The sequence below is a fragment of the Novosphingobium aquimarinum genome (genome assembly GCF_009746585.1).
GTDB lineage: Bacteria > Pseudomonadota > Alphaproteobacteria > Sphingomonadales > Sphingomonadaceae > Novosphingobium > Novosphingobium aquimarinum.
The window spans coordinates 55977-113647 of record NZ_WRPO01000008.1 but is presented as its reverse complement, the minus strand read 5'-3'; the positions used below and the strand labels follow the sequence as shown (position 1 = coordinate 113647).

Here is a 57671-nt window from a genome sequence, read left to right as displayed (position 1 = left end):
GTTAACGGTTCATCATGCATTCCGGTTCGCTTCGCCAGTCTCGGGGCTCCGGATCCACAATCGAGGGAATGCCTGACATGAGTTCATCGGGGGCGTCCGCGCGGGCACTACGCTCTCTCGCCATCGCGACTACGGCGCTGGCGCTGATTTTTTCCGGCGGGACCGCCCAGGCGCAGTCCACCGACAGTCGTTTGAAGAAGGTCGAGGCCGAAGTGCGTGCGCTGCAGCGCAAGGTCTTTCCGGGCGGCGACGGCAAGTTCTTCACCCCCGAGATCACGGCCGGCACGACCGCCACCGCCACCCCCCCGCCGGCGACCACGGCGGTGTCCGACATGCTCGTGCGGATGGACGCGATCGAGGCGCAGATGGCGCGACTGACGGGACAGATCGAGCAGAATTCCAATCGCATCGCCCAGCTCGAAACCAAACTGGCCGCCGGCGCCTCGGCGATGACCGCGACCACCGAAGTTCCCGCATCCACCACCGGTGCGGCGCAAAGCAATCTCGGCGCGATGTCGGGCGGCGCTTCGACGCCGGCTCCTTCGCCGAGCCCCGCCGCCACCGCGCAGCCCGCGCCGGCATCGCGGGTTTCGGCGGTGAGCGCGATCGTCAAGCCGCAGACCGACGACCCGGGCGACGACGAGTACAGCTACGGGTTTCGGCTGTGGGACGCGAACTTCTATCCCGAAGCGCAGCAGCAGCTGAAGATGTTCGTCGAGAAGTATCCGCGCCACCCCCGGATTAGCTGGGGCCGCAATCTGCTCGGCCGCGCCTATCTCGACGACGGCAATCCGCGCGAAGCGGCCAAGTGGTTCCTGCAGAACTACCAGGCCGACAAGCGCGGCGAGCGGGCGCCCGATTCGCTGCTGTATCTCGCGGCGTCGATGAAGCAGCTCAAGGATACCAGCCGCGCCTGCATCGCGCTGGCCGAGTTCAGCGAGACTTACGCGGCCGAGGCTTCCGGCCGCCTCGCCAGCCTCTATGCCTCCACGCGCAACGGGCTCAACTGTTCGGCCTGACGTGAAGACCGATGCCGAAGCCGTCGCCCGCTTTCGCGAGGGGTTGCTGCGGCTCTGGCCCGAGGTGGAAGATCCGGCCGCTCGGCTGGGTCTGGCGGTTTCCGGCGGGGCCGACAGCACCGCGCTGCTGCTGCTGGCGACGGCCGCGCTATCCGGACGCGTCGAGGCCACCACTGTCGATCACGGCTTGAGAGCGGAAGCGGCGGCAGAGGCCGCGCAAGTGGCCGCGCTCTGCGTAGACCTGGCCGTGCCGCATGCCGCGCTGCGCGTCGAGGTCGCCGGCGGCAATCTTCAGGCCGAAGCGCGCCGCGCCCGCTACGCCGCGATGGCCGGCTGGATCGAGGAGCGCGGCCTGGGCGCACTCGCCACTGGCCATCACGCCGACGATCAGGCCGAAACGTTGCTGATGCGGCTCAATCGGGGGAGCGGGGTCGCGGGCCTTGCCGGTGCCCGGGCGCGCGGGGTCGTGCCGGGGACGCGCATTCCGCTGCTGCGTCCGCTGCTCGACTGGCGCCGTGTCGAATTGGAAGCGGTCGTGACCGGCGCCGGCATCACGGCCGTGGCCGATCCCAGCAACCTCGATGACCGCTTCGACCGCGTGCGGATGCGCAAGGCGCTGCAGGCAGTCGACTGGATCGACATTCCCGCGGTGGCGGCCAGCGCCGCATACTTGTCGGAGGCCGACGAGGTCGTCGAATGGGTCGCCTTGCGCGAATATCGCGACCACGTCCGGAAGGAAGCTATGGGTTTGCACTATCGCCCCGCGGCTCCGCGCGCGGCGGTGCTGCGAGTCGTGGCGCGAATCGTCACCGAACTCGACGGCGAATCGCCGCGAGGGAGGGCCGTGGCGCGACTCGTCGACTCGCTGCTGGCGGGCAAGCCGGCCTCGATCGGCAGCCTCATCGTGCGCCCCGACATCGCCGGATGGAGCTTCACGCGCGCGCCCGCACGCCGCGCAGCGCCGCGGAAATCACCGACAAGTCCTTCAAATTCTTAGGAAAAATCCGGGAGAAGCAATCGAGGGTGGCCCGTCTTTTTACCCTCGATTGCTTCCCCGGTCTCTCGACCATAAAGGTCGAAAGCGAATCCCGAGCTATCAGGGGGCCGGGATTACCGTTTCGGCCCGCGCAGTGTGCCCTATTTGCGATCAGGAATCGACAAGTGAATCGCCCATACCGACCATCTTGCCGCGAGTTATGAACACCCGATCGCCCAGCTTCGTCTGCGAAAAAACTTTTGCGGCGAAGGGTTCGGGCATTCCGATACAGCCGTGGCTGGCATAGCCCCATTCAACCTTCGAGCCGTGCAGGGTGATACCGTCGTTGGTAAGCCGCTGCATGTAGGGCATTTCCGCGTCATAGAGATTGGAAACGTGGTGCCGCGCCTTTTGCGTGATCGGGAACACGCCAAGCGGCGTCGGCTTGTCTTCGGTACCCAGCAGCACGGCGGCGGCGCCGATCTCGTAGCCGCCCCGGAAGATCGACAGCACGCGCGCGTCGAGATCGACGGTGATCACGATCGGCCCTTCCGCCGGAGCGGCGCTTTCGTCCCAGTGCCAGTCGCCATACTTGATGGCGCCTTCGATCGGCAGGATGTGCTTGATGGTGAAGTGATCGTCCAGCTTGGCCGGCGCAGGCGTGGCCGCCTGGGCCTGAGCGATCCCGTTCTCGGCAAAGGGTTCTGGCGCCGTTGCCGTGTTATCGCCCCTCGCGACCGCGCTCGATGTCAGCGAGGCGGGCTCGGGCGTCTGCGGCGGATTGGCGAGGTACAAGCCCCCGGCGATCGCGAGGAGCCCGGTGAATGTCGTGGCGAGAAGGATGCGGCCGTTCATGAAAACTCGACTACCTGTGTTGCGACTATACTCGTTGCCCAAGCTAAATATCGCGTGAACTTGCCCGAATTGCCAGTGCGGGCTGGTTGGTGTCTCGGCAAGGGACCGATGCGCGGCAAAGCTTAACGGCTGGCGGAGAAGCGAAAGTGTGACCGCGACCTAGAATCGGCGCGTTGGATTCTCAATCATGGACGACACCGAACCCCCGTCATGCTGAACTCGTTTCAGCATCCATGCCGCCCCGTATCCGACCCTGAGCGGGTGGCACGATAGATGCTGAAACAAGTTCAGCATGACGGGATTAGGTGACCCAATCCCGGGTCGCCCCGGCCGCCCTGTTTTGGCCGAACTCCTCCTGCCTGGCGAGCGAACCGCCTCAGCCGTGCGCGCCGAACTCGTTGGCGATGGCGGTGGTGATGCGCAGCGCCAGGCGATAGCTGCGTTCGATCGGGTCGATGTAGTCGGCGTGGATCTGCGCATAGCCGCTCGCGCCCGAATCGGGATAGTCGCTGGGGCATTCGACCGAAAAGTCCTCGATCCGGGGGAAATGGATCGGGAAGGCGCGGCGCAGCTGGGCCAGCGCATCGTCGACCCGCAAGGTGAAGACCATTTCGAGCACGTCTTCGCGGCTGATGTCGTTCGCCCGGCTGAACGTGGGGATCGAGACGGCGCGCAGGAACATGTGCTTGAACAGCGCCAGGCGCAGCGATTGCAGCGCGCCCAGGCTGCGGCGGGTGTGCTCGCGTTCGGGCTGGGGATTCTCGTCCGGGATCAGCTCCAGCAAGCGGTGCAGCTTGAGCGAATCGACTCGCAGCCGCGAGGCGAGGCGGCGATAGACACCCGTGCGATCGTCGTTCGTCAGATATTCGCCAAGTTTGAGGCAGGCGTCAGAGATGTGCTGCTCGTCGCCGCGATAGGGCCGGCTTGCCCAGTACGCCGAATTGAACAGCTCGCCATGCGCCGCCACCGTCTTGATCGAGGCGAGCGCATTGGCCGCGCGCACCAGTCGGACGAGCTCGCGCCCGCGCGGGCTCTCGCGCAGGAGCGTGGCGATTTCCTCGCGATTGCTCTCGGCCGCCGTGCCGATCCCGGCGATCACGTTCACCGGATAGCCGAGCTGCTGCAGGATCGAATTGTGCGGGATCGCGCGGATCTGCCGCAGGCTCATCGTCCGGTCGGAAGCGAGGTCGGACTGGCGGCGCGACTTGCGGCTGCCGGTGTCGTTGAGCAGGCCCAGCCCGAACGCGGTAATCGCGCGGTTGTACGTGTGGCTTTCCAGGTGCTCGTGCTGCACCGAGCGGATCGCGCGGTAGAAATCTAGGCTGAGGTCGGTGCGGCGGTAGAAGGGATCGGTCGGCGCATCGCGCTCGGTCTTCCACAAGGGCCGCTCGCACAGCCGCGTCAGAGTGGCCAGCGCCAGTTCGGGCGAGCCGTACCAAAGATAGCCGTCGCCACCCTGGAAGCTGACTTCGGGTTCGAGGCGGATGCCCGCGCGCAGGAACCGGCGCCGCGCCCACGGGGACATCTGCCAGTCGAACCGGTCGGCAAGATTGTTGGGATGCGCGCCGCGGCCCATCGATTCGCCGCCGGTATTGAAGATCAGCGCGGCAACGTCGGTGAGGCCGTTCGCGACCATCGCTTCGGCCATGCGGCCATGAATGCGCTCGATCGCCAGACTCGCCGGGATCTGGCCGACGAAGCGGCCGGCATCGGAAAAACCGGTCTGGATGGCGACCCGCCCGCGTTTCCTCGCATAGTCGCGATAGGCAGGCTCGGCGAAGACGGCGTCGAGGAAGCGGCCGCCGTGCTCCAGCGCGGTCTCGGTCTCGAACAAGGGCGAGACGTCGACCATGTCCTCGATGCCGAACAGCCGCGCGAAATAGAGCGCGGCCAGCACCGTGGTCGGCTGTTCGCATTCGGCGATCAGCATCCGGATCGGCGTGTCGCTGTCGATATGGGCGAGGATCTGCGCCATCGCCAGGAACTGGCGCACTGCCGTCGAATTCTCGATCGCCAGCGCGGCGAAGTTCGAGCGGAGCGGCTTCGCCTCGGCCAGCAACTCGCGCATTTTCGCCAGCGCGGCCTGGCTGGCGAGGTTCATCGTGCCGGTCTTGTCGATGCGGCGGCGGATCGCGTTCTGAAGCTGAGAAGAGTTCACCCGGAAGTGAATCCAGCCCATGCCAAGCCCGTCCGCCAGCATTGCCGACACCGCAACGAGGATGTCGCGCGCCTTTTCCTGATCGGCGTGCCGGGCCTCTTCCTCAAGCTCGGCGATGATCGGCGCGAGACTGATCAGCTTGTCGGGATGGTCGGCGGTGAGCGCATTGGCGGCCGCCGACAGCGCTTCGGGCGCGGACAAGTCCTCGGCGAAGTGCGCGGCCATTTCGGCGGTGTGATCGTGCGCGCGCCGCAGCTTCGCCGCGACCTCGGGCTCGACCCCTTCGAGCATGGCGGCATAGCGTTCCAGCCGCATCGCTTTTTCGTGCAGGCGATAGCGGATCGAGGTGTTCCACGAGATGTCGGTGCGCCCGTCCATGTCGTAACCGACCCACGTGGCGAAGCGGACCGGCAAGGGGCGCAGCGACTTCCACTGCTTGGGCCAGCGCGCGGCAGCGATGTCGAGCAGGTTGGCGGTGATGCGGTCGCGCGCTTCCTGACCGCGGATGATCGCCTGCATCGCCGCATCGTGCTCGTAATCGAGCGTGATGGTGTCGCGCGAGGGATCGGCGACGCAGACGGTGCCGGTGCTGAAATCGCCGGTCGAGGCCGATGTCGCCACGGCCTCGGTCTGCGCCTTGCTCAGCAGGAAGGTGGGGTGAGCGGTGAAGACGACATGCGCATTGGGCCGCTGCCAGCGCACCGCAAAAGCGGTGAAGTCCTCTTCGCTGGCGAGTTCGGTAAGGTGCGCGTCGTTCTCCGGCAAAGCCATCGGCGCGAGCATGCGATCAAGCCGCGCCGCGCGGGCGCGCAAGCCTTCGCACTCCATTTCGGCGACGAGGCTCTCGAAGTCGTCGAGGCTCATCTCGTTCGCTTCGAGCTTGCGCGACAGTTCGATCGCGAGCTGGAAGACCGGATTGAACAGCGGCGTTTCCGCCGTGCGGCGATGCAGCTCCTGAAGCCGCGCGTCGAGTTCGCTGAAGGCGGTCATCGTGCGAGCGCCTTGGCAGCACGCGCCGCCGCTTCGATCGCGGCGGTATCGGGCGGGCCCTTGGGGACCACCCAGCTGCCGCCGACGCACAGCACGGCATCGAGCGCCAGCCAGTCGGGCGCGGTATCGAGGCCGATGCCGCCGGTCGGGCAGAACTTCGCCATGCCGAAGGGACCGGACAACGCCTTGAGCGCCGAAATCCCGCCCGAAGCGGCGGCGGGGAAGAACTTGAAGCGGGTAAAGCCGAGATCCAGTCCGCGCATGATGTCGCTCGCGTTCGCGATGCCGGGGAGGAGCGGAACTTCGGCGGAGATCGCTGCCTTGCCCAGGCTTTCGGTCAGCCCCGGCGAGACGATGAATTCGCTGCCGGCGTTGATCGCGGCTTCGAGCTCCAGCGGATTGAGCACCGTACCGGCCCCGACGACGGCTCCGGGAACTTGCTTCATCTCGCGAATGACGTCGAGCGCGCACGCCGTGCGCAGCGTCACTTCGAGCACCGGCAAGCCGCCGGCGACGAGCGCCCGTGCGACCGGCACTGCATGCGCGACATCGTCGATCACCAGCACCGGGATCACCGGGGCCATGCGCATGATCGCTTCGGTGGGGTCGGACAAGTCGCTCATGTACAGTGTTCCCTGGCGAAGGCCGCGGCGGCGCCGAACAGGCCGGGTTGGGGGTGAGTGATCAGTTTGACGGGAAGGCCCGCCATCATTTCCTCGTAGCGGCCCTTGAAGCGGAACCGCTCGGCAAAGGCGGAATGCACCAGCGTTTCGCGGATACGGTAGCCGAGGCCACCGGCGATGACGACCGCGCTGGCCCCATGCGCGAGGGCATAGTCGCCCGCGACGCTGCCCAGGGTCATGCAGAACCGGTCGATCGCGGCGCTGGCGATGGGATCGGACCGCTCCAGTCCAGCCTGCCAGATCGCCTTGTCGTCGCCGTCGGGGGCGGGACGCCCTTCGAGCGCGGCCAGCGTGGTATAGATCTCTATGATGCCGGGGCCCGCCGCGACCCGCTCCACCGAAACGCGGCGATGCTGCTTGCGCAAGCGCTCCAGAATCAGGTCGTCGATGCGGTCGACCGGCGCGAAATCGATATGGCCGCCTTCGGTCGCCTGCACGTGGTAGCCGCCCGGATAGCGATGGAAATGCGCGACGCCCAAACCCGTGCCGGGGCCGATGACGCTGATCGTCCCTGTATCGGGCAGCGGTTTGTCTGGGCCCGCGAGATAGACGAACTCGCTATCGTCGGCGCGGGCGGCGGCATGGGCGACGGCGCCGAAATCGTTGATCAGCGTAACTTTGTCGAGCCCAAGCTGATCGTCGAGCCGGCCGGTATGCAGCACCCAGGAATTGTTGGTCATCCGCACCGTCTCGCCGTTGACCGGCCCGGCGATGGCGATGGCGGCGTTGTCGGGCACCGGGCTTTGCGACTTGCGTGCGAAGTCTTCCCAGGCGGTGTTGAGGCTGACGTAATCGGATGTCTTCAGCGTCACCGGCTCGTCCAGCGTGATCGCGCCGTCCGCGCCGATTTCGGCGTGGGCAAAGCGGGCATGGGTGCCGCCGATGTCGAGCGCGACGAGCTTGGTCATGGCCTCACAGCCCCGCCAGTTCGAGCATGGCCGAGCCGCCTTGTTCCGCCCCGCCCGCGCCCAGGCGGAACATGGCGAAGAGTTCGCGGCCCATGCCCATGACGTCCTCCGTCGGCGCGGCGGGTTCGCGGCCGGAAAGATCGGCGCTGGTGGAAAGCTCGCCGGTCTCGCCGTCGAGACGGACCATGTCGCCGTCGCGCAAGTAGGCGAGGGGCCCCCATTGGCCTTCGCGTGTCGCAAGGGCCTCGGGTGTGACATGGATGGCGGCGGGCACTTTGCCCGAAGCGCCCGACATGCGCCCATCGGTGACGAGCGCGACGCGGTGGCCGCGATCCTGCAGGACGCCCAGCGGCGGCGTCAGCTTGTGCAGTTCGGGCATGCCGTTGGCGCGGGGCCCCTGAAAGCGCACGACGACCACGACGTCCTTGTCGAGTTCGCCTGCGGCAAAGGCCTTTGCCACCGCCTCCTGGGTTTCGAACACGCGGCAAGGTGCCTCGATCGTCCAGCGTTCCTCGTCGACCGCGCTGGTCTTGAACGTCGCGCGGCCGAGATTGCCTTCGACGAGGCGCATTCCGCCTTCGGGCTGGAACGGGCTTGCAACCGGTCGCAGCATCGTGTCATCGCCGCTCGCTTCGGGCAAATCCTTCCAGACCAGCGCCTCGCCATCGAGCGCGGGTTCCTTCGCGTAGTCCGCCATGCCGCCTTGCGCGACCGTGAGAATGTCGCCGTGCGCAAGGCCGGCGCCCACCAGCTCGCGCACGACGTAGCCGATGCCGCCGGCCGCATGGAAATGGTTCACGTCGCCCGAACCGTTGGGATAGACGCGCGCGATCAGCGGGACGACGGCGGACAGATCGGCCAGGTCCTGCCAGTCGAGCAGAATGCCCGCCGCGCGCGCCATTGCGGGCAAGTGGATCGCATGGTTGGTCGACCCGCCCGTCGCGAGCAGGCCGACGCAGGCGTTGACGATCGCCTTCTCGTCGACGACTTCGGCCATCGGCCGCACATCGTTGCCTTTGCGGCCGATCGCGGCGAGCCGGTGGACGGCGGCGCGTGTCAGCGCTTGTCGTAGCGGCGTGTTCGGCGGCACGAAAGCGGCGCCGGGCATGTGCAGGCCCATCATCTCCATCATCATCTGGTTGGAGTTGGCAGTGCCGTAGAAGGTGCAGGTTCCGGGTGAATGGTAGCTCGCGCTTTCGCTGGCGAGCAGTTCGTCGCGCCCGACCTTACCCTCGGCATAGAGCTGGCGGGTTTTCTGCTTTTCCTTGTTGGCAATGCCGCTCGGCATTGGTCCGGATGGCACGAAGATCGCGGGCAAGTGGCCGAAGCGCAGCGCGCCGATGAACAGGCCCGGCACGATCTTGTCGCAGATGCCGAGCAACGCCATTCCGTCGAACATCGCGTGGCTCATGGCAACGCCGGTCGACAGCGCGATGGTGTCGCGGCTGAACAGCGACAGCTCCATCCCGTCGAAGCCCTGGGTGACGCCATCGCACATCGCGGGAACCCCGCCCGCAACTTGCGCGGTGGCCCCCGCTTCGCGCGCGAACAGCTTCATCTGCTCGGGGTAGCGGCCATAGGGCTGATGCGCCGAGAGCATGTCGTTGTAAGCGGTCACGATCGCCAGGTTCGGCCCGCGCTGCCCGGCGATCGAGGCCTTGTCCTCCCCGGCGGCGGCGAAGCCGTGCGCGAGGTTGGAGCACGACAGGAACGTGCGGTCGGAAAACTTCTCGCCCTCGCGCGCGACGAGGTCGAGGTAGCGCTGCCGGCCGGGCCGGGACCGTTCGACGATGCGCTGCGTCACCTTGGCGATGGTGGGGTGAAGGTCGGTCATATCGCGTTTCTCCCGCGCCACCCGGCGATGGGCAGCGCTGTCATGCATGCGCGGTCATTGCGGGCCCGGTCGTTCGGGCCGGTTCATTCGTGCCAGGTCACCCCGTCGCGTTCGGCCAGCGCGATCGCTGCCGATGGGCCCCAGCTTCCAGCCGTATAAGTCTTGCACTCCTGCGCATGTTCCTCCCAACCGGCACGGATCGCATCGATCCACTCCCATTGGGCCTCCACTTCGTCGCGACGGACGAACAGCGTCTGGTTGCCTTCGATGAGGTCGAGCAGCAGGCGTTCGTAAGCGATCCGGCGCTGCGGACCGGAGAACGCCTCGGGCATGGCAATGTCGAGCGGGACTGGCCGAAGACCGATGCCGCCGCGATCGAGCCCCGGCACTTTGGCCATCACCGACATCGTGATGTTCTCGGCCGGCTGGATGCCGATCACGAGGCGATTGGGCTGAAGCCGCGCGATGCGGCCCGAGAAAATCGAATGCGGCACATCGCGGAACTGGATGATGATCTCGGTGGTCCGACGCGGCAGGCGCTTGCCGGTGCGCAAGTAGAACGGCACGCCTTTCCAGCGCCAGTTGTCGATATGCGCCTTGATCGCAACGAACGTCTCGGTGTTCGACGGCTTGCCCAGCTCGTCGTCATAGCCGGGCACCGCCGCGCCGCCGACCGCACCGGCGCGGTACTGTCCAGTGACGGTGTCGGCCGCGTGCACCTTGCGCAGCGCGCGCAGGACCTTGACCTTTTCATCGCGCACGTTGGTGCTGTCGTAGCTGACCGGCACTTCCATCGCGGTGAGCGCGAGCAGCTGGAGCATGTGGTTTTGCACCATGTCGCGCAGCGCGCCCGAATCGTCGTAGTAGGCGACGCGCGATTCCAGCCCGACCGTCTCGGCCACGGTGATCTGTACGTGCGCGATGTGCTGGGCGTTCCACAAGGGTTCGAACAGGATGTTGGCAAAGCGCAGCGCCAGCAGGTTCTGCACCGTTTCCTTGCCGAGATAGTGGTCGATGCGGAAAATGCGGTGTTCGGGAAAGGCGGTGGCGACCGCATCGTTGATGACCTTGCTGGAGGCCAGATCCGTCCCCAGCGGCTTTTCCAGCCCGATCCGCACGTTGCCGCCGGCAAGGCCGCTGGCCTTCAGCCCCTGGATAGTCGGCTCGAACAGGCTGGGCGCGGTGCTCAGGAAGATCGCGGTGCCGTGTTCGGGCTTTCCGACTTTCCTGGCGAGCGCGTCGAACCCCTCGATCGTCGTGGCATCGAGCGCCTGGTAGCTCAGGCGATTGAGGAACGTCGCCATGCCGCCGCGCCGGTCGGCCGGGAGGAACTGCTCGAGCGATTCGCGCGCAAAGCTGCGAAAGGCGCCATCGTCCATCTCGCCGCGCGCGGTGCCGATGATCTCCAAGTGAGGATCGAGCAGGCCATCGGCGTCGAGCGCAGCCAGCGAAGGCAGCAGCATGCGCTTCGATAAGTCGCCCGTAGCACCGAACAAAACCAGACGATCCGCGATGAACCCGGTCATGATCGGCGGGGTCCTGAAGTGGGCAAGGCGGATGGCTCCCTGTTCCGCGTGTTTCGCAAATGCAGCATACCCGGGAACGATAGGCAAGCTCCTCAGGTTCCGATACGCTGTTAATGCGCGGTGCAAAGCCCCCGCTTCCCCATCCGGGAAACTCACTCTAAAGGATCGCGCATGGCGGTCGAGGGCGTAAACCTACTGGAGCAGTTGCAGAGCCCGGCGCTCGTGGTCTCGCGCGGGCAGGTCAGCTTTGCCAATGCCGCAGCGCGCAATTTGCTGGGCGCGCACATTTCCGGGCAGGACGTGCGCATCGCCATTCGCGATCCCGAAGCGGTGCGGGTGATCCTGAGCGAGGCCGGCGGCAAAGCGAAGATCACCGGGCTTTCGGTCGGCGGCAGCGTCTGGGAGATCGATTGCCGTCCGGTCTCCGCCGGCGAACGGCTGGTAACGCTGTACGATCTTTCGACCCAGGTCAGCAACGCGCGCGCGCACGCCGATTTCGTCGCCAACGCCAGCCACGAGCTGCGCACGCCTCTGGCGACCGTGCTCGGCTATGTCGAGACGCTGATGGACCCGCGCGCGGGCGGCGACGAGGCGACACGCGAGAAGTTCCTCAAGACGATCCGCCACGAGGCGCTGCGCATGCAAGCGCTGGTGTCCGACCTGATGAGCCTGTCGCGGATCGAGGCGAGCAAGTTCGAAGTCCCCTCCGATACCGTCGATCTGGTCCAGCTCGCGCGCGAAGCGGCAGGCGAGTTCCGCACCGATGCGCGCGTGGAGGTCACGACCAACTGCGACAGCGCGAAGATCGCGGGCGATCGCGGGCAGATGGCGCAAGTGCTGCGCAATCTGATCGACAATGCGCTGAAATACGGAAAGCCCGGCGGAACGGTGAGCGTCTCGATCGAGGCGACGCCCACCGGCTGGCTGCTGATCGGGGTGCACGACGAAGGCGACGGTATCGCGCCCGAGCACTTGCCGCGCCTGACCGAGCGCTTCTACCGCGCCGACACCAGTCGCAGCCGCGCGGCGGGCGGCACCGGTCTGGGCCTTTCCATCGTCAAGCACATCGTCGAGCGGCACCGCGGCCGGTTCGATATCACCAGTCGGCCCGGCGCGGGCACGACGGCCTCGATGATGCTTCCCTTGCGGCGAGACTGATTGCGCCGATCGCGCGGCCGGAACCGATCGGTCCCGGCTTGTGCCATCAAAGTGTCATTTCATGGTCATAATGGCGTCGCGAAAGTGGCGTGAAAGTGTCATGCAGTGAGGGAATCCGCTCGAATGAGGAACGTGAGCACGTCGGTGGTGGCGGTGGCTTTGGGCTGTGCGTGGGGGATTCCCGCGCAGGCGCAGGAGACCGATCGCCAATCGATCGCGCGAGAGCTGGCGGAAATGCGCGCGCAGATGCAAGCGATGGCGAGCCGCATCGATTCGCTGGAAAGCGAGCTTGCCGCGGCCAATGCCCGCGCCGATGCGGCCAGCGTTGCCGCAGCCGGTGCGACCGAAACGGCTCTCGCCGCGCAGGCCGAGGCGCTAAAGCCCGCCGCCAAGCCGCCGGTGAAGATCGCGTGGAAGGGCGCGCCGGTGATCGAGGGCGAGGGCGGCTGGAGCTTCAAGATCCGCGGCCGGGTGAACGTCGATGCCGGCTTCTTCGACGTGCCGGATTCGACCGGGCGCGACGATGGCTTCGGCAGCGAAGTGCGCCGCGCGCGCATCGGCGCCGAAGGCACGATCCCCGGTGGCTTCGGCTACAAGTTCGAAGCAGGGCTCGGACCCGATCTCGCGATTACCGATGCCTTCGTCACGTATACGGACAAGGGCCTGACGCTGATCGTCGGCCACCAGAACACCTTCCAGTCGCTCGAAGAACTGACCAGCAGCCTGCACATTCCCTTCACGGAGCGCGCGGCCTTCACCGATGCCTTCGGGTTCGAACGCAGACTGGGCGTTGGCGTGACTTACGCGAGCGGCCCCGTGCTGCTCGAAGGCGGCGTGTTCACCGACAATTACGCGGCTCTGCCCAACGGCAACCTGAGTTTCGACGGGCGTGCGGTCTATGCGCCGAAGCTGGGCGAAACGCAGCTCCATCTGGGCGCCTCGGTCCACCGCACCGAACTCGAATCCGGCAACTCGGTCCGCTACCGCCAGCGGCCTTTCGAGCACTTCACCGGCGAGCGCTTCGTCGATACCGGCAGCATGGCCGCCAGTGGCGAGACCGGCGTCGGCCTCGAAGCGGCGATGATAGCCGGGCGGCTCGATCTGTCGGGCGAAGCGTTCTGGCAGACCGTCTCGCGCCCCGGCCTTGCCAACCCCACTTTCTTCGGCGGCTACGCCCAGATCGGCTATTTCCTGACGCACGGCGACCGGCGTGGGTACAAGTACGGCATGTTCGATCGCGTGCGGCCGGCCAATCCGGTGGGCGCGGGCGGGATCGGCGCGGTGCAGGTCGCGGCGCGCTACGATTATCTCGATCTGAGCGACAAGGGCATTGTCGGAGGCCGCCAGCAGGCCTACCAGCTCGCGCTCGCCTGGTCGCAAACCGATTACACCAAGTTGTATCTGAGCTATTCGCGCCTGCAATATCGCGATGCCGTCCATCCGGCGGCGGGGGGCGACACATCTTACGGGGCCGATGCGCTGGTAATGCGCGCCCAGGTCGACTTCTGAGCCGGGATCGGCCTTAATAGTCATCAAACTGTCACTGAACTGTCATCACAGGCCCATAGGAGCGCCGCAAATATGAAGGCCAAGGGGTTTTCCATGCGTATGATCCGCCATTCCATCGTTCTCGCCGCCTCGGCGGTTGCCCTCACTGCGTGCGGAGGGTCGGGAGGCGGTGCCTCGGGCTCGCGCGACTATATCCGCGCCGTCGGCTCTTCGACGGTCTATCCGTTCGCGACCGCGGTCTCCGAAAAGTTCGCCCAGACCGGCGCGAAGAGCCCGGTGATCGAATCGACCGGCACGGGTGCGGGCATGAAGCTGTTCTGCGCCGGCGTCGGCGCGCAGCATCCCGATATCGAGAACGCCTCGCGCCGGATGAAGAAGGCCGAGTACGACGAGTGCCAGAAGAACGGCGTCACCGAGATCGTCGAGGTCCAGGTCGGCATCGATGGTATCGCTTTCGCCGAGGCCAAGAATGGTCCGGACATGAAGCTGACGCCCGAGATCGTCTACAAGGCGCTCGCGGCCAATCCCTTCGGCAAGCCGAACACGGCCAAGATGTGGAAGGACGTCGATCCTTCGCTGCCGGCCGAGCCGATCCTGGTCTACGGCCCGCCGTCGACCTCGGGCACGCGCGACGCGCTCAAGGAACTGATCATGGAGGCGGGCTGCAAGACCGACGCCGCCACCGCCGCGCTCAAGGACAGTGACAAGGAAGCCTACGAGGCCACTTGCCATCAGATCCGCGAGGACGGCGCCTATATCGATGCGGGCGAGAACGACAATCTGATCGTCCAGAAGATCGCGCAGAACCCCAAGGCGATCGGTGTCTTCGGTTACTCGTTCCTCGAAGAGAACCCGGATTCGCTGAAGGGCATTCCGATGTCGGGGATCGATCCGACCTATGCGACGATCTCGGACTTTTCCTATCCCGGTGCCCGCCCGCTTTACGTCTACGTGAAGAAGCAGCACCTCGCGCCGATCCGCGGCCTGGCCGAATACGTGAAGGAATGGACCAACGCCTGGGGCTCCGACGGGTATCTCAAGGCCAAGGGCATGGTCATTGCGCCCGAGGACGTTCGCCAGAAGAATGCCGAGGTCGTCGCCAGCATGACGCTGGTCGATCCGTCGCAGCTTAAGTGAGGCTCTGCTTCCTAGCATGTTGATCGCCGTCGTTCTTGCGGTCGTGGCGGGCCTTGGTCTGATCGGTTGGTATACCGCCAGGGCCAAGGCCCGGCTGCTCTACACCGGCCGCGGGTCGATGCGCGCGACGGCGAACTATCACGGTCTGCACCTCGCTTTGTGGATCGCGATCCCGGCGCTGATCGCTTTCGCGGTCTGGACGGCGGTGTCGCCGGGCCTCGTCAACGAGGCCGTACTGGCCGATCCGGCCGCGCAGATGTTGCCGGCAAGCGACATGGAGCGCGCGTCCATTCTGGCCGAAGCGCGCGCGGTGGCGAGCGATCCCTCGACGGTCGCCTTCAATCCGCTCGCCAATCGGCTCGCCGAACCGATGCGCTCGGCGCAGACGCAATTCGGCTTCATCGGAATCGCGCTGGTGCTGATCTGCGCGCTGGCAGGAGGCGGCTACGCCTGGACGCGCATCCGCGCCGATTTCCCGGCGCGCTCGCGAGTCGAGCGCGGGATCATGCTGCTGTTGCTCGCCGCCTCGCTGATTGCGATCCTGACCACGGTCGGGATCGTCGCCAGCCTGGTGTTCGAGACTGCACTTTTCTTCCGCGACGTGTCGCCCTGGAGCTTCCTCACCGGCACGCACTGGTCGCCCGGCAACGCCATCGGCGCCGACATCGACGACAACTTCGGCGCGGTGCCGCTGTTCTGGGGCACGATCTACATCGGCGCGATCATCGCCATGATCATCGCCATTCCGCTTGGCCTGATGAGCGCGATCTACCTCACGCAATACGCCGACGCCAAAGTCCGGCGCTGGACAAAGCCCGCGCTCGAGATCCTCGCGGGCGTGCCCACCGTCGTCTACGGCTACTTCGCCGCGCTGACGATCGCGCCCGCCATTCGCGATTTCGCCGCCTCGCTCGGCTACCAGAACCCCTCGACCGAAAGCGCGCTCGCCGCCGGCCTGGTGATGGGCGTGATGATCATTCCCTTCGTTTCCTCGATGGCCGACGATTCGATCGCGGCGGTCCCACGCGCGATGAGCGACGGCTCGCTGGCAATGGGTGCGACGCGTTCGGAGACGATCAAGAAGGTCGTCCTGCCCGCCGCCTTGCCCGGTATCGTCGCCGGCGTGATGCTGGCGGTCAGCCGCGCGATCGGCGAGACGATGATCGTCGTCATGGCCGCGGGCGCGACCGCGCGCCTCACCGCCGATCCGCTCGCCTCGATGACCACGGTGACGTACCAGATCGTGCAGATGCTGACCGGCGACCAGGAGTTCGACAGCCCCAAGACGCTGTCCGCCTTCGCGCTCGGCCTCGTCTTGTTCATCGTCACGCTCATTCTCAACATCATCGCGCTGCGCGTGGTGAAGCGCTTCCGTGAGGCTTATGAGTAGCACCTTCCAGTCCGACGCCTTCATGCAGCGGCTGGCCAAGCGCCACGCTGCAGAGAAGCGCTTTCGCCTGCTTGGTCTGGGCGCGATCGTCCTGTCGCTCGGGTTCCTGGCGCTGCTCCTGTTCATCATGCTCAAGAACGGGCTGGCCGGGATCGATTGGCAGTTCCTCTCGGGATCGGATTCCACCGAGGCTTCGGTCGCGGGCGTCTGGGGCGCGGCCAAGGGCTCGCTGCTGACGATGATAGTCACACTGGCGATCTCGTTTCCTCTGGGCGTGTGCGCCGCGATCTACCTTGAGGAATTCGCGCCGCGCACGCGCTGGATCGAATGGGTCGAAGTGTCGATCAACAATCTGGCCGCCGTGCCTTCGATCATTTTCGGTCTGCTCGGCCTCGCGGTGTTCATCAACACCTTCCAGATGCCGCGCTCGGCACCGCTGGTCGGCGGGCTCACGCTCGCACTGATGACGATGCCGGTGATCGTGATTTCGGGGCGCAACGCGATCAAGGCGGTGCCGCCCTCGATCCGCGACGCGGCCCTGGCGGTGGGCGCCAGCGAAGTGCAGACAGTGTTCCACCATGTCCTGCCGCTGGCCTTGCCGGGGATCCTGACGGGCACCATTATCGGCATGGCGCGCGCCTTGGGTGAAACCGCGCCGCTGCTGATGATCGGCATGCGCGCCTTCGTCGCCAGCCCGCCCGATGGGTTCACCGATCCCTCGACGGTGCTGCCGATGCAGATCTTCTTGTGGTCGGACGAAATCGACCGCGCCTTCGTGGTCAACACCTCGGCAGCGATTATCGTGCTGCTCGTATTCCTGATGGCGATGAACGGGCTCGCCATTTATCTGCGTAACAAGTTCGAAGTCCGTTGGTAGGATCGATGACAAACGAAACCAAGATGACCGCTCGCCACGTCGACGTGTTCTACGGCGACAAGAAGGCGATCGACGACGTCTCGATCGATATCGACAACGGAATCGTCACTGCCTTCATCGGCCCGTCGGGCTGCGGTAAGTCGACGTTCCTGCGCTCCTTGAACCGGATGAACGACACGATCCCGATCGCGCGCGTCACTGGCGAGATAAAGCTCGATGGGGATGATATCTATGCCAGCGGCATGGATCCCGTCGCGCTGCGCGCCCGCGTCGGCATGGTCTTCCAGAAGCCCAACCCGTTCCCCAAGTCGATCTACGAGAACATCGCCTATGGCCCGCGCATCCACGGCATTGCCCAGGGCAAGGCCGATATGGACGCGATCGTCGAAAAGGCGCTGACTCGCGCCGGCTTGTGGCAGGAGGTCAAGGACCGCCTGACCGATGCCGGCACCGCGTTGTCGGGCGGCCAGCAGCAGCGCTTGTGCATCGCGCGTGCGATCGCCGTCAGCCCCGAAGTGATCCTGATGGACGAGCCGTGTTCGGCGCTCGATCCGATCGCCACCGCGCGGATCGAGGAATTGATCGAGGATCTGAAGAATCGGTACGCGATCGTCATCGTCACGCACTCGATGCAGCAGGCAGCGCGTGTTTCGCAGCGCACCGCCTTCTTCCATCTCGGCAATCTGGTAGAATACGGCGATACCGAGCAGGTCTTCCAGAACCCGCAGGAGACCCGCACCAAGGACTACATCACCGGCCGCTACGGCTGAGGAGCGCAATCATGGTCGAACATACCGTCAAGTCCTTCGACAGCGAGATCAGCCAGCTGCGCGGTCTCATCGCCGAGATGGGCGGATTGGCCGAAGTCGCCATCCGCGACTGTATCCTGGCGCTGTCCCGCCACGACGAGGATCTTGCCCGCCGGGTGGTCGCCGACGATGCCCGGCTCGATGCGCTCGAGGCCGAGGTCGATCGGCTCGCAGTGCGCACGATCGCACTGCGCGCGCCGATGGCGGACGATCTGCGCGACGTGATCGCCGCGCTCAAGATCTCGGGCGTGATCGAGCGAATCGGCGATTATTCGAAGAACATCGCCAAGCGCGTGCTGGAGCTCGAAGGAAAGTCCAAGATCGAGCCGATCACGCTGATCCCGGCGATGGCCGAAATCGCGCAAGGCATGGTTCACGACGTGCTCAACGCCTACGGCTCGCGCGATTCGATGCTAGCGGTGGAAGTCATCCGCCGCGACGAGAAGCTCGACAATTTCTACAACACGCTGTTCCGCTCTTTGCTCACGCACATGATGGAAAGGCCGGCGACGATCTCCAGCGCCGCACAGCTGCTCTTCATTGCCCGCAATCTCGAGCGGATCGGCGATCACGCCACCAACGTTGCTGAAATGGTCTATTACGCCGCGACCGGGGAATACTGCAACGAGCGCGACGCCAAGGACCTTCCCAAGGATTCCGAATCATGAACCCCAGTGTTCTCGTAGTCGAAGACGATGTCGCGCTGTGCGATCTGCTGTCCTGGAACCTGTCGGCCGAAGGCTACGACGTGCGTTCCACCGGGGACGGCGAGGAAGCGCTGGTCATGGTGCGCGAACAGGCGCCCGACGCCATCATTCTAGATTGGATGATCGAGCAAGTGCCCGGCATCGAGGTCTGCCGCCAATTGCGCAAGGACAAGGAAACCGCGCGCATCCCGATCGTGATGCTCACCGCGCGCGGCGAGGAAGAGGATCGCATCCGCGGCCTCAAGACCGGCGCCGACGATTACGTCACCAAGCCTTTCAGCCCGCGCGAGCTGATGGCCCGGATCGAGGCACTGCTGCGTCGCAGCCGCCCGGTTCTGGCCGGCGACAACCTGCTGTTCGGCGACATCGAACTCGATCCCACCTCGCACCGCGTCCGCCGCGACGGCGAATCGCTGCATCTGGGCCCGACCGAGTTCAAGATGCTGCGCTACTTCATGGAACGGCCCAACCGCGTGCTCTCGCGCCAGCAGATCCTCGACGGCGTGTGGGGCATGGACTCCGACATCGACGAGCGCACGGTCGACGTCCACATCCGGCGCTTGCGCAAGGCGATCAACCGGGCCGGCGATCCCGATCCGATCCGCACGGTGCGCGCCGCCGGCTATTCGATGGACGCCAACTGAACGCTTGATACGAGCGGGGCGCGGTGCCTTTGGCCCGCGCCCCGCTCTATTCCTTGTGCGATGTGCGCCTGGACGCTGCGGTCAGGCGGCGGCGCGCGGCGCTTTGTGGTGATGGTCTGCCAGTGCGTCGCGCAATGCGGTCTCGAACTGGTCGGTCGCCGCTTCCCAGGTGTAGCGTTGACCGAGGGTCAGCGCATCTTCGCGCCGCACTTCGAGCGCACGCGCGACGGCCTTCGTAAGATCCGCATCAACCGCGCCTGCTGCGCGCGGCAAATCCCGTTCGGCGCCTCGTCCGTCGCGGCCCAGAATATCGATCGGGCCAGTGACCGGATAGGCCGCGACCGGCACGCCGCTGGCAAGTGCCTCGATCACGACGAGCCCGAAGGTATCGGTCAGGCTGGGAAAGACGAAGCAATCGGCCGAGCGATAGGCGCTGGCGAGGTCTTGGCCCGCCAGCGCGCCGAGGAAGCGGCAATCGCGATGGCGGCGGCGCAGGGCGTCGAGCGAGGGGCCGTCACCAACCACCACCTTGGTGCCGGGCACCGCCATGTCCAGAAAGGCATCGATGTTCTTTTCGGGCGCGACGCGACCGACATAAAGCAGGATCGGCCCCGGCAGGTCCGCCATCGCCGGATGGCGTGGCCCGTCGGGTCGGAACAGCGCCTGATCGATGCCCCGGCTCCAGCGCGCCGTCGGGCCGATGCCGCGCGCGGCCAGCTCGGTCTCCAGGCTCTGCGTCGAGACGAGCACCGCACGGCTGGGGGCGTGGAAGCGACGCATGATCGGCCAGAACCGTTCGGCGCTGATCCCGGTGCGGACCGCGGCGTATTCGGGAAAGCGGGTGTGGAACGCGCTGGTGAAGGGCACTTGCCGCGCCAGGCACCAGCTGCGCGCGGCCCATCCGATCGGGCCTTCGGTGGCGATGTGGACGAGGTCCGGTGCCGCCATATCGAGCCGGCGCCGCACGCCGAACCGCGGCGCCATCGCCAGCCGGATCGAGGCGTAGCCCGGGAGCGGCACGGTCAGGAACTGTTCGGGCGTCACGCGCTCGACCATCACGCCGCGCCGCTCCAGTTCGGCGATCGTGGTATCCAGTGAGCGGACGACGCCGTTGACTTGCGGGAACCAGGCGTCGGTCGCCAGCGCCAGTTTCACGCGGCGGTCTCGGGCAGCGCGGGGACGTCGGGCTTGGTCCGCTGCTCGGCCGGGCGGCGCTCTGCTTCGGCGAGCTTTTCCGCGGCCCAGTCGATGATCGCCATTGCCCCGAACGCGTCTTCGGCAAGCGCGGTGCAGCTTTCGACCCAGTCGCCGTCGTTGTAATACGTAATGCCGCCAAACTCGCGGATCTCGGCGCAATGGATGTGGCCGCACACCACCCCGTCCATGCCGCGATGGATCGCCTCGGTGGCGACCGCTTCCTCGAAGCTGGAAATGAAGGCGACTGCATTCTTGACGCGCTTCTTCATGTAGGCGCTCAAGGACCAGTAAGGCAGGTGGAACCGCCGGCGCACCGCGTTCATCACGATGTTGGCGCGCAGCAGCAATCCGTATGCCTGGTCCCCGAGGAAGGCGAGCCACTTGGCATAAAGCACGACCCCGTCGAAGCTGTCGCCATGCGTCACCAGCAGGCGGCGGCCGTCGGCGGTTTCGTGCACGGCTTCGAGCACCAGCTCGACGCCGCCGAAGGTCATGCCGGCATAATCGCGCAGCATCTCGTCGTGATTGCCCGCGACGAACACCACGCGGGTGCCGCGATGCGCCATCTTGAGCACGCGGCGCACGACTTCATTGTGCGCGTCGGGCCAGAACCAGCCTTTCCGCAGCCGCCAGCCGTCGACGATGTCGCCGACGAGATACAGGGTCTCGCATTCGACCGAGCGCAGGAAATCGACCAGCATTTCCGCGTTGCAGCCGCGCGTGCCGAGATGGACGTCGGAGATCCAGATCGTGCGATACTTGCGTTTCGGGCGGAACGACTTGGGATCGGGAAGGTCGAGCCATTCCGGGATCCCGCCGCCAGCGAAAAGGGACGCCGGGTCCCGGGATAGTGCATTGTCCGTACGCATGCGCATGTCGCGCTCCCCGTCCGCTTTTCCCGAGTTCGCGCCTACCTTTCGCGCGTTGCGTCATGGTGACGGTACGAGGTCGGTTCGATGACAGGACGCGCCAACCGGGGCGGAAAGGGCAGGAAAATGGCTTGAGTGGCGCTCTTTCATACAATCGTCGCCGTTGTGTCACGTTGCCGTCATCGATCGCTTGCACAAGCGCCATTCGAGCGGGGATGGGGCAGTGCACCGGATCGACATACTCCTGACAAGCGAACTCGACGGCGGCATGGCGCCCTTCCGGCACGACGACCTCAACCTCGTCATCCATCACTGGGCCGGGACGGCGGATCTGCCATTGATCGAGGGCGCGCTGTGGGCCTTCATCGACTGGGTCCTTCCCGGCATGGCGGGGCTCGAAGTGTGCGGCCGGTTGCGCTGCGATCCGCTCACCGCCGGCGCGCATATCACCATGGTGCTCGAGGATGACGACGTCGAGGACCGCAAGCGCGCGCTGCGCACCGGGGCGGACGACTATATGATGGGTCCGCTGACGCGCACCGCGCTGCTCGACCGGATCCTGGGGGCCAATTTGCTGGCGCCGCAGCCGGGCGCCTCGACGCGCTTCTCGCAGGGCGACCTCACGATCGACGTCGCCGCGTTCCAGGCGCGCTGGAAGGGCAAGCCGATCGCGCTGATGCCCAACGAATTCCGGCTGCTGCGTTACTTCGTCGAGCATCCCGGACGCGTGTTCAACCGCAGCCAGCTGATCCTGGCGCTCGGCAAGCAGGAGCCGGCGGTCGACGAGCGGACGGTCGACGTCTGGATTGGCCGGTTGCGCCGCGCGCTCAAGGCGGCGGGGGCCGGAAATCCGCTTCGCACGGTCCGCTCGCTCGGCTACGTCTTCGACGCCGTCTGAGCGCTCCTGCGCCGCGAGCGGCGACGAGGAGAACGTTCGATGATGCGGAGGCGGATATGACCTGGACGACCATCGTGAGTCCCGCCGAACTTGCCGAGGCGCTTGGCGACGGAGGCAATCTCATCGCGGATTGCTCGTTCGATCTCGGCGATACCGAAGCGGGTCGTCGCGCTTATGCCGAGGCGCATCTGCCCGGCGCGGTCTACCTGCACCTCGACGACGATCTGTCCGGCACGCCCGACGGCGGCAATGGCCGCCACCCGCTGCCGGACCGCGCGGCGCTGGCGGCGCTGCTGCGCGAGCTGGGGCTGTCCCACGACACGCAAGTCGTCGCTTACGATCGGAGCGGTGGCTTCTATGCAGCGCGGCTCTGGTGGGAACTGCGCTGGCTCGGGCATGAGGCGGTCGCCGTGCTGGATGGCGGTTTCGCGGCCTGGAGCGCTGCGGGTTTCGCGATCGAGAGCGGCACGGCGCCGACACCGGCGGCCGGCGACTTCGTCGCCAGGGCTTCGCTCGAACCCGAACCTGCCTCGGCGGACGAAATCCTTGCCGATGTGCCGGGCAAAGATCTGCTGGTCGTCGATGCGCGCGATGCCGCTCGGTTTCGCGGCGAGACCCATGCGCTCGATACCGCTTCGGGTCATATCCCCGGCGCGGCCAATCGCTTCTTTCGCGAGAACCTCGACGCCGAGGGCAAGCTGCTTCCCGCTTCGGATCTGCAGTCCGCGTTCGCGCCGCTGCTGGCGCGAGCCGATGGGCGCACGCTGGTCAGCCAGTGCGGTTCGGGGGTCACCGCGTGCCACAACCTCCTGGCGCTCCGCCATGCGGGGATCGAGGGCGCGCGGCTTTATCCCGGTTCGTGGAGCGAGTGGACCAGCGATCCCTCCCGCCCGATCGCGACCGGCGAGGACTGAGCCGAATTGATTCCCGACGCCCCGCTGGCGGGAGGGGCAGCGAGACTTGGCGCTTAGCGCCTAGTCGCAGCGGGGTCGGCATGAAGCATCACCTGCATAAGGCTCACCCCCGGCCCCTCCCGCGAGCGGGAGGGGAGAATTGTCTGTCGCACAAAAATCGGCCCGGCCGCATCGCTGCGACCGGGCCGTCAGGATTGCGGGGCAGGGCGCCCCCGAACGTCTTGGCTTGGTTCAGAACTTGATCGAGGCCGAAGCCGACACGCTCGTGCCGATATCGTAGCTGTTGATCTCGATCCGGGTGGTGCCGTTGTCCTGATATTCCTGGTGGTCGGTACCCGTGAGGTTGCGCATTTCGAACTTCAGTTCGACCGGCATGTTGAGGAAGTTGACTTCCTCGCGCGCGACGATGTCGAGCTGGAAGCCGGGCTTTTCGATGATGTCCGGCAGGTTGTTGAAGCCGCGGCTGACAACGCGCTTGCTGGCGTAGGACATCAACACGGTGAACTGCTGGAGATGATCGGTATCCTCGAAGCCGACCTGGAGGTTGGCCAAATGGTCCGACTGTCCGGTCAGCGGCACGCCGTCGCGGAAGAACAGCGTCGCATCGGTGTTCGACGTACCGAAGATGAAGGTCTCGTCGCCGGGCGAAACCTTGATGTCCGATTGGGTGTACGTGTAGTTCGCGATGAAGATCGCGCGCTTGGTCTCGAACCAGCCGCCCAGATCAAACAGGTCGTAGTTATACTGCAGATCGAACTCGGCGCCGTAGAGCGTCGCCTTCGGGGCGTTGGCGAAGCTCTGGCGAACGCGGCCATCGGCCAGCGTCGAATAGGCTTCGATCGGCCGGTCGATGGTCTTGTAGAAGCCCGCCAGCGAGGCCCTGTTGCGACCCCAGTAGTATTCGGCGCGCGCTTCGGCGTTGATCAGCTCGCTGTCCCGCAGCAGCGGATTGCCGTTGTAGAGGCGCGTGGTTTCCGGGTCCTGATAGGGCTGGAAGATCAGCTCGCGGAACTGCGGACGAGCGATCGTCTTCGACGCGCTGGCCCGCACTTGCAGGCCGTTGTCGAAGTCGTAGGTGATCGTCGCGGCGGGCAGGAAGTAGTCGTTATTGAGCGAGGTCGAGGCATCGAAGGTGTTCGGGGTGTTGAACACCTGCGCCGCGCTCACGGTCTGCTTCGCGGTTTCGTAGCGCACACCAAGATCGACGGTGACGCCGGTGATCGGCGCCAGGCTGACCTGGCCGTAGCCTGCGTTGATCCGCAAGCTGGCGTCGAACGCGGGGGTGTCCTCGGTCAGTTCCTGCAGCACGATCTGATAGGGATCGGTGTTGGCCGGATCCTCGCCGAAGTCGATGACCGCATCGCCCAGCAGGTAGAGCGGGTTCAGATAGCTGAAGCCGCGCGGGAACGCGCTGGAGATGAAGCGGAATTCGCGGCGCGAGGAGAAGCGCTGCGTATCGGTATAGGCATAGCCGACCGTCGCCGTGATCCAGTCGTTCAGGCGATAGCTGACATCGAGACCGCCATAGTAAAGGTCCTCGGTCAGGTCCGAAAACGCGACGCGGGCGTCCGACCGCTGCCCGTCGAGCGTGTTGCGATAGACCTTGATGACGTTGCCGTTCTCATCGGTCGCCTGGATCGGATCGTTCGGGTTGTAGAAGTAGTCGAAGCTATATTCGTACGGCGATTCGCGCGAGGTCTGCGCGTAGCCCGCGCGAAGGTCGACATCGAGGTCCCCGAAGTCGAGCTCGCCCACGAACTGCGTGTCGATCAGCTGGCGTTCGAACCAGTTGGTATCCTGTTCCGCGCTCTCGTTGCCGGTTTCGAAATCCTGGCCGATGCCCAGCACCGACTGCTTGATCGAATCGCGGATGTAGACGTTGGTCCAGCGAAACTTGTGATCGCCCACTTCCAGGCCGAAGCCGAGCAGGCCATTGACCAGCACGCGGTTGTCGGTGGTGAAGGCCTGGGTCGTGCGCTGCAGCGCCAGGTCGGCGTCGGGCGCGAAGTCCTTCTGGATCAGGCGATTGCGCCAGCGGTTGCTGATCGCCATCGTCGCGATCACGCCGAGTCGGGCATCGTCGCCGATGTCGAATGCGGTGCCCCCGGTGATCGAGCCCGACCAGTTCGGCGCGGTGTTCTTGATCCGCTGCAGGGTGACCAGATTGGGCTCGATCAGGTCCTTCTGGATCGCGCGCTGGGTGGCGCGATCGACGCCCGACAGACGCTCGCCGCTGTCGAAGAAGGCCTGCAGCGCGTCGGGCACGTCGCGGGTGCCGTCATCGAAGCCGAACCAATCGTAGTCCGAGCCGTAGACGGTGTAGCTCTGGCGACCTGTGGTCTCGGAATCGCCGCTGATGCCGGCGCTGATGGTGAGGAAGCTTTCTTCGGGAATGGCGCGGGTGGTGAGGTTGATCACGCCGCCGCCGAATTCGCCGGGGAAGTTCGCCGAATAGGTTTTCTGGACCAGCGAGGAGGCGACGATGTTCGTGGGAAAGATGTCGAGCGGGACGACGCGGCTGAGCGGTTCTGGGCTCGGCAGCGGCAGGCCGTTGAGCAGCGCGAGCGAATAGCGATCGCCCAGGCCGCGCACGAAGACGAAGCCGTTGCTCTGGACCGAAAGACCGGTCACGCGGCCCAGCGCGCCGGCGATGTCGCCTTCGCCGGTCCGCGCGATCTGTTCGTTGGTGAGCACCGAGATGACCTGGCTCGAACTGCGCGTCACGTCGCGCGAGCGGCGGCCGGTCACGACGATGTCGCCGCCCGGGATCGAGATCTCCAGCTGCGCTTCGGTTTCGTCGTAATCCTCGGCGGGCGTACCCTCCTGGTCCGCAAGCTCCTGATCGGCGTTCGGGTCTTCCTGAGCAATGGCGCCGGCATTGGCGCCGCCGCTGCCGGTGGTTCCCTGCGCAAATGCCGCACCCGGAAGTGTCAGCGCGGTGGTGAGCAAGAGCAGCCCCGCAAGCTGCTTGCTGTTGGACATGGTAAGCCCCCTCGTTTCAAGTCCGGATAAATTCAAAAGGCGCATTCGCCCGAAGACCAAAGGGGGAGGCGGGGCCGCGAGTGGCAGCCTGCACCTCCCCCGATCGTCGACCGGATCAGTAGACCGGCAGCGAGGTGCAGTTCCCGGTGTTGGTGCCGAAGTTGGCCATGTCCGAGTTGCAGGTCCAACCCGTGTACCAGGTGTCCGAGCTGTCCTTGACGGCGCCGATGTAGCTGACGGCGTCGAAGAAGCTGGAAAGCGTCGTGGGATCGAACGCGGTCACGCCGCTCTCGTTGCTGCCGTTGATGAACAGGCTGGTCAGCGTCGAGGTGTAGCTGGCATTGTTGTTCGAACCGGCGTCGAAGAAGCCCTGGACATCGGCTGCCGTGGGGCCATCGCTGCCGACGAACTGACCCGAGGCGAGGCACGAGAGCTGCACCGACTCGAAGACCGGCGGGCCGTTTTCGTCGGGGCCCGTGGCTTGCGCGGTTTCGGCATGACGGATGCGGATGCACTCGTCGTTGGGGCTGATGATGATGCCGTTGAGCAGCGCGTAGTCGGTACCGCCGCGGAAGTAGACCGCCGCACCGGCATCGGCAGGCGCCGTCGGGCTGATGAACACGAAGTTCGAGATCTTGCTGTCCTGACGCGGCACCGCGTTGCGGTTGTCGTTCGAATCGCCCTCGATGATCGCGTCGTGCGCCCGGTCGCTGTCCTGAACGACGATGGCGTACTGCATGTTGAGCTGCACGCCGGTGTCCGAGTCGATCGAGTCGTCCTCGGCGCCCACCGCGATGTAGTGCTTCATGTTGACATAGCCGCCGAAGAATTCGGCGCCGTCGTCCGAGCTGTTGAACGACTGAATGTAATCGAACTGCGTGCCGGTGCCGGTGCCGCCGGTGGTGAGCGACTGCAGCTCGCTGCCGCCGGTGAGCGTGAAGCCCGAGAAGCGGATCTGGACGTACTTGAGGACGCCCGAGGTGTCGTCGGTGGTGGCGCCGCCGAAGAATGCGGGTGTGGCCGAACCTTCGACCTGGCGTTCGCACTCGATCGTGCCTTCGGCCGCGTTGGGCGCGTCGCAGTCGGTCAACGGTGCGCGGCCACCCAGGACGACACCGCCCCATTGGCCAGAAGAATTGTTGTTGTTGAGGCCCTGGACGTTGTCGCGGCTGGTGAAGACGATCGGCATCGTCTGGGTGCCGGTCGCGTTGATCTTATTGCCGCGGTTCACGTAGAGGAACGAGGAGCCGCTCGAGTAGACGATCACGCCCGGCTGGATCGTCAGCGTGACGTTCGTGTCGGACAGGCCGTCGCTGTCGTCGGGCGTCGGGCCGCCGTCCGAACCGACGTCGACGCGGCCGTTCATGCGATACAGCACGCCCTCGACATAGGGGAGTGTCGACGACTGATCGAAAGTCGCGGGCAGGGTGCAGACGCGATATTCGCCGGTCGGGCCGGAGATCGTGCCTTCGTTGCCGAGACCCGTGGTCGCGGCGATGGTGGGGCAGCCCGCGGCCGGGGTCACCAGCGCGCTGGTCGGCGTGGGTGTGGGCACCGGGGTCGGAGTGGGCGTCGGAGTCGGGTTGTTGATGATGATGTCGCCGCCGGTGCCGGGCGAGGCGAGTTCGTTCGGACCGCAGCCGGCGAGCGCGAGAGCGCTGCAGCCAACGAGCAGCAAGCCATGGATATTCTTCACGTTGGATCCCCCATTGTGTGGTCGAACGACGCGGCGACTCCGTCATCGTTGTTCGGGGCATCTAGGCGGGGGCGGTGACAGTTTGTTGGCGGTAAGATGACACTAATGTGTAACCGTGCGACGGTTTCGTGACAGTGGCGCGATCCGATCGGCGATGGGCTGCGCGACTCCCACGAATCAGGGCGATTCGGAATAACATTGCACTTTTATGACACTTGCTGCATTTTCTTGGAGAAAGCAGGATTCGGCGCGAAACTCCTCGCATCGAAACCAAAACAAGGGAGTTCACTCGGATGTCCGCCACCGCCCTCATCGCCGCCACTCTGCTTGGCCAGTCGGCCTTCTCGCTCGCTATCGATACGCAGCAGGGTCTGTCTCAGGACGTCGCCTATCACGAGCTCTCGCAAGGCCAGTCCGCGGATGCGATCAGCAAGCTCGAGGATTCGCTGCGCATGGATCGCGACGATCCCGCGACGCTGATCAACCTCGGCACCGCCTATGCCCGCATGGGCATGACCGACAAGGCGCTGCGGGCCTACAACGCGGCGATCTCCAGCGACGATCGCTACGACCTCGAACTCGGTGACGGCAGCTGGATGGATTCGCGCGATGCCGCGATGCAGGCCCGCGACAAGCTCGTCACCGCCATGGCGCTCGCGGCGAGTCGCTAAGTCGTTCGAAATCTGCGCGACGGGCGGAGGCGATGGTCGTGCGCCATCCTCCACCGTCGCGCGTGTTGTGCCCTTGCGGGTCGCACCGTCTTGATTAGGGGCGCTCGCTGAAAGCGAGGCCCGGGCCACCGTTCAAAGATAATTCGCGACGAAGCGCGGCCTTTCGATCGCCCGTCGTCACATTGCTGTCATGCCACGGCGTCATCGCGCCCCTTCGAGGGAAGACGATTCGCGTGGGACGACAGACATTGCATCGAAATACGAAAACCGCTCTTTGGTTGGCCGCGATGGTCGCGGCCTTTCCCGGCACGGCCTTTGCGCAAGCCGCGAGCGATCCTGCCGGCAGCGGACCGATCGTGGCCGCACTGGGCTGGCTTCAAGGGACCTTGCTTGGTAATGTCGCCACTGCGGTCGCCGTGATGGCGGTCGCTGCGGTGGGATTCATGATGCTGACAGGCCGGTTGAACTGGCGCTTCGGCGCGACGGTGATCATCGGGGTCTTCGTGCTCTTCGGCGCGGGCTCGATCGTCACGGGCATCCAGTCGGCGGCGGGCGCGGGCTGATGGCGCTGGTGCGCCATCCGGTCCACCGCGCGCTCACGCGCCCGCAAATGTTCGCGGGCGTGACGTACAGCTATTTCATCATCAACGCCGCGGTGACGACCGAGATCTTTCTCATCACCAAGAGCTTCTGGGCGCTGCCCGCAGCCGCTGCCATTCATGGCGCCGGCTACCTTGCCTGCCTGCGCGAACCGCGCGTGTTCGACTTGTGGATCGCCAAGGTCAGCAAGTGCCCGCGCATTCGCAACTGGCAGCGCTGGGGCTGCAACAGCTACGCGCCCTAAGGAAAGAGCGACCATGGCCAAACCGAACTTCGGCAAGATTGCGGGATGGGGCGCCAAGGAAGCGCTTGCCGGCGACCGCCTGCCGTACCTCTCGCTGGTAGACGAAAACGTCATGCTGCTGCGCGACGGTTCGGTGATGCTTTCGCTGATGGTGCCGGGCCTCGCGTTCGAGACCGCCGACACCGACGAGCTCAACGCCCATGCCGCGACGCGCGAAGTGCTGCTGCGCTCCTCGCTCGATGCGCGCTTCGTGCTCTACCATCACGTGATCCGCCGCCGCGTCGAGATCGAGATGGAGGGTACGTTCGACGATCCCATCTCGACGCACATCGACGCACGGTGGCGCACGCGCACCGCGTCGGGCGCGCTCTACGTCAACGACCAGTTCATCACCCTGGTGCGCCGCCCGGCGCGCGGCAAGGCGGGCTGGCCCGACAAGCTGGCGCGCATGATGAAGCGCTCGAAACAAGGTCCGGTGGAAGCCGACCCCGGCGACGTGCGCGCGCTGCGCGCCGCCGCGAGCGCGATGACCGCCTCGCTCGGGGCCTATGGCGCACGGCTGCTGGGCGACTACGAAGGCGCTTCGGGCACTTGTTCCGAAACGCTCGAACTGCTCTCGGCGCTCTACAACGGCGAGATGCGCCCGGTGCGCAAACCCGCCGCCGATACTGATCTTGGTCACATGCTGCCTTATCGCCGCGTCAGCTTCGGGCTCGACGCGCTGGAAGTGCGCGGCGCGGCGGGCTCGACCTTCGCCTCGCTGGTCAGCCTCAAGGACTATCCCGATTCCACCGCGCCGGGCCTTACCGACGCGCTGCTGCGTCTGCCCACCGAGCTGGTGCTGACCGAAAGCTATGCGCCCGCCGACCGGCAGATCGCGCGCGAGCGGATCGATCTCGCCATCCGCCGCTTGAAGTCCGCCGACGAGGAAGCCGTCTCCGAACGGCGGGAGATGATGAGCGCGCGCGATTCCCTCGGCACCGGCGCGGTCGGCTTCGGCGACCATCACTTGTCGGTGCTGGTCCGCTCGCCCAGCCTGGCCGCGCTCGACGATGCTACGGCCGTTTGCGCCGCCGCGCTCGCCGATGCGGGCGCGATCGCGGTGCGCGAGGACGTCAACCTCGAGCCTGGCTTCTGGGGCCAGTTCCCCGGTAACGAGAGCTACATCGTCCGCCGCGCGCTGATCTCCAGCGCCAACATGGCCTGCTTCGGCAGCCTCCACGGCTTTGCCATGGGCCAGGCGAGCGGCAACCACTGGGGCGACGCGGTGACGCTGCTTGCCACCACCAGCGCGACGCCGTTCTTCTTCAATTTCCATCAGGGCGATCTGGGCAACTTCACCGTGATCGGCCCCTCGGGCTCGGGCAAGACGGTGGTGATGAACTTCCTCGCCGCGCAGGCGCAGAAGTTCTCCCCGCGCACCATCCTGTTCGACAAGGATCGCGGCGCCGAAGTCTTCCTGCGCGGCATCGGCGGGACCTATTCGCGGATCGCGGCGGGCCATCCGACCGGCTTCAACCCGCTGGCGCTCCCCGACAGCCCGAACAACCGCGCCTTCCTGCGTGACTGGCTCGGCGTGCTGCTCAAGGCCAATGGCCCCGAGGAATTGACGACGATCGCCAACGCGGTCGACGCGGCCTATGCCAATGATCCCTTCCTGCGCCGCCTTTCGCACTTTCGCGAACTGCTTGCGGGCGCGCGCCGGCCCGAGCCTGGCGACCTCGCCAGCCGCCTCGACGCGTGGATTGGCGCAGGCGAGCACGGCTGGCTGTTCGACAACGCCGAGGACAAGCTCGACCTCTCGGCCAGCAAGCTCGGCTTCGACATGACCGCGCTGCTCGAAAGCCCGCGCCTGCGCACGCCGGTGATGATGTACTTGTTCCACCGCATCGAGGAACGCCTCGACGGTGAGCCGACGATGATCCTGATCGACGAGGGCTGGAAGGCGCTCGACGACGAGGTCTTCGCCGCGCGCATCCGCGATTGGCTGAAAACGCTGCGCAAGCGCAATGCCCTCGTGGGCTTCGCCACCCAGTCGGCGCGCGACGCGCTCGATTCCAAGATCGCCACCGCGCTGGTCGAACAGACCGCGACGATGCTGTTCATGCCCAATGCCCGCGCCCGCTACGAGGACTACTGCGAAGGCTTCGGCCTCACCGAGCACGAACTCGACGTGATCCGCACGCTGCCCGCGCAATCGCGCTGCTTCCTCATCCGCCAGTCGGACGCCTCGGTGGTGGTGCGCCTCGATCTGTCAGGCATGCCCGAAGTGCTGACGCTGCTCTCGGGCCGCGAAAGCACCGTGCGCAAGCTCGATACCTTGCGCGAACGCTACGGCGACGATCCCGCCGCCTGGTACCCCGTGCTCACCGGCGCCAACTGGCCAGGTGATGCCGAAGATGGCGCGATCTGGACCGAGGCCGCCGAATGAGCGTCGCCTGCGATCAGCTGACCGAAGGCGCCTCGGCAGGCGTCGCTCCCGCATTGCGCGCAGTCGACTGCGTCGCGAACGAGATGACGGCTGATGCATTCAGTCGCCTGTTCGGCGCGGGCGGGGCGATGGGGCCGGTGCTCACGATCCTGCTCACGCTCTATATCGCCTTTTTCGCGATCTCGTTGCTCACCGGGCGTTCGTCGCTGGGCATTTCGGCGCTGACGCCGCGCATGCTGACGCTGGGCCTGGTGCTGACCTTCGCGACGAGCTGGATCGCCTACCAGGGCGTGATGTGGAACCTCGCGCTGGGCGGCCCCGACTGGATCGCCTCGGTGCTGATGGGCACCAAAGGCTCCGCGACACAGATTTTCGGCGACCGCATCGACGTGATCTTCGCCGCGATCACCAATGTCGCGGAGAACGCCGGCAGCACGGGCGGTAACGCCGGCGGGGCCGCGGGCGGCGGTGCGGCGGCGGGCCTGTTTACCCCGGATTCGGTCATGTGGCTGGGTGCGCTGATGCTGATGCTCGGCACGGTCGGGATACTGCTGACCGCACGGATCGCGCTTGCCGTCCTCCTTGCGATCGGCCCGATCTTCGTCGTCATGGCGCTGTTTCCCGGCACCCGGGGCCTCACTGCCGGCTGGCTGCGCGGCGTTGCGCTCACCGCGCTGACGCCGCTGTTTGTCGTGCTCGGCGGCGGCATCACGATCGAACTGCTGGTGCCGATCATCCGCGCGCTGTCTTCCAATCTCACCGAGATCGACGGGCGCGCGGCGATGGCGCTGTTCCTCGTCGCGGCGGTGCATTGCGCGCTGATGGTCATGGTGTTCAAGGTCGCGGGCACGCTGGTCGCGGGCTGGCAGGTGTTCGGACTCGCACGGTCGGAGAAATCGTCCGAATCGATCGACACCGCTGCCGCGCGCGGAGCTGCGGCCTACGCCGCCGCATCCGGCCAGGTTGCGCCGTCCGCTGCCGCGATGACCTCGGGCAGCGGCGGGCGCCCATCCATGGCCGTCGCGGCGGCCGCTTCGGCACCCGCGATCGGCGCGGGCTCGAGCGAGGGCGCTTCACACCACGGCGGCGATCGCCGCACCGTCATCACCCAGATCAGCGGCGGCGGCATCGAACCGCTGGCTCCGCGCGCGGGATCGCGCGCCAAGGGCATCGGCAGCCGCTTTCGCAGTCCGTCCAATGACACTGGCCGCACGCCAGTGAAGGAGATCAAACGATGAAACGCGGCACGCTCCTCGCCGCTGCGGCGCCATTTTCGATCCTGGCGGCCGCGCTGACGCTTTCCGGCCCTGCGCGGGCCGACGACCGGTTGGTCGAACGGCTCTACAAGGAAGACCAGGTTGTGCGCATCGACGGCGCGCTTGGCGTTCAGGCGACGATCGCGTTCGACGAGGACGAAGCGATCGAGAACGTCGCGGTGGGCGATTCGGCCAAGTGGCAGATCACGCCCAACAAGCGCGCCAACCTGCTGTTCGTAAAGCCGCTGGAAGGCGGCGCGCGCACCAATATGACCGTGGTGACCGATCGCCACACGTATTTCTTCGACCTCGTCGCGAGCAACAAGGCGAAGCCGCTGTACATGCTGCGCTTCACCTATCCCGACAAGAAGGCCGTGCCCGACAGCGTGGCGCCCTCGATGGTCGCGGCGCTGACGGGCGAGGAGCAAGCGGCGGCGAGCGGCGTGGTGCCGTCCGACGAGCCCGATCCCGCCATGCTCAACTTCGCCTGGAAGCGCATGGGCGATGCCAAGATCCAGCCCGCCCGCGTCTACGACGACGGTGCCGCGACTTATCTGCTGTGGAGCGGCGTGCAGGACGTGCCCGCAATCCTCGTTAAGAACGAGCAGGGCGAGTTGGGGCCGGTGAACTATTCGGTGCGCGGTACGACCATCGTCATCGACGCGGTTCCGCGCGAAATTCTGCTGCGTTCGGGCAAGTCGCAAGCCACGCTCGAGAACGAGCGGCCCGAAGCCGGGGCCACCGCACGCGCCGGCGCGTCGGCTTTCGCCGCGCGCACGACATTCGAAAAGGGAAATTGACCATGGCGCCAAACACAGCTTTCCGCGAACGCCGCGCCCCCGATGCGGACAACGATCCGCGCGAGAGCGAGGGCGCCGAGGTTATCGACCTCGCCACTCGCTCGGTCCTGCCGCAAGTCTCGCAGCGCAAGAAGGCGGACGGGATGGGCCTGGCCGCCGGCGTGCTGATCGTCGCTGCCTTGGGCGCGGTGACCCTGTGGAGCATGGACGCCGCGCGCAATGGCCCGAAGGAAGAGGCGGTGCAGCCCGCCCCTGTCACCCCGGCGCCCGCCGCGCCGATGGCCGCGCCCCCGATGCAGGCCGCAGCGCCAGCGCCGGCACAGCCCCGCACGCTCGCCGCGCCCGCGCCGCAGCCGGTGCTCTCCGCGCCGCCGGTGCAATCGCTCGGGCCCCAGTCGAACCCGCATGCCAGCCCGACCGTGGTGTTCGACGCGGGCGGCAATGCCGTCGCCGTCGTGCCGGGCGCGCCGTCCGGAGCCGGCGTCGCCAGCGCCGGGAATGCGGGTGACGATTTCGCCGCGCGCATCGGCGGCGTCGGCGGAGCCGCCGCTTCGGCCGCGCGCTCGTTCGATCCCGCCACCACCGTCTCGCAAGGCACGCTGATCCCGGCGGTGCTCGAGACCGCGATCGACACCAGCGTGCCCGGCTATGTCCGCGCCATCGTGTCGACCGACGTGCGCAGTTTCGACGGCAAGAAGACGCTGATCCCGCGCTCCTCGCGGCTCATCGGTGAGTACAAGAGCAGCAACGCGCAAGGCCAGAAGCGGGCCTATGTGGTATGGACGCGCCTGATCCGGCCGGACGGTGTCTCGGTCAATCTGGGTTCGCCCGCGATAGGTTTTGGCGGCGAGACGGGGCTGAAGGGCAAGGTCAACAGCCACTTCTTCGAACGCTTCGGCTCGGCCATGCTGCTGTCGGTGGTCGGCGGTCTCACGACGCTGGCGGGCAACGCCTCGGTCGTCGTCGGCGGCGGCAGCTCGGCGGCGGCGCAGGCCGTGCAGCAGGGCTCGAACGTCGGCCCCACGATCCGCGTGCGCCAAGGCGAACCGATCCGCGTGTTCACTGCCAAGGATCTCGATTTCTCGCAGGTCTCGTGATCCCGTGGCAGCCGACGTCCATCCGATCCAGCCTGGTCTCGTCGCGTCGATGAGCTCCGGCGAGACCCCGCCCGGCGCGCCGCCGCCGGTGCCCTTCGTGCGCAGCGTCTATCTCGACGCTTATCTCGCGCCGCTGCGCCCCTGGCTCGATCGCGAGACGGTGACCGAGATTCTGGTCAACCGCCCCGGCGAAGTGTGGATCGAGGACGCGGCGCATGCCGGTATGCAGAAGGTCATGCTGCCGCAGATGGACAACCAGCTGCTGCAGCGCCTAGCCGAGCAAGTCGCGCGGATCAGCCATCAGGGCATCAACCGCGAGCACCCGCTGCTCGCCGCGACTTTGCCCGACGCCCATGACCGTTCGGGCGCGCGCATCCAGCTCATCGGTCCGCCCGCGACGCGCGCCAACTGGGCGATGGCGATCCGCCGCCACCGCCTGCTCGACTTGCCGCTCGATGCCTACGATCGCGGCCCGATCGTGCCTCCGGTCGATGAACCCATGCCCGATCCGATGGCCGAGCCCATCGCGCACTTGCGCGAAGCGATCCGGCGGCGGCGCACGATCCTGATCTCGGGCGGCACCTCGACCGGCAAGACCACCTTCCTCAACGCCATGCTCGGCGAAATCCCTTCGGACGAACGCGTCGTCGTGGTCGAGGACACCGCCGAACTGCGCCTGCCGGGCGAAAACGGCGTCGGCCTGATCGCAGTGAAAGGCGAGCTGGGCGAGGCCAAGGTTTCGGCCAACGACTTGCTCCAGGCCGCGCTGCGCCTGCGCCCCGACCGCATCGTGCTGGGCGAGCTGCGTGGCGGCGAGACGGTGAGCTTCCTGCGCGCGATCAACACCGGCCACCCCGGCTCGTTCTCGACTGTCCACGCCAATTCCCCGCGCGGCGCGCTCGAACAGATCGCGCTGATGTCCATGCAGACCGGCATCGGCCTGACCCGCGCCGAAACGCTGGAATACGCCGCCTCGGTGATCGACATCGTCGTCCAGCTCGATCGTGTAGAAGGCAAACGCGGCATCTCGCAGATCGCGGAGAGTGCGACGCTGGTTTGAGCGATGGCGGTGCGGCGAACGCGGTCAGACACTTAGGTTCTGGCAGTCGCGTGCATTGGCAAGCCGCTTGATGGTCGAAAAAATCAGCGTTTCAAGCTGTCCATTTCAGCGGGGAGCGCTCCACCCTCAAACCCCCTCCGCCACTTTCACGTCCCATTCCAGGCCCAGCCATTCGCTGAGGCGGCGCATGTCCTTGGCCATGGCGTTGGCGTAGAGGGCTTCCATTGCGGGTTCGAGCAGCAGCACGATGCGGCCGCCTTCGCGGCGCACGGCGGTCTGCGCCAGGGCTTCGTCGGTGCAGGCGGTGAGGCGGCGGCACAGGCGCAGGGCGAGGCCCCAGCCGATCGCGGCGTCGAGGTCTTCGCGGCTGGCGAGGCGGTCGAATTCGGGGGGGACTTCGGTGATGCCCGAGTTGGCGATCACGGTCATCGCCATGACCGCGCGGCCATGGGCGTCGAGGCCGACCCAGCGCTTGCGCAGCGCCCAGGCCATCGCTTGTTCGGTGCGCATGTTGGGTTCGCTGCGCATGGCCGAAAGCGCCAACATCGTCGCGCCGAGGTGCAGCGCTTCCTGACCCTCCAGGGCGAACAACGGCGCCACCCAATCGGCGACCTTGCGCGCATGGGCCGGCTCCACCAGCGATCCGGCGACGAAGGCCTCGACGCCCGCCAGCATCGGATCGAGCGCCTGCGTTTCGGGATCGAGCTGCGCGAACAGCAGTCCTTCGCGCAGGCCCCACGAGGAGAACACGACCGTCGAAGGCTGGATCCGTTCGATCAGCTGGCCGAGCAGCGCCGCCGCATCGGGCAGCGTCGCCAGGCGCGACGAGGAAATGCGCGGGTCGGGATCGTCGATCTTGCCCTTTTCCAGCGCGCGGCAAGTGCGCAGCGCGGCCTCGGCGGAAATTACGAAGCCGTGCGGATCGTCCAGCGGCCAGTCGATCCGACGCATCGCCTGCAGCGCCAGCGCGCGCCAGGAACCGCCGACGATGTAGAGCGGCTTGCCCTTGCCCGATTTCCACTCGGCTCGCGCCAGGCCATCGCGCACGGTGGCCGCGAAACGCTCGGCGCCATCGGCGCGGAGAGCGGGCAGCCGAAGCGTGCCGTACGGCAGGGAGATGCCGCCCGGCTTGGCCTTGCCGTCGACGCCCACCAGTTCGAGACTGCCGCCGCCCAGATCGCCCACCGTGCCTTTCGCGCCGGGAAAGGCGGCGATGACGCCGGTCGCGCTCGCCATCGCTTCCTGTTCGCCCGTAAGCAATCTGGGTTCGAGGCCGAGATCGCGCACTGCCGCAAGAAACTCAGGCCCGTTCGCGGCATCGCGCGCGGCGGCGGTGGCCACGCATTCCACGCTGTTGACGCCGGACAGGGTGAGCATCTTGGCAAAGCGCGCCAGCGCGCCGAGCGCGGTTTCCACCGCCTTGTCCGCCAGCCGCCCGGTCTCGCCCAGCTCGCGGCCGAGTTTCGCGGTCACCTTTTCGTTCAGGATCACGACGGGCGCGCGCGGTGGGCCGTTGTAGATGACCAGCCGAACGGTGTTCGATCCGATATCGATAATGGCGCGCTTGATAGCCCGCGTGCCCGAGTGGCTGTTGCCGGTCATGTCATCCATAGCGATTCCACAGCGACCCGGTTCCCCCAGGCTATCGCTATGTCAGATATGCCCCCTGCGAAGCGAGAGCTTGGGCACCCTTCTTCCACTGGCAAGTGAAGCGCCCCGCCCGGAAAGCGATGGATTGGTCATGAAATAGCTGTGGCAGTTGAAGGTTTCGCCGTCGGCGGCCACGCGCTCGTAGGTATCGTCGGGTTCGAGCAGCCAGGATTGCTCGTTGTCGAGCAGGTTGGCGAGAAGGACTTGTCCGAGCACCTGATCGTGCACCGTCTTGTTGCGGATCGGCACCAACAGCTCCACGCGCCGGTCGAGATTGCGGCTCATGCCGTCGGCAGAGGTGATGTACACCTTGGCCCGGCGATTGGGCATGACCGCGCCATTGGCGAAAGCCCAGATGCGGCTGTGTTCGAGGAAGCGGCCGATGATCGACTTGACCGTGATGTTCTCCGAGAAGCCCGGAATACCGGCCTTGAGGCAGCAGATGCCGCGCACCACCAGCAGGATCTCGACCCCGGCGCGCCCCGCGGCATAGAGCTCGTCGATCAGGTCGGGATCGGTCAGCGAGTTCATCTTGGCCCAGATCGCGGCGGGCTTGCCCTTCTCGGCGTTGGCGACTTCGGCCGCGATCGCCTCGTTCAGCGTCGAGCGCAGGCTGATCGGTGAGATCGAGAGGCATTCGGTGCGCTTGGGCTCGACGTAACCGGTGATGAAGTTGAACAACGCCCCGGCGTCGCGCCCGATCTTGGGATCGGCGGTGAAGTAGCTCAGATCGGTGTAGATGCGCGCGGTCAGCGGATGGTAGTTGCCGGTGCCGAAGTGGCAGTAGATGCGGTAGCCGTCGCCTTCGCGCCGCACCACCATCGAGACCTTGGCGTGGGTCTTCCAGTCGACGAAGCCGTAGATCACTTGCACGCCGGCGCGTTCGAGCTGCCCGGCCCATAGCAGGTTCTGCTCCTCGTCGAAGCGCGCCTTGAGTTCGACGACCGCGGTCACCGATTTGCCCGCCTCGGCAGCGGCGATCAGCGCGGAGATCACCGCGGATTGTTTGCCGGCGCGGTAAAGCGTCTGCTTGATCGCGACGACATCCGGGTCGGCGGCGGCCTGTTTGAGGAAGTCGATCACCACTTCGAAGGTCTCGTAAGGGTGGTGAACGACCATGTCCTTTTCGCGCATGGCGGCGAAGATGTCGCCGTCGTGCTCGAGCACGCGTTCGGGATAGCGTGGCGAATAGGGCTCGAACTTCAGATCGGGCCGGTCCTCGTCGCACAGCGCGGACAGGCCGGCGATGCCGATGAGGCCGCCCGTCTTGATGACGAGCGCCTTGTCGAGGCCGAGCTGGCTGCGCAGCAGGTCTTCCGCTGCCGGATCGAACTTGCCCTGCAGCTGCAGCACGATGACGAGGCCGCGCCGGCGCCGCTGGATCGCGGTGCGGTAATACCGCACCAGGTCCTCGGCATCTTCCTCGATCTCGATGTCGGAATCGCGCAATACGCGGAACACGCCGTGGCCGTTCGTCTTGAAGCCGGGGAACAGTTGCCCCGCGTGGCGGCAGATCAGGTCCTCGATCGAGATGTAGACCGCGTCCTCGCCCGGCACGCGCACGTAACGCGGCAGGGCATGGGGGATCAGCACCATTTCCATCACCGGGGCATCGTCCGCCAGCCGGGTGAGCGAGAACAGCACACCGATCCCGGCATTGGCGACGAAAGGGAAGGGGTGCGCCGGGTCGATCGCCTGCGGGGTGATGACCGGCATGATATGCTCGAGGAAATAGTCCTTGAGCCATTTTTCGCCGCCATGGTCGAGCCGCTCGTCGCCGATCACGCGGATGCCGGCCTCGGCGAGCTGTTCCTTGAGGTCGAGCCACGTGCTCTGCTGCACGGTCTCCAGCCGCAGCACTTCCTCGTGGATCGCGGACAGCTGCTGCGAGGGCGTCAGTCCGTCGATCGAGATTTCCTCGATCTGGCGCCGCACTTGTCCGGCAAGGCCCGCGACGCGCACGGTGAGGAACTCGTCGAGATTGTTGCCCGAGATCGAAAGGAAACGGACACGCTCGATCAGCGGGTAATTGGGATTGGAGGCTTCGGCGAGCACCCGTTCGTTGAAGGCGAGCCAGCTCAGCTCGCGGTTGGTGTACCGATCCGGGCTCTGCGCAAGTGCTTCGGCATCCAGCGTGGGCTCTGCCTGTTCGGCTTCGGGCCGGGGATCGGGTGTATCGAGCATGGTCCTCGTGATCGTTGGTGCGCGCGAGGTTTGCGCGGGGTTCCGCCTCTTGCCCCAGATTAGGTCTGATCGCCAGAATACCAGCGGGTTTGGTCGTGCCAGTGTCAATAAGCGTCAATAACGTTGCAGCGCAGCATGGATTGGCCCAAGGTCGGCGCTATGATCAAGGCCGCATTGCACCATCTGACCCGTTATCGCTATTCCCGCCGGATCCGTCTCGGCCCGCAAGTCATCCGGTTGCGACCCGCCCCGCACAGCCGCACCGCGGTGCCCAACTATTCGCTCAAGATCAGCCCGCCCGAGCATTTCCTCAACTGGCAGCAGGATCCGCACGGCAACTGGCTGGCGCGGGTGGTCTTCCCCGAGCCGGTCGATCACTTCTCGATCGAGGTCGACCTGCTGGCCGATCTGGCGGTCATCAACCCGTTCGACTTCTTCGTCGAGCCCGAGGCGGAAGAGTATCCCTTCGCCTATAACGAGGTGCTGGCGGGCGATCTTGCCGCCTACTTCGAGACCGAGGATCAGGGCCCACTGTTCGAGGAACTCGTCGCCAGCCACCAGGGCTACACCGGGCGCACGGTCGATTTTCTGGTCGAGATCAACAGCCGCCTCCAGCAGCGGATCGATTATGTGATCCGCATGGAACAGGGCGTGATGACGCCCGAGGAAACGCTGGAAGCGGGGATCGGCTCGTGCCGGGATTCGGCCTGGCTGCTCGTCCAGCTGTTGCGGCGGCTGGGGTTCGCGGCGCGCTTCGTTTCGGGCTATTCGATCCAGCTCGTCGCGGACGTTACGCCCAAGGAAGGGCCGACGGGAGTGGCGGAGGACGTGACCGATCTCCACGCCTGGGCCGAAGCCTACGTGCCCGGCGCCGGCTGGATCGCGCTCGATGCGACGTCCGGCATGTTCGCGGGCGAAGGCCACATTCCCTTGTGTGCGACGCCGCACTACCGCTCGGCGACGCCGATCGAGGGCATGGCCGAGCCCGCCGAAGTCGATTTCCACTTCGAGATGGGCGTCAGCCGCATTGCCGAGGCGGTGCGGATCACCAAGCCGTTCACCGACGCGCGCTGGGAGGCGCTACTTGCGCTGGGTGACAAGGTCGATGCCGATCTGGATGCGGGCGGCGTCAACCTCACGATGGGTGGCGAGCCCACGTTCGTTGCCGACAGTGATTACGAGGCGCCCGAATGGAACAGCGCGGCAGTCGGTCCGACCAAGGCGGTCTATGCCGATCGTCTGATCCGTATGCTGCGCGAGAAGTTCGCGCCGGGATCGCTGCTGCATCACGGGCAGGGCAAGTGGTACCCGGGGGAAACGCTGCCGCGCTGGGGATTTTCGATCTACTGGCGCAAGGATGGGGCGCCGATCTGGTCGGACCCCTCGCTGATCGCGGGCGAGCGGATGCCCGAGACGTCCGAGGCCGACGAATCCGTGCCGGACCAGCCGCAGACGGTCGATCCGGCGCTGGCGCAATCCATGCTCCAGGCCGCGGCGATCAACCTTGGCGTGGACAGCGACTTCGTCCAGCCGGTCTATGAAGACAGCGACGAATGGGCGAACAAGGAAGCCGAGCTTCCGATCAATGTCTCGACACTGGACCCCAAGGTCGACGATCCCGAACTGGCCGAGCGCTTTCGCCGGACGTACACGCGCGGGCTCGACAAGCCGATCGGCTTTGTCTTGCCGGTCCAGCGCTGGAACGCCGCCGACATGTCCGTGCCGCGGTGGCGGAGCGAGCGCTGGAAGGTCCGCAAGGAGAAGCTGACCGCGGTTCCGGGCGATTCCGCGTTGGGCTATCGCTTGCCGCTGGGTTCGCTGCCGTACGTTCCGCCATCGGAATATCCCTATATTCACCCGCGCGACACCGCCGAGCCGCCGCAGCCAATGGCGGACTTTCGCGAGCAAGTGATCGAGCGCGGCGCGCAAGTGCGCGATGTCGGCGTGACCGGGCGGACCGTCACTGCCGGGGGCGATGACGAGGCAGCCCCGGCGCAGCGCTCCGAACGAGTCGCCGGCCCGGACGTGCAGGGTCAGGAGCGGGTCGAGCAAATCATCATCGAAGGCGCGGTGCGTACCGCAGTGACGATCGAGCCGCGCGGCGACCATTTCTCCGTGTTCATCCCGCCGACCGAGCGCCTCGAGGATTATCTCGAACTGGTGGCCGCGATCGAGGTCGTGGCGGTCGAAAAGCAGGTCCCGGTGCGGATCGAAGGCTATCCGCCGCCGCCCGATCCGCGCCTGACGGTGCTCAAGATCACGCCCGATCCCGGCGTGGTCGAGGTCAACATCCATCCCGCGGCAAGCTGGCGCGAGATCGTCGACATCACCGAGACGCTCTACGATTGCGCGCGCGAAATCCATCTCACGGCCGACAAGTTCATGGTCGACGGCCGCTCGGTCGGCACGGGCGGCGGCAACCACATCGTGCTGGGCGGGCCCTCGCTGCTCGAGTCGCCGTTCATTCGCCGGCCGGACTTGCTCAAGAGCTTCGTCACGTACTGGCAGCGGCACCCTTCGCTGAGCTATCTCTTCTCGGGCATGTTCATCGGCCCGACGTGCCAGGCGCCGCGCATCGACGAGGCGCGGCATGACAGCATCTACGAGCTCGAAATCGCACTCGCGCAAGTGCCGGGCCCCGATCAGGAGCAGCCTGCGCCCTGGGTGGTCGACCGGCTGTTCCGAAACCTGCTGGTCGACGTCACCGGCAACACCCACCGCACCGAGATCTGCATCGACAAGATGTTCAGTCCCGATGGCCCGACCGGCCGCCTGGGCCTCGTCGAGTTCCGCGGCTTCGAGATGCCGCCGGACGCGCGGATGAGCTGCGCCCAGCAACTGCTGCTGCGCGCGCTCACCGCGTGGTTCTGGAAGGAGCCGGTCGAAGGGCCGCTGGTCCGCTGGGGCACGGCGCTGCACGACAAGTTCATGCTGGGCGAGTTCGTCTGGGCCGATTTCCTCGAAGTTCTCGGCGATCTGGAGCGTGCGGGCTACGCCTTCGATCCGGCCTGGTTCGAAGCGCAGCGCATGTTCCGCTTTCCAGTGCACGGCACCGTCGAAGGCGGCGGCGTCAGCCTGGAGATCAGCCACGCGCTCGAACCGTGGAACGTGCTGGGCGAAACCGGTGCGATCGGCGGAACCGTCCGCTATGTCGACAGCTCGACCGAGCGGTTGCAAGTGCGCGCCACTGGGCTCGTGCCCGGCCGCCACGTGATCGCCTGCAACGGCCGCCGCGTGCCGCTGACGATGACCGGGCCGGGCGAAGGAGTCGCCGGGGTACGCTACAAGGCCTGGGCGCCGGCCGAGTGCCTGCATCCGATGATGCCCGCGCATGCGCCGCTGACGTTCGACATCCTCGATACCTGGAACGGGCGCTCGCTGGGTGGCTGCGTCTACCACGTCGCGCATCCGGGCGGTCGCAATTACGACAACGTTCCGGTGAACGGCTACGAGGCCGAAGCGCGTCGCAAGGCCCGCTTCCAGGAGGACGGGCATACCCCCGGCGCGGTCGCTATCCCGAGCGAGGAACCGCCGAGCGAATTTCCGCATTCGCTCGATCTCAGGCGTCCGGCGCGTGGGCTATAGCGCCCACACCGAGACACCTGCTGCGGCACGAAACTGGCTGGACGACTACGCCGCCCCAGCCGGAACCGGGGATCTCTATCGCGATGCCTCGCCGGCGGTCGCGGCGAAATGGCGCGGCATCGCGGCGGCGCTCGACGCGCTGGCGGGCGGCGAACCGGCTGGGCTGGAGGAAACCACTGCCCGCCACATCGCCGATCTCGGGCTGACGTTTCGCGTCACCGGCGAGGACGACGAACGCAACTGGCCTATGACCTCGATGCCGGTGATCATCGGGGCGGACGAGTGGCAGGGCATCGAACGCGGCCTCGTCCAGCGCGCCCGACTGCTGGAAGCCCTGGCAGCCGACATCTACGGTCCGCAGCGGCTGGTTGAACAGGGCCACTTGCCGGCGGCAGTCGTTGCCGGCAGCCCCTATTTCGCGCGCAAGATGTTGGGGCACGGGCCCAAGAGCGGCCATTTCATCCACGTCTATGCCGCCGATCTGGCGCGTGGGCCGCAGGGCGGCTGGCGGGTGCTGCAGGACCGGGTGCGGCTGGCGACGGGGATCGGCTACGCGCTCGAAAACCGCCTCGCGATGTCGCGCACTGCCGATGCGCTGCTGTCGCAATACCATGTCCGCCGCATGGCCAACTTCTTTTCCCGCCTGCGCGAAGGGATCGCGACCGACTGCCGCCGCGAACAGCCGCGCATCGCGTTGCTCACGCCGGGCCGGTTCAACCAGACGTATGCCGAACAGGCCCACCTCGCGCGCTATCTCGGCCTGCCGCTGGTCGAGGGGCGCGATCTGTCGGTGGTCGAGGAAAAGCTTTACGTCGGCACGATCGCAGGGCCCAAGCGGGTCGACGCGCTGTGGCGCTGGGTCAACACGAACGCGCTCGATCCGCTGTCGTTCGATTCGCGCTCGCAGCTCGGCGTTGCCAACTTGTTCGATGCCTGGGCCGCAGGCGGGTTGGAGATGGTCAATTGGCCCGGCGTGGAAGTGCTCGAATCTCCGGCCTTTTCCGCCTTCCTGCCGCGCCTGTGCCGGATCCTGCTCGGCGAAGCGCCGTTGCTCCCCACGGTGGCCACCTGGTGGTGCGGGCAGGCCGCCGAAGCGAGCACCGTCGAGCAGCGCTTTGATACGCTCGCGTTGCTGCCCGCTTTCGGCGAACCGGTGGACGTGCTCGATCGGATCGCGCCCGTCGCGGGCGCCTCGTTCGATCCCGCGCGCCGCGCCGCGCTGTCCGACGCGATCGCGCGGCGGCCGATGGACTATTGCGGCCAGGAAATCGTGCAGCTTTCGACCAGCCCGACGATGATCGAGGGGCACATGGTGCCGCGCCCCTTCACTCTGCGCTTGTTCGTCGCGCGGACCGAGGACGGCGATTGGTGCGTCATGCCCGGTGGCTTCGCGCGGCTTTCGATCGGCGACGAACTGCCGACGTCGCTGATGGGCGAGGGCGATCTGTCCGCCGACGTCTGGGTGGTGGACGAGGCGACGCCCGCCAAAGTCGCGCCCGGCACTCAGCGCCACGAACCGCCGATCTCGCGCGGCGCAGGCATCCTGGCCGGACAAGCGGCGGACAACCTGTTCTGGTTCGGCCGCTACAACGAGCGCGCGGAATTGACCGTGCGGATCGTGCGCTCGATCCTGGGCAGCTCGATCGAGATGGATGCGATCCATGCCGACAAGGACGAAGTGCGTCGCACGCTCGTCGACTTGCTGCGATCGTGGGACGCGATCGGGCCGGAAACCGTGCGCGAGCCTTACCCGGTGATTTGCGGCAAGGCCTTGTCCGAAGACCTGAATCAGGGCGGCGTGGCGACGCTGCTGCGGCGGCGGTTCGAAGTCGGCCTGGGAATGCGGGAGCGTTTTTCGCGCGACTTGTGGCGGATCGTCAGCCGGCCGATGCCGACGATCGAGATCGCGCGGCCCGTGAGCATGCTCTCGAACACCCGATGGTTGACCGAACACTTCAGCGCGCTGGCGGGGCTCGCCTCGGAAAACATGGTGCGCGGGTCCGCGTGGCGCTTCCTCGAGATCGGCAAGCGCATGGAGCGCGCGATCGGCACCACGCGGATCGCGCGCCGGCTGCTGGACGTCGAGGCGAATTTCGAGGCGCTCGGCACGCTGCTGGACTTGTGCGACAGCCAGATCATCTATCGCGCCCGCTATCTGGCCGGGCCGATGCGCAATCCGGTGATCGATCTCGTGCTGCTCGATCCGGCCAATCCGCGAGCGCTCGCGTTCCAGGTGGCGACGATCGTCGAGCAGCTGGCGGGTTTGCCCACGATTCGCGAGGATGGCTTGCCCGAAGAGCCGTTGCGCCAGGCGCGGACGCTGCGGGCCGTGCTCGAGGAGGCGCGTGCCGACGAGGTCGAATGGAGCTGGCTCGATCGGATCGAGGCGCGCTTGCTGGCGCTCTCCGAAGAGATCTCGACGCGCTACTTCCTGCAGTTCGAGCGCGACGACGCACTGCGCCGGAGCCTGCTGGGATGAAATACGCGGTCAGTCATCTGACGACGCTGCGCTATGCCGAACCCGTGCGGATGGCGCAGTTCGCGGTGCGGCTGCGCCCGGCGCGCTGGCCCGGGCAGCACGTGCGCGATTACGAGTTTACGGTCGATCCGAGGCCGGTCGCGATCCTGGAGGGCGAGGGCGGCTACTTCATCAACGAGAGCAAGTTCGAACTGCGCGAGCCGATCTCGCAGCTCACGGTCAACAGCCGTTTCGTCGTCGATCGCGAGCCACTGCCCGCCAGCGTGACGACCGGCTTCGGGCCGTGCCTGGCGGACCTTCGCGAACTGGCGATGAGCCGCCCCGATCTCTCTCCGCTGGGTCCGGCATCGTATATCTTTGCCTCGCCCATAGCTCGGCCCGAACGCGAGATCGCGATGTGGGCGGCCGAATTTCTCGACGCTGCGATGCCGGTGATGGACGCGGGCCGTGCCCTGATGCGGGCGGTGGGTGAGCGATTCGCCTACGACAATTCGGCCACCTATCCAGATACGCAGCCGATCGAGGCGTTCAACAGCCGGCGCGGGGTCTGCCAGGATTTCGCCCATGTGATGATCGTCGCCGCGCGGGCGCACGGTATTCCGGCGGGCTACGTCAGCGGCTATTTGCGCACCCAGGCGCCGCCGGGGCAGGAGCGGCTGGTGGGCGCCGATGCGATGCACGCCTGGGTCTGCCTGTGGTGCGGCGACGCGCTGGGCTGGGTCGGTTTCGATCCGACCAACGACATGCTGGCCGACGCCGAGCACATCTTCATCGGCATGGGCCGCGACTATTCCGATGTCGCCCCGTTCGATGGCCGTTTCCACGGCAACGCCCAGCAGACCATGCTGTTCTCGGTCGACGTCGCGCCGCTCGATTGAGCGATCCGCGCCGCGCACGCGTCCAAAACCCGTCATGCTGAACTCGTTTCAGCATCCATCTCGCCTGCCGCTTAGGTCTCGAAGGGCCCGCCCGGCGGCCATTCCACTTCAACCAGGGCCCGCCAGCTGCATCCCCTAGCCCTCGCGCGGCGCCACGCTGGCGCCCGGAAACACGCCGGTGATCGCCATCGCCGCGGCGAGTTGCGAGACTGCCTGAAGCATGTCGCCGATGCCATCCTCGGTCACGATGAGCGCGATCGTGTCGCGCGCGGTCGAAGGGCCGGCTTCGTGCATCTGGCGCACCAGGCCGATCAGCACGGCTTCGTCCTCGCTCACGCGCGGGCATGGCAGCGGAGCGAAGTGCAGCGTTTCGGCGCCGTCGCGGTTCAGCACCAGCATCATCCGGTGGAACGGCTGCAGCGCGCCGATCAGCTTCCAGCGTGCGAAGGCGGGGCCCAGGGTTCGGGCGGGGCAGGTCCCATGGCCGATTTGCGTGACCCAGGCCCGCATCGACCAGACGAGAAAACGGCAACCCTCATCGAGTGTATCGAGGGAGCGATCGACATAAGCGTACAAGGCAACTCTCCGACTTGCGAATGAGAATGAATCGCAATAGGGTTGTCGCGCGGCTTGTCCTTCCGGTCAAGCCCCTCCTGCCGGAACGTGTGTCATGGCGCGTTTCCGGGACCTCCCGCCTTTGGCCGTGGCGCACCTACCGGCGCCACGGCCGCTTTTTCGGTGGATGCGAGACGTCTTGAACCTGCCCGAGTTCGAGCCAGTCCGTTCAATCGGTGATTTGGTAATCGATCGGTTTGAAAGTGCCGCCACAGCTATCGTAGGCGGAGCAAGCGGTGAGGCCGACGACGAGATCGGTCTCGGCACGCAGCGTGATCGAATCGCCGGGCTTGGTGTCGGGCGCCAGCACGCGGACTTTGCCTTCGCCATCCACCGGCACGCGCATGAAGCAATTGAAGGCGACCGGAATGTCATCCTCCTCGATGCCCCAGGGCGCGAGCGCTTCGGCAAGATTGCCGAAACAGCCGCGATGCACCGGCTTGTCGGGATAGAAGTGCTGGAACGTCGCCTTGCTGCACGGGGTCAGCAGGAAATCGTGGCAACCGGCGGTGTCGGCCTCGATCGTCAGCAGCACGTTGGAACGGTTCGACCACAGCCGGTTGCCAGTCGTCAGGCGGATCGATTCCTCGTAATCGAACGTGCGGCCATTGCTCAGCACTTCACGCAAGTCCGCCTTGGCGAACGCCAGGAGGTCGGCGACTTGCACGCCTTCGGGATCGATCACCGTGAGGCGTTGCCCCGCCTCGAGCTCGAAACCGACGGCGGAGCGCGGCGCGATGCGCTGCACTTGAGAGTCTTGCGTCATGGTCATGGCGACGCCCGCTTGTCGGCGAAGGGGCAGCGCCACTCAGCGCCGACCTTGCGACCCGAATACTGCGCTGCCTCGCTCGAATCGCCATGGCGAGAAAGCATGGGGTTGGTGCTGCCCGCCAGAGAGTGATCGCGCTCCAGGATCGTCTCGCGCATCGTCTCGTAGCGGCCGTCACTGCGCAATTGCTCGAACTGGTCATGCAGGTTGAACACCATCACCGGGCGATCGAAGCGGCGGGCGGGGCGGCTCGAGCCGGGATGCATGCCGACGACGAAAAACGCTTCCCCGCCGAAGCTGAGCGAGAAATGCGGATCTTCGGGATCGCCGCTGACGCGCTTGTCGTAAGGTTGTTCGAGCCAGGCGTCCTTATCCGAAAGCGACTGGATCCGATTCCACATCGCATTTTCGAAGCGGGTTTCATCGAGGGTTGTGCTGTCGTTCGCGAAAATCACGGCAAGGCTGCGGAACAGGCCGGGGTCGCGGCGATATTCGAAAGCCCAATCGAGCAGCGCCCGGTGGATCCGCACGTCGTCCCAGCTGCTTTCGACCGACCAGGCGACCAGCGTGCGCAAAGTGCCGCGCGACAAGGCCGCTTTCGCGCCCACGCACGGAAAGGCCCGGGCGCGCACGAACGTCGCGAACTGTTCCTCCCACACGGTTTGTTCCTCTTTCTCCAGCAGCATCGGCATCTTGTGTCCCAAATTGATCAAATTGATCCGGCATCAATTTTCTCTATGTCCTGCTTAAAGCGGCAGGCGCTAAAGTGTTCCGCCGTTTTCCCTTGTAGGCAGGGCGGCAAGTCCAGCCGTGGGATTCGTCGGGGCGAAGCGAAGAGCTTCGTGCTCACACGCGGGTGGGAGCTGGAAATGCCGCCTGACCGGCTCCCGACGCTGACCCGCCACGCGGCATGGCGGGTCCGATCAGAAAGAGATCACGGCCTCGCCGATCGCGTCCCACACTTGCGCGAGTTGCTCGGGAGTGATGCAATACGGCGGCATGACGTAAACGGTATTGCCCAGGGGGCGCAGCAGCACGTCGCGTTCTCGGAAGAAGGCCATCAGTTGCGGCGCGAGGGTATCGAGGTAGCCGCCTTCCTCGGTCTTGAGGTCGAGCGCGGCAACGGTGCCCAGCCGCCGCGGATTGTCGAAGTGCGCGTAGCGACCCAGCGTGTCGAGCCGGTCCTGCTGGGCAGCGCCCAGCGCGGCGATGCGATTGAGTACCGGCTCATCGCGCCAGATCGCGAGATTGGCGTTGGCGGCGGCACAGGCGATCGGGTTCGCGGTGTAGCTGGACGAATGATAGAGCATCGTCGCGCGGTCCTGCGAGAGATGCGCGTCGTAGATCGCCTCGCTCGCCATGGTCACGGCCAACGGCACGGCGCCACCGGTGAGCCCCTTCGAAAGGCACAGGATATCGGGCACCACGCCGGCCTGTTCGCAAGCCAGCAGCGTGCCGGTGCGGCCCCAGCCGGTCATCACTTCGTCCGCGATCAGCGGCACGCCGGCCGCGGTGCAGATGTCGCGCAGTCGCGCCAGCGTTTCTGGGCCGTACATGAGCATGCCGCCCGCACCGAGCAGCAGCGGCTCGACGATCAGCGCGGCAACGTCGCCTTCGCGGCAAGCGGCCTCCAGCGCGTCGAGCGTCGCCTGTTCGCGGCCCGCTGCGGGGAAGGGAATCGTGCCGACATCGAACAGCAACGGCGCGTACGTGCGGTTGAACACGCCGCGCGCGCCGACCGACATCGTGCCGATCGTATCGCCGTGATAGCTGTGCTCCAACACCAGGATGCGATGCCGCGGCTCGCCGCGTCCGGCCCAGTAGCCGAGCGCCATCTTCAGTGCGACTTCGACGCTGGTCGATCCCGAATCGGAGAAGAACACACGTGTCAGCTCCGGCGGCATGATCGCGCGCAGGCCGGTCGCAAGCGTCTCGGCGGGTTCGTGCGTCCAGCCGGCGAAGATCAGCTGGTCGAGCTTTTCGGCCTGGTCGGCGATGGCCGCGACGATGCGCGGATGGCAATGACCGTGCGTCGTCACCCACCACGAGGAGATCGCATCGATCACCGTGCGCCCGTCCTCGGTGTGCAGCAGCGCGCCTTTCGCCGAGGTCACTTGCGGGATCGGCTCACCGAGCCCGTGCTGCGTGAAGGGATGCCAGACCGCGGAGGTCATGCCGCAAAGTCCGCCAGGTCGAAGCCGCGCGCGAAGGCGATCGCGAGTGCCGCCCGTTCGAGATGGTCCAGATGCGGCAGTCGCCCGAGCCGCCGGACCGCGCCCATCGCCGCGATCGTCTCCTCGCTGTCGGGAACCGAATCACCGATGAAGGCGACGCCGTGCACGCTGATCCCGCGTGCGCGCAAGGCTTCGATCGAGAGCAGGGTGTGGTTGATCGTGCCCAGCGCGGTGCGCGCGACGATCACCACCGGCAGGCCCCAGCGCGCGAACTGATCGGCGTAAGTGCGTTGCCGGTCGAGCGGCACGAGCACGCCGCCCGCGCCTTCGACCACCAGGGGGCCGTCATGCGCAGGCAGATCGAGACGAGACGGATCGATGCCGACCCCGTCGATTTCGGCTGCGCGATGCGGAGAGCACGGCGTCGCCAGATGATAAGCGCCCGGCAGGACCGTCACTCGCGACGAGTCGGTGAGGCGAGCGACGACGTCCGCATCGCCCTGGCCCGCCTCGTCGGTGCCTGCCTGCACCGGTTTCCAGTAGGCCGCGCCCAAGGCCTGCGCCAGTGCCGCGGCGAACACCGTCTTGCCGACATCGGTGTCCGTCCCCGTCACGACATAACGGGCGGCCGGATGGCGCTCGGAGGGCATCAGCCCGCCTTGGGATGTCCGTAATGCAGCGTCACGACGTCGAACGTAGCGAGCGCATTGTCTTGCTCGAAGCGCGCCATGACCTTGCGCAGCGTACCCGGCTTCATCGGCTCGTAGCCGTCGACGGGGGTGCTGGCGCCAAGCCCGCGCAACGCGTTGATGAAGGCGGGGCCGTCCTTGTAGATCATGCGGTAGTGGTGCCCGCTCGGACGGGTGCGCATGGCATCGGGATACCATCCGAGCAGATCCGAGGGATCGGGAAAGTCGAGTGTGCCCGGTGCGACGCCTTCGGCTTCGCAGGCTTCGCGCCATTCGGCGAACGTGCCCTTGGTGAGGATCGTTGCGACGAGGTGGCCATCGGGCGCGAGCCATTTCATCATCCGGCCCAGCGCGGCGTGCGGATCCTCGAACCACTGCAGCGCGAGGTTGGCGCAGATGAGATCGAACGGACCCTCTTCGGGCGCACCATATTCAGCGTCGAGGACGGCGTAGCGAATGTCGGACCCATCGCCGATCTTGTTGCGGGTGCGCTCGATCATGGCCGGGGCGACGTCGGTGATGAGGAAATCGCCGGGCATTCCGGCGCGCAGCATCGCCTCGGTGAGGAACCCCGTGCCGCAGCCGACTTCGAGGATCTTGGGTTCGGTCGGCAGGCTCAGCCGGACAAGCGCAGCGGCAAGATCGTCCGCCACGTTGCGCTGCACGATCCCGAACTCGTCGTACTGGTCCGCCCCCTCGAAAGCGGCACGCACTTTTTCGCGGTGGGTTTCGGTACTCATGAAAATCTCTCCAAAAACGCGGTGATCGCCGCGGCGCACCAGTCGGGTTCGTCGGTCGGCAGCAAATGGCCCGCTTCGGGGTGGTTGCACCGTTCGAGCTTGCCCGACCCGGCGAGCGCCGCGTCCCGCATGGCGGCGGGCACGATCCGGTCGTGCGCCGACTGCAACGAAAGCAGCGGCATGTCGAGTCCTGCCGTCACGCCGCGCACATCCGTCGTGCGCATCCGTTCGAGATCGGCGGCCAATTGCAGCCGGTCGAACTCGTAGCGGGCGGGGCCGCAGCCGCAGCGCCCGAGAAAATCGTCGAGCACCGCACGTGGGCGGCGGTCGAACCGCGCGATCATCGTGTCGACCAGCCGCGGCGGCACGCCGGGATAGTCGTCGCTTGCGATGAACCGATCGAAGCCGTTGATCGCGATCACCCCGGCGAGGCCAGCGGGCGGCTCAGACAACAGCCGCATCGTGCCGAAGGAATGCGTCACGGCGATGCAGCGACCCTCGCAAGTCATGGGCGCGGGAGTGCCGAAGTAGCCACGATCGTCGCGCACATGTTCGAACCCGTCGAGCCGCGCGGCAAGATCGTCCCAGAAGCTGGCATCGAACCCCCAGCCATGCACGAACAGCAGCTTCACCGGTTCGCGCCGATCGCCTGGACGAGGGCATCGACGTCGGCCAAGCTCTGGCCCGCCTTGAGGGCGATGCGCAGCCGGCTCGAACCGGGCGGAACCGTCGGCGGGCGGATCGCCGCGGCCAGCATGCCCGCTGCCTCCAACCGTTCGGCGAGCGCCAGCGCATCGGCTTCGCCGCCAACGATGACGGGCACGATCTGGCTGATCGATTCGCCATGTTCGATACCGAGATCGTGCAGGCCCTCGCGCAGTCGGGCGGCGAGCCCGGCGAGATGCGCGCGCTCCTCGGCCATGTCCGGCACGAGATCGAGCGCCGCGTCGATCGCCCCGAGCGCGGCGGGGGGCAGCGCAGTCGAGAACACGAAGCCGCTCGCGCGGTTGAGCAGATAGTCGCACAGCGCGCGGCTCCCCGCGACATAGGCGCCGAACCCGCCCAGCGCCTTGCCGAACGTGCCCATCACGATGTCGACCGTGCCGGGAACCGTGGCCGTCAGCCCTGCTCCGCCGGGGCCGAGCACGCCGGTGGCGTGGGCCTCGTCGACGTAGAGGATCGCATCGTGGCGACGGGCGATTTCGCCGAGGCGGATCAGATCGGGGCCGTCGCCGTCCATCGAAAACACGCTTTCGGTCAGGATCAGGCGGGCCGGCGCGTCGCGGCCCTTGTCGGCGAGCAACTGTTCGAGATGATCGCAATCGTTGTGGCGGAAGCGGTGCTGGCGCGCGCCCGCCGCGGCGATCCCGGCGTGCATGCTGGCGTGGACCAGACGATCGGCGCACACCGCCGCGCCCGGCATCGCTTGCAGCAGCGCCGGAATGACCGAGGCGTTGGCCTGCCATCCGGTCGCGAAAAGGAGCGCCGCCTCGGTGCCCTTGAACGCGGCAATGCGCGCTTCGAGCGCCTCCACGGCCTCACCGGTGCCCGTCACCAATCGCGACGCACCCGAGCCCGTGCCGTAGCGCTGCGTCCAGTCGCAGGCGCGCTCGGCCAGCAGGGGATGCAGACTGAGCCCGAGGTAGTCGTTGCTCGAGAAATCGAGGAACTCGCGCCCCTCGCGGCGGATGCGGCCGCACGGCAGGACTTGCGCCTCACGCGTGATCCGCAGCCTGCCAGCGTCGTCGATCGCGGCGAGCGCTTGCCGGACAAACGGATCGAGAGTGGAAGCGGACCGAGGCACGGCGGCGCGGTATGGCATTGCACGCTTGGGCACAACGCTGGGGTTCGGCTTTAATCCGGCAGTCGGGCGCGCAAGGCCACGAGAAATTCGTCGGGGCGGTCCGGGCGAAAGGCGATCGCGGCGAGCGGCGGCCGCGCGCGCAGGTGGCGCCGTCGCGGCAGCGGCTGGCGCAAACGCACGATCATGTTCGGCCAGGCCAGCACCGCCATGTTGAGCGTATCTGCGGCATTGACTGCTTCGCTCGGCGGAAAGGCCGCGACCTCGGCGATGTCTTCGTACCGCACGAAGCGTTGCATCAGTAACCCGGTGCGGATGTGCAGCCCCTCGGCGGTGAGCAGGATGGGGAGCAGCCGCAGCGAGCGGATGAAGCCGACCAGATAGACGATACCCACCGCCGTCAGCAGCGAGAGCACGATCGCCGCGCGCTCGCTCCAGTGACTGATCAGCAGGTGAGTGACGCTCAGTTCGATCGCCTGGAGCACCAGCAGCACCCACAGCATCGGCGCGGTCTGGCTGTGGCACGCAAATCCGCTCGCCCCCTGCGGGATCCACGGCTGCGCGCGCGGCGGTGCGAACAGGCAACGCAGCAGTGCGATCTCGGATTGGGCAAAGCGCAGCAGCGGAGCAGGGAGTACGGCGGCGAAGGCTGCCTCGATTCGCTGTTCGCGGGCGTTGCGGAACCCGCTGACGACTTTCGCGACGATCCAGCCTGCTTGCACGGCCACCAAAAGCAGAAGCGCGCCTGTCAGCAACGGCATTGCCGCCAGCGTTTCGCGAACCGGTCGGGCCGCGCTGAGAAGCACGACCAGCGCCGCCGCTGCCAGCGCGCCGATCACGGCGGATGGGGACGGTTTGCGATCCGGGCTGCGCGCGACGAGCGACAGCATCAGCGCATCGCTCGCGATCCATACGAACAGGCCGGTCGCGATCAAGGGATAGCGCGCGGCCAGGTCGGTCCCGGTGGCGAACCGGGCCAGCAGGATCGCCAGTGCGGCGGCGGCCATGATCGCGAGGCCGGATTTTCGGCCTTTTGGGGCGGGCTCTTGCCGAGTCATCATTCGCGCAAATCCAGATAGGCGACGACATCGTTGTCGGTCGCGAGGAACAGGCCTTCCTGAACGATGTCGGTCTGCTGCGCGGCGATTTCCATCGCCTCGCTCAGCGGACCATAGAAGAGCGTCGTCGCGGCGCCGCCGTCGGGCCCGCCTTCGAGATGGTAGAGCCGCACGCTGGCATCGGCGAACGTCGAGCGCATCAGGTTTCGCCCTCGCCGGAAGTATCGCGCCGCGAACCTTCGAGCTGGCGCTCCTGCCGGGCGCGCTCTGTCTCCTGCGCTTGCCGCTGCGACTTCGACCGGCCGTGGAGCAGGCGGTTGGCCTGGGCGCCCGCAGCGTCTTCGCGCCGCCGCTTCGCCTTGCGCGCCTGTCTCAGATTGACGATCTCGGCCATGGCGCGATCCTAGCACTCCTTGGCTTTCTGGCGAAGACGATGTTTTGACCGAACAGGCGGGGTGTCGCATCGCGCGCCAGCACGCCTATATGGGCGCAGATAAAAGGGCCGCGCCCGCTGCGCTGGGCCCATAAGATTATTTGCGGAGATCATCATGTCCGAACCCGTCGCCCCTCCCCGTCGCCCTCGCGGCGCGAAAAAGCGCGCTGCATCGGGGAAAGGCGATCTGGTCGCGGAAATCGCGCAAGGCGTTCGCGAATCGCTGCTTCCCGGCGATGGCCCGTTCGAAGATGACTGGGTCGAGGAGACCGCGGCGTTCCTGCTGGAAACGGCGCGCGATCGCACGCCGGGCGAACCCGCCGTCCAGATCGAATCGTCGAGCGAGGGACGACGCGTTCTGCGCATCGCCGTCATCAACGATGACATGCCGTTCCTCGTCGATTCGCTGGCACTCGCGATTTCCGCGACCGGCCTGGTGGTCGACCGCCTGGTCCATCCGGTGATCAAGGTGCGGCGCGACAAGAAGGGGGCGCTGACTGCGGCCTCGCAAGCCAGTGGCGAAGGAATCCTGGCCGAATCGATGATCTACATCGAGACGGCGCGCGTCGATGCCAAACAGCGCCGCGCGCTCGCTCAGGCGATCGAATCCACGCTCGCCGACATTCGCGCCGCCGTGACCGATTGGCGGCGCATGGTCGATACGATGGGCGAGGATGCGCAGCGGATCACCGATCCCGAAGGACGCGCACTGCTCGAATGGCTGCGCGACGACAAGCTCACGATCCTGGGGCATGTCACGCGCAAACGCGATGGAGGCCACGAAAAGCTGCTCGGCATCTGCCGACGTGCCAAGTCGATCCTGGCCGATGCGAGCTACGACCGCGCCTTCGCATGGTTCGATGAAGCGCTGCGCCGCGACGACGTGCGCGCGCCGTTGGTGATCAAGGCGAACCGCATCGCCACGGTGCACCGCCGCGTGCCGCTCGATCTGTTCGTCGTGCCGATTGTCGAAGGGGGCAAAGTCACTGCACTTTCGATTCATGCCGGTATCTGGACCAGCGAGGCGCTGGGCACGCCGCCGGATCGCGTGCCGCGGTTGCGTCACCAGCTCTCGATGTTGTCGGGCCGCCTCGGTTTCGATCCGCGCGGGCATACCGGCAAGTCGATCACACACGCGCTGACCAGCTTGCCGCACGATCTGGTGATCAGCTTCTCGGACGACGATGTCGAGCGTGTGGCCACGGCCATGACCAGCTTGGTGGATCGCCCGCGCCCGCGGCTGGTGCTGGTCGAAGCGCCGCTCGCGCGGCACTTGCTCGCGTTCGTCTGGCTGCCGCGCGACATGCTCTCGACGCAGATGCGCCGCAAGATCCAGGGCATGATCGAGGACCAGGTCGGCGCGCCCGCGCTCGACTGGAGCTTGCAAGTCGAGGCGGGAACCCTCGCGCTGCTGCGCTACGTGCTCGATATCCGTGAGGCGGACAGCATCCCCGAGGAACGCGATCTCGATCAGCGCCTGCAAGTCATGCTGCGCGGCTGGAGCGAGGCGGTGGAAGCCGCCATTGCGGCAGACGGTGAACCGGCCCGCGCCGCGGCCATTGCCGCGCGCTACGCCGACGCTTTCCCGATGGGCTATCGCAGCGATTACGGCGCCACCGAAGCTGCGATCGACATTCGCCACATTCGCCGCATCGCCGGTGGCGAGAGCGAGGACGTCTCGGACGCACAAAGCCCACGCGCCTCGCGCCGCGACGTGCGCTTGTTCCGCCTGCCCGGAGACGAAGCGGAGCGGCTGCGGCTGAAGGTCTATCAGTACGAAGGCAGTCTGCCGCTCTCGGATGCGGTACCGGCGCTCGAGCACTTCGGGTTCCGCGTGCTGGCCGAGATTCCGACCTCGCTCGACGATGGCCGCCTCGCGACGATCCACGACTTCCTGCTCGAGCTTCCAGCGGGCGAGCCGGCAGAATTGCTGCTCGACCGGACTGACACCATCGAAGAAGCGATCGCGGCCGTTCTCAACAACGATGCCGAGAACGATGTGTTCAACCGCCTTGTGATTTCGGCCGCGCTCGATGCGGGCGAAGCGGACTGGTTGCGTGCCTTCTATCGCTACATGCGGCAGGCGGGTTCGAACTATACGATCCATACCGTGGTCGATGCGCTGGGGCGCGCGCCCGAGGTGACGCGCGCGATCATCGCGCTGTTCCGCGCTCGCCACGATCCCGATTTCGCCAATAACCGCGCGGCCGCCGAAAAGGAGGCCTCCGATGCGATACGCGTCGGCCTCGCCGGTGTCGCCGCGATCAACGACGACCGGGTGCTGCGGCAGGTGCGCGCGCTCGTCGAAGCGATCCTGCGGACCAACGCCTTTGCGCCGGCATCGCGCGAGGCGCTGGCCTTCAAGCTCGAATCCGCCAAGGTTCCGGGACTGCCGCGCCCCGTGCCATGGCGCGAGATCTTCGTCTATTCGCGCCGGGTCGAGGGCATCCATCTGCGCGCCGGCCCGATCGCGCGCGGCGGGCTACGCTGGTCCGACCGCCGCGACGACTTCCGCACCGAGATCCTCGGGTTGATGAAAGCGCAGCGCGTCAAAAACGCGGTGATCGTGCCGACCGGCGCGAAGGGCGGGTTCTATCCCAAGTTGCTGCCCGATCCCGCGCGCGATCGCGGCGCCTGGGCGGCCGAGGGCCAGGCAAGCTACGAGGTTTTCATCCGCTCGCTGCTCTCGATCACCGACAACATCGTCGATAACAAGGTGGT

The 57671-nt window shown here is 66.5% G+C and carries 47 protein-coding genes (1 of these 47 only partly in view); 24 read left to right on the top strand and 23 right to left on the bottom strand.

Going from position 1 to position 57671, the window contains the following annotated elements; genetic code table 11:
• Positions 1-77: 77 nt before the first annotated feature.
• Together GQO94_RS10625 and tilS are read left to right on the top strand one after the other, a co-directional pair.
• Positions 78-1019: a tetratricopeptide repeat protein gene (locus GQO94_RS10625; protein WP_156841194.1), complete on the top strand. Its 942-nt coding sequence runs from the start codon at positions 78-80 to the stop codon at positions 1017-1019.
• 1 nt (position 1020) lies between these two features.
• On the top strand, positions 1021-2016 hold the full coding sequence (gene tilS / locus GQO94_RS10620; protein ID WP_232332878.1) for a tRNA lysidine(34) synthetase TilS: 996 nt from the start codon (positions 1021-1023) through the stop codon (positions 2014-2016).
• A gap of 150 nt (positions 2017-2166) precedes the next feature.
• Here the strand turns inward: tilS and GQO94_RS10615 are convergent, their stop codons facing one another.
• The 6 genes from GQO94_RS10615 to zwf form a co-directional block, all read right to left on the bottom strand.
• The gene (locus tag GQO94_RS10615; protein WP_156841190.1) at positions 2167-2850 is read right to left on the bottom strand and encodes a L,D-transpeptidase family protein; all 684 of its coding nucleotides are present in this window, start codon (positions 2848-2850) and stop codon (positions 2167-2169) included.
• Positions 2851-3226: 376 nt separating this feature from the next.
• A complete protein-coding gene (locus GQO94_RS10610; protein WP_156841188.1) occupies positions 3227-5998 on the bottom strand; it encodes a phosphoenolpyruvate carboxylase in 2772 nt (923 codons plus the stop codon).
• Complete coding sequence (eda, locus tag GQO94_RS10605) at positions 5995-6621, bottom strand: bifunctional 4-hydroxy-2-oxoglutarate aldolase/2-dehydro-3-deoxy-phosphogluconate aldolase (RefSeq protein WP_156841186.1); 627 nt, start codon at positions 6619-6621, stop codon at positions 5995-5997. The genes GQO94_RS10610 and eda overlap by 4 nt, the downstream gene beginning before the upstream one ends.
• On the bottom strand, positions 6618-7589 hold the full coding sequence (gene glk, locus GQO94_RS10600) for a glucokinase (protein ID WP_156841184.1): 972 nt from the start codon (positions 7587-7589) through the stop codon (positions 6618-6620). Before glk ends, eda begins: the two co-directional genes overlap by 4 nt.
• A gap of 4 nt (positions 7590-7593) precedes the next feature.
• Positions 7594-9423, bottom strand: coding sequence for a phosphogluconate dehydratase (gene edd, locus GQO94_RS10595; protein WP_156841182.1), 1830 nt, complete (start codon positions 9421-9423; stop codon positions 7594-7596).
• An 83-nt stretch (positions 9424-9506) separates the two neighbouring features.
• A complete protein-coding gene (zwf, locus tag GQO94_RS10590; protein ID WP_156841180.1) occupies positions 9507-10949 on the bottom strand; it encodes a glucose-6-phosphate dehydrogenase in 1443 nt (480 codons plus the stop codon).
• 171 nt (positions 10950-11120) lie between these two features.
• On the opposite strand from zwf, the gene GQO94_RS10585 reads away from it, so the two are divergent.
• The 8 genes from GQO94_RS10585 to phoB all read left to right on the top strand — a co-directional run bounded on the left by GQO94_RS10585 (position 11121) and on the right by phoB (position 19180).
• The gene (locus GQO94_RS10585; protein WP_156841178.1) at positions 11121-12107 is read left to right on the top strand and encodes a sensor histidine kinase; all 987 of its coding nucleotides are present in this window, start codon (positions 11121-11123) and stop codon (positions 12105-12107) included.
• 123 nt (positions 12108-12230) lie between these two features.
• Positions 12231-13616 carry an OprO/OprP family phosphate-selective porin gene (locus GQO94_RS10580; RefSeq protein WP_156841176.1) on the top strand — a complete coding sequence of 462 codons (1386 nt, stop codon included), beginning with the start codon at positions 12231-12233 and terminating at the stop codon, positions 13614-13616.
• Between the two features lie 93 nt (positions 13617-13709).
• Complete coding sequence (locus GQO94_RS10575) at positions 13710-14753, top strand: substrate-binding domain-containing protein (RefSeq protein WP_156841174.1); 1044 nt, start codon at positions 13710-13712, stop codon at positions 14751-14753.
• A gap of 16 nt (positions 14754-14769) precedes the next feature.
• Positions 14770-16143: a phosphate ABC transporter permease subunit PstC gene (gene pstC / locus GQO94_RS10570; protein ID WP_156841172.1), complete on the top strand. Its 1374-nt coding sequence runs from the start codon at positions 14770-14772 to the stop codon at positions 16141-16143.
• Positions 16136-17020: a phosphate ABC transporter permease PstA gene (gene pstA, locus GQO94_RS10565; protein ID WP_156841170.1), complete on the top strand. Its 885-nt coding sequence runs from the start codon at positions 16136-16138 to the stop codon at positions 17018-17020. Before pstC ends, pstA begins: the two co-directional genes overlap by 8 nt.
• Positions 17021-17025: 5 nt before the next feature.
• Complete coding sequence (gene pstB, locus GQO94_RS10560) at positions 17026-17790, top strand: phosphate ABC transporter ATP-binding protein PstB (protein ID WP_156841169.1); 765 nt, start codon at positions 17026-17028, stop codon at positions 17788-17790.
• A gap of 11 nt (positions 17791-17801) precedes the next feature.
• Positions 17802-18497, top strand: a complete 696-nt coding sequence (phoU, locus tag GQO94_RS10555) for a phosphate signaling complex protein PhoU (RefSeq protein ID WP_156841167.1) — start codon at positions 17802-17804, stop codon at positions 18495-18497.
• Positions 18494-19180 (top strand): phosphate regulon transcriptional regulator PhoB, encoded by a 687-nt coding sequence (phoB, locus tag GQO94_RS10550; protein WP_156841165.1) that lies wholly within the window; start codon positions 18494-18496, stop codon positions 19178-19180. Before phoU ends, phoB begins: the two co-directional genes overlap by 4 nt.
• A gap of 81 nt (positions 19181-19261) precedes the next feature.
• On the opposite strand, the gene GQO94_RS10545 is transcribed toward phoB, so the two are convergent.
• On the bottom strand, positions 19262-20335 hold the full coding sequence (locus GQO94_RS10545) for a glycosyltransferase family 4 protein (RefSeq protein WP_156841163.1): 1074 nt from the start codon (positions 20333-20335) through the stop codon (positions 19262-19264).
• Complete coding sequence (locus GQO94_RS10540) at positions 20332-21246, bottom strand: UDP-2,3-diacylglucosamine diphosphatase (protein WP_156841256.1); 915 nt, start codon at positions 21244-21246, stop codon at positions 20332-20334. The genes GQO94_RS10545 and GQO94_RS10540 overlap by 4 nt, the downstream gene beginning before the upstream one ends.
• Positions 21247-21469: 223 nt before the next feature.
• Between GQO94_RS10540 and GQO94_RS10535 the strand changes: the two genes are divergently transcribed.
• Both GQO94_RS10535 and GQO94_RS10530 read left to right on the top strand, forming a co-directional pair.
• Positions 21470-22144 carry a response regulator transcription factor gene (locus GQO94_RS10535; RefSeq protein ID WP_156841161.1) on the top strand — a complete coding sequence of 225 codons (675 nt, stop codon included), beginning with the start codon at positions 21470-21472 and terminating at the stop codon, positions 22142-22144.
• A 56-nt stretch (positions 22145-22200) separates the two neighbouring features.
• On the top strand, positions 22201-23058 hold the full coding sequence (locus GQO94_RS10530) for a sulfurtransferase (protein WP_156841159.1): 858 nt from the start codon (positions 22201-22203) through the stop codon (positions 23056-23058).
• A 231-nt stretch (positions 23059-23289) separates the two neighbouring features.
• Here GQO94_RS10530 and GQO94_RS10525 read toward each other — a convergent pair whose 3' ends face one another.
• Both GQO94_RS10525 and GQO94_RS10520 read right to left on the bottom strand, forming a co-directional pair.
• Positions 23290-26040: a TonB-dependent receptor domain-containing protein gene (locus GQO94_RS10525; protein WP_156841157.1), complete on the bottom strand. Its 2751-nt coding sequence runs from the start codon at positions 26038-26040 to the stop codon at positions 23290-23292.
• Between the two features lie 115 nt (positions 26041-26155).
• Positions 26156-27736: a hypothetical protein gene (locus GQO94_RS10520; RefSeq protein ID WP_156841155.1), complete on the bottom strand. Its 1581-nt coding sequence runs from the start codon at positions 27734-27736 to the stop codon at positions 26156-26158.
• A 293-nt stretch (positions 27737-28029) separates the two neighbouring features.
• Here GQO94_RS10520 and GQO94_RS10515 point away from each other — a divergent pair, with 293 nt between their 5' ends.
• The 8 genes from GQO94_RS10515 to virB11 all read left to right on the top strand — a co-directional run bounded on the left by GQO94_RS10515 (position 28030) and on the right by virB11 (position 35895).
• Positions 28030-28407, top strand: coding sequence for a tetratricopeptide repeat protein (locus tag GQO94_RS10515; RefSeq protein ID WP_156841153.1), 378 nt, complete (start codon positions 28030-28032; stop codon positions 28405-28407).
• A 248-nt stretch (positions 28408-28655) separates the two neighbouring features.
• The gene (locus tag GQO94_RS10510; protein WP_408636614.1) at positions 28656-28970 is read left to right on the top strand and encodes a TrbC/VirB2 family protein; all 315 of its coding nucleotides are present in this window, start codon (positions 28656-28658) and stop codon (positions 28968-28970) included.
• Positions 28970-29251 carry a type IV secretion system protein VirB3 gene (locus tag GQO94_RS10505; protein WP_156841151.1) on the top strand — a complete coding sequence of 94 codons (282 nt, stop codon included), beginning with the start codon at positions 28970-28972 and terminating at the stop codon, positions 29249-29251. The genes GQO94_RS10510 and GQO94_RS10505 overlap by 1 nt, the downstream gene beginning before the upstream one ends.
• Before the next feature lie 13 nt (positions 29252-29264).
• Complete coding sequence (locus GQO94_RS10500; RefSeq protein ID WP_156841149.1) at positions 29265-31682, top strand: VirB4 family type IV secretion/conjugal transfer ATPase; 2418 nt, start codon at positions 29265-29267, stop codon at positions 31680-31682.
• Positions 31679-32920, top strand: a complete 1242-nt coding sequence (locus tag GQO94_RS10495) for a type IV secretion system protein (RefSeq protein ID WP_156841147.1) — start codon at positions 31679-31681, stop codon at positions 32918-32920. Before GQO94_RS10500 ends, GQO94_RS10495 begins: the two co-directional genes overlap by 4 nt.
• Positions 32917-33738, top strand: coding sequence for a TrbG/VirB9 family P-type conjugative transfer protein (locus GQO94_RS10490; protein ID WP_156841145.1), 822 nt, complete (start codon positions 32917-32919; stop codon positions 33736-33738). Before GQO94_RS10495 ends, GQO94_RS10490 begins: the two co-directional genes overlap by 4 nt.
• A gap of 2 nt (positions 33739-33740) precedes the next feature.
• Positions 33741-34835: a TrbI/VirB10 family protein gene (locus GQO94_RS10485; RefSeq protein WP_156841143.1), complete on the top strand. Its 1095-nt coding sequence runs from the start codon at positions 33741-33743 to the stop codon at positions 34833-34835.
• Positions 34836-34884: 49 nt separating this feature from the next.
• Entirely contained in the window at positions 34885-35895 is a 1011-nt protein-coding gene (gene virB11 / locus GQO94_RS10480; protein ID WP_156841253.1) for a P-type DNA transfer ATPase VirB11, read from the top strand.
• A 126-nt stretch (positions 35896-36021) separates the two neighbouring features.
• On the opposite strand, the gene GQO94_RS10475 is transcribed toward virB11, so the two are convergent.
• On the bottom strand, positions 36022-37506 hold the full coding sequence (locus tag GQO94_RS10475; protein ID WP_232332876.1) for a Ppx/GppA phosphatase family protein: 1485 nt from the start codon (positions 37504-37506) through the stop codon (positions 36022-36024).
• A 42-nt stretch (positions 37507-37548) separates the two neighbouring features.
• Positions 37549-39729, bottom strand: coding sequence for an RNA degradosome polyphosphate kinase (locus GQO94_RS10470; RefSeq protein WP_156841141.1), 2181 nt, complete (start codon positions 39727-39729; stop codon positions 37549-37551).
• A gap of 159 nt (positions 39730-39888) precedes the next feature.
• Between GQO94_RS10470 and GQO94_RS10465 the strand changes: the two genes are divergently transcribed.
• The 3 genes from GQO94_RS10465 to GQO94_RS10455 are packed head-to-tail and all read left to right on the top strand — an operon-like array spanning position 39889 to position 46671.
• Positions 39889-43314, top strand: coding sequence for a transglutaminase family protein (locus GQO94_RS10465; RefSeq protein WP_156841249.1), 3426 nt, complete (start codon positions 39889-39891; stop codon positions 43312-43314).
• Entirely contained in the window at positions 43304-45793 is a 2490-nt protein-coding gene (locus GQO94_RS10460; protein WP_156841139.1) for a circularly permuted type 2 ATP-grasp protein, read from the top strand. Before GQO94_RS10465 ends, GQO94_RS10460 begins: the two co-directional genes overlap by 11 nt.
• A complete protein-coding gene (locus GQO94_RS10455; RefSeq protein WP_156841137.1) occupies positions 45790-46671 on the top strand; it encodes a transglutaminase family protein in 882 nt (293 codons plus the stop codon). The genes GQO94_RS10460 and GQO94_RS10455 overlap by 4 nt, the downstream gene beginning before the upstream one ends.
• A 135-nt stretch (positions 46672-46806) precedes the next feature.
• On the opposite strand, the gene GQO94_RS10450 is transcribed toward GQO94_RS10455, so the two are convergent.
• The 11 genes from GQO94_RS10450 to GQO94_RS10400 form a co-directional block, all read right to left on the bottom strand.
• A complete protein-coding gene (locus tag GQO94_RS10450; RefSeq protein ID WP_156841136.1) occupies positions 46807-47247 on the bottom strand; it encodes a hypothetical protein in 441 nt (146 codons plus the stop codon).
• 208 nt (positions 47248-47455) lie between these two features.
• Positions 47456-48052, bottom strand: coding sequence for a DUF1989 domain-containing protein (locus tag GQO94_RS10445; protein ID WP_156841247.1), 597 nt, complete (start codon positions 48050-48052; stop codon positions 47456-47458).
• Positions 48053-48054: 2 nt separating this feature from the next.
• Positions 48055-48741, bottom strand: coding sequence for a guanitoxin biosynthesis heme-dependent pre-guanitoxin N-hydroxylase GntA (gene gntA / locus GQO94_RS10440; protein ID WP_232332875.1), 687 nt, complete (start codon positions 48739-48741; stop codon positions 48055-48057).
• Positions 48742-48978: 237 nt separating this feature from the next.
• Positions 48979-50229, bottom strand: a complete 1251-nt coding sequence (locus GQO94_RS10435) for an adenosylmethionine--8-amino-7-oxononanoate transaminase (RefSeq protein WP_156841125.1) — start codon at positions 50227-50229, stop codon at positions 48979-48981.
• Positions 50226-50879: a dethiobiotin synthase gene (gene bioD, locus GQO94_RS10430; protein WP_156841124.1), complete on the bottom strand. Its 654-nt coding sequence runs from the start codon at positions 50877-50879 to the stop codon at positions 50226-50228. Before bioD ends, GQO94_RS10435 begins: the two co-directional genes overlap by 4 nt.
• Positions 50879-51658, bottom strand: a complete 780-nt coding sequence (locus GQO94_RS10425) for a methyltransferase (RefSeq protein ID WP_156841122.1) — start codon at positions 51656-51658, stop codon at positions 50879-50881. Before GQO94_RS10425 ends, bioD begins: the two co-directional genes overlap by 1 nt.
• Positions 51655-52290, bottom strand: a complete 636-nt coding sequence (locus GQO94_RS10420; protein ID WP_156841120.1) for an alpha/beta fold hydrolase — start codon at positions 52288-52290, stop codon at positions 51655-51657. The genes GQO94_RS10425 and GQO94_RS10420 overlap by 4 nt, the downstream gene beginning before the upstream one ends.
• The gene (locus GQO94_RS10415) at positions 52287-53480 is read right to left on the bottom strand and encodes an aminotransferase class I/II-fold pyridoxal phosphate-dependent enzyme (RefSeq protein WP_156841118.1); all 1194 of its coding nucleotides are present in this window, start codon (positions 53478-53480) and stop codon (positions 52287-52289) included. Before GQO94_RS10415 ends, GQO94_RS10420 begins: the two co-directional genes overlap by 4 nt.
• A 32-nt stretch (positions 53481-53512) precedes the next feature.
• Positions 53513-54466: a hypothetical protein gene (locus GQO94_RS10410; protein ID WP_156841116.1), complete on the bottom strand. Its 954-nt coding sequence runs from the start codon at positions 54464-54466 to the stop codon at positions 53513-53515.
• 50 nt (positions 54467-54516) lie between these two features.
• Positions 54517-54717 carry a hypothetical protein gene (locus tag GQO94_RS10405; RefSeq protein WP_156841115.1) on the bottom strand — a complete coding sequence of 67 codons (201 nt, stop codon included), beginning with the start codon at positions 54715-54717 and terminating at the stop codon, positions 54517-54519.
• Positions 54717-54911, bottom strand: coding sequence for a DUF4169 family protein (locus tag GQO94_RS10400; RefSeq protein ID WP_156841113.1), 195 nt, complete (start codon positions 54909-54911; stop codon positions 54717-54719). The genes GQO94_RS10405 and GQO94_RS10400 overlap by 1 nt, the downstream gene beginning before the upstream one ends.
• 154 nt (positions 54912-55065) lie before the next feature.
• Here GQO94_RS10400 and GQO94_RS10395 point away from each other — a divergent pair, with 154 nt between their 5' ends.
• A protein-coding gene (locus GQO94_RS10395; RefSeq protein ID WP_156841111.1) for an NAD-glutamate dehydrogenase crosses the window boundary here: on the top strand, positions 55066-57671 show its 5' portion. It continues 2161 nt past the right edge of the window; only the first 2606 of its 4767 coding nucleotides appear in the window; its start codon is at positions 55066-55068; its stop codon lies off the right edge, out of view.

What these genes read in the sequence shown, in the direction of transcription:
- GQO94_RS10580 (WP_156841176.1), top strand. Translation starts at nt 12,231, where the DNA reads ATGAGGAACGTGAGCACGTCGGTGGTGGCGGTGGCTTTGGGCTGTGCG.
- GQO94_RS10610 (WP_156841188.1), bottom strand. Translation starts at nt 5,998, where the DNA reads ATGACCGCCTTCAGCGAACTCGACGCGCGGCTTCAGGAGCTGCATCGC.
- gntA (WP_232332875.1), bottom strand. Translation starts at nt 48,741, where the DNA reads ATGCTGCTGGAGAAAGAGGAACAAACCGTGTGGGAGGAACAGTTCGCG.
- GQO94_RS10405 (WP_156841115.1), bottom strand. Translation starts at nt 54,717, where the DNA reads ATGCGCTCGACGTTCGCCGATGCCAGCGTGCGGCTCTACCATCTCGAA.
- GQO94_RS10575 (WP_156841174.1), top strand. Translation starts at nt 13,710, where the DNA reads ATGCGTATGATCCGCCATTCCATCGTTCTCGCCGCCTCGGCGGTTGCC.
- GQO94_RS10410 (WP_156841116.1), bottom strand. Translation starts at nt 54,466, where the DNA reads ATGGCCGCCGCCGCACTGGCGATCCTGCTGGCCCGGTTCGCCACCGGG.
- glk (WP_156841184.1), bottom strand. Translation starts at nt 7,589, where the DNA reads ATGACCAAGCTCGTCGCGCTCGACATCGGCGGCACCCATGCCCGCTTT.
- edd (WP_156841182.1), bottom strand. Translation starts at nt 9,423, where the DNA reads ATGACCGACCTTCACCCCACCATCGCCAAGGTGACGCAGCGCATCGTC.
- GQO94_RS10505 (WP_156841151.1), top strand. Translation starts at nt 28,970, where the DNA reads ATGGCGCTGGTGCGCCATCCGGTCCACCGCGCGCTCACGCGCCCGCAA.
- GQO94_RS10435 (WP_156841125.1), bottom strand. Translation starts at nt 50,229, where the DNA reads ATGACCTCCGCGGTCTGGCATCCCTTCACGCAGCACGGGCTCGGTGAG.
- zwf (WP_156841180.1), bottom strand. Translation starts at nt 10,949, where the DNA reads ATGACCGGGTTCATCGCGGATCGTCTGGTTTTGTTCGGTGCTACGGGC.
- bioD (WP_156841124.1), bottom strand. Translation starts at nt 50,879, where the DNA reads ATGCCCTCCGAGCGCCATCCGGCCGCCCGTTATGTCGTGACGGGGACG.
- GQO94_RS10615 (WP_156841190.1), bottom strand. Translation starts at nt 2,850, where the DNA reads ATGAACGGCCGCATCCTTCTCGCCACGACATTCACCGGGCTCCTCGCG.
- GQO94_RS10485 (WP_156841143.1), top strand. Translation starts at nt 33,741, where the DNA reads ATGGCGCCAAACACAGCTTTCCGCGAACGCCGCGCCCCCGATGCGGAC.
- pstB (WP_156841169.1), top strand. Translation starts at nt 17,026, where the DNA reads ATGACAAACGAAACCAAGATGACCGCTCGCCACGTCGACGTGTTCTAC.
- virB11 (WP_156841253.1), top strand. Translation starts at nt 34,885, where the DNA reads ATGAGCTCCGGCGAGACCCCGCCCGGCGCGCCGCCGCCGGTGCCCTTC.
- GQO94_RS10490 (WP_156841145.1), top strand. Translation starts at nt 32,917, where the DNA reads ATGAAACGCGGCACGCTCCTCGCCGCTGCGGCGCCATTTTCGATCCTG.
- pstA (WP_156841170.1), top strand. Translation starts at nt 16,136, where the DNA reads ATGAGTAGCACCTTCCAGTCCGACGCCTTCATGCAGCGGCTGGCCAAG.
- GQO94_RS10625 (WP_156841194.1), top strand. Translation starts at nt 78, where the DNA reads ATGAGTTCATCGGGGGCGTCCGCGCGGGCACTACGCTCTCTCGCCATC.
- phoB (WP_156841165.1), top strand. Translation starts at nt 18,494, where the DNA reads ATGAACCCCAGTGTTCTCGTAGTCGAAGACGATGTCGCGCTGTGCGAT.
- GQO94_RS10400 (WP_156841113.1), bottom strand. Translation starts at nt 54,911, where the DNA reads ATGGCCGAGATCGTCAATCTGAGACAGGCGCGCAAGGCGAAGCGGCGG.
- eda (WP_156841186.1), bottom strand. Translation starts at nt 6,621, where the DNA reads ATGAGCGACTTGTCCGACCCCACCGAAGCGATCATGCGCATGGCCCCG.
- GQO94_RS10585 (WP_156841178.1), top strand. Translation starts at nt 11,121, where the DNA reads ATGGCGGTCGAGGGCGTAAACCTACTGGAGCAGTTGCAGAGCCCGGCG.
- GQO94_RS10500 (WP_156841149.1), top strand. Translation starts at nt 29,265, where the DNA reads ATGGCCAAACCGAACTTCGGCAAGATTGCGGGATGGGGCGCCAAGGAA.
- GQO94_RS10540 (WP_156841256.1), bottom strand. Translation starts at nt 21,246, where the DNA reads ATGCGTACGGACAATGCACTATCCCGGGACCCGGCGTCCCTTTTCGCT.
- GQO94_RS10470 (WP_156841141.1), bottom strand. Translation starts at nt 39,729, where the DNA reads ATGCTCGATACACCCGATCCCCGGCCCGAAGCCGAACAGGCAGAGCCC.
- GQO94_RS10530 (WP_156841159.1), top strand. Translation starts at nt 22,201, where the DNA reads ATGACCTGGACGACCATCGTGAGTCCCGCCGAACTTGCCGAGGCGCTT.
- GQO94_RS10475 (WP_232332876.1), bottom strand. Translation starts at nt 37,506, where the DNA reads ATGGATGACATGACCGGCAACAGCCACTCGGGCACGCGGGCTATCAAG.
- GQO94_RS10455 (WP_156841137.1), top strand. Translation starts at nt 45,790, where the DNA reads ATGAAATACGCGGTCAGTCATCTGACGACGCTGCGCTATGCCGAACCC.
- GQO94_RS10525 (WP_156841157.1), bottom strand. Translation starts at nt 26,040, where the DNA reads ATGTCCAACAGCAAGCAGCTTGCGGGGCTGCTCTTGCTCACCACCGCG.
- GQO94_RS10415 (WP_156841118.1), bottom strand. Translation starts at nt 53,480, where the DNA reads ATGCCATACCGCGCCGCCGTGCCTCGGTCCGCTTCCACTCTCGATCCG.
- pstC (WP_156841172.1), top strand. Translation starts at nt 14,770, where the DNA reads ATGTTGATCGCCGTCGTTCTTGCGGTCGTGGCGGGCCTTGGTCTGATC.
- GQO94_RS10425 (WP_156841122.1), bottom strand. Translation starts at nt 51,658, where the DNA reads ATGAGTACCGAAACCCACCGCGAAAAAGTGCGTGCCGCTTTCGAGGGG.
- GQO94_RS10445 (WP_156841247.1), bottom strand. Translation starts at nt 48,052, where the DNA reads ATGACGCAAGACTCTCAAGTGCAGCGCATCGCGCCGCGCTCCGCCGTC.
- GQO94_RS10495 (WP_156841147.1), top strand. Translation starts at nt 31,679, where the DNA reads ATGAGCGTCGCCTGCGATCAGCTGACCGAAGGCGCCTCGGCAGGCGTC.
- phoU (WP_156841167.1), top strand. Translation starts at nt 17,802, where the DNA reads ATGGTCGAACATACCGTCAAGTCCTTCGACAGCGAGATCAGCCAGCTG.
- GQO94_RS10515 (WP_156841153.1), top strand. Translation starts at nt 28,030, where the DNA reads ATGTCCGCCACCGCCCTCATCGCCGCCACTCTGCTTGGCCAGTCGGCC.
- GQO94_RS10465 (WP_156841249.1), top strand. Translation starts at nt 39,889, where the DNA reads ATGATCAAGGCCGCATTGCACCATCTGACCCGTTATCGCTATTCCCGC.